Annotated in this window: 50 protein-coding genes (1 of these 50 running past the window's edge); 27 read left to right on the top strand and 23 right to left on the bottom strand. The window is 71.3% G+C overall.

Annotated features, from left to right (window positions below):
- Window positions 1-105: the 3' portion of an aldehyde dehydrogenase family protein gene (locus FLX07_RS02940; RefSeq protein ID WP_229689462.1), read on the top strand. 1,326 nt of this gene lie to the left of the window's left edge; 105 of the gene's 1,431 nt are visible here — the last part of the coding sequence; its start codon lies off the left edge, out of view; it ends in the stop codon at window positions 103-105.
- Window positions 106-293: 188 nt separating this feature from the next.
- The gene (locus FLX07_RS02935; protein WP_142567830.1) at window positions 294-851 is read left to right on the top strand and encodes a hypothetical protein; all 558 of its coding nucleotides are present in this window, start codon (window positions 294-296) and stop codon (window positions 849-851) included.
- 3 nt (window positions 852-854) lie between these two features.
- Here FLX07_RS02935 and FLX07_RS02930 read toward each other — a convergent pair whose 3' ends face one another.
- From FLX07_RS02930 to FLX07_RS02915, 4 genes are all read right to left on the bottom strand, one after another.
- Complete coding sequence (locus FLX07_RS02930) at window positions 855-5,267, bottom strand: cation-translocating P-type ATPase (RefSeq protein WP_142567829.1); 4,413 nt, start codon at window positions 5,265-5,267, stop codon at window positions 855-857.
- A gap of 526 nt (window positions 5,268-5,793) precedes the next feature.
- Window positions 5,794-6,144, bottom strand: a complete 351-nt coding sequence (locus tag FLX07_RS02925; RefSeq protein WP_142567828.1) for an STAS domain-containing protein — start codon at window positions 6,142-6,144, stop codon at window positions 5,794-5,796.
- Between the two features lie 200 nt (window positions 6,145-6,344).
- The gene (locus FLX07_RS02920) at window positions 6,345-7,202 is read right to left on the bottom strand and encodes an SAM-dependent methyltransferase (RefSeq protein ID WP_142567827.1); all 858 of its coding nucleotides are present in this window, start codon (window positions 7,200-7,202) and stop codon (window positions 6,345-6,347) included.
- A gap of 283 nt (window positions 7,203-7,485) precedes the next feature.
- Window positions 7,486-7,989, bottom strand: a complete 504-nt coding sequence (locus tag FLX07_RS02915; protein ID WP_142567826.1) for a VOC family protein — start codon at window positions 7,987-7,989, stop codon at window positions 7,486-7,488.
- Between the two features lie 195 nt (window positions 7,990-8,184).
- Here FLX07_RS02915 and FLX07_RS02910 point away from each other — a divergent pair, with 195 nt between their 5' ends.
- Window positions 8,185-8,397 (top strand): hypothetical protein, encoded by a 213-nt coding sequence (locus FLX07_RS02910; RefSeq protein WP_142567825.1) that lies wholly within the window; start codon window positions 8,185-8,187, stop codon window positions 8,395-8,397.
- Between the two features lie 254 nt (window positions 8,398-8,651).
- Here FLX07_RS02910 and FLX07_RS37430 read toward each other — a convergent pair whose 3' ends face one another.
- On the bottom strand, window positions 8,652-10,193 hold the full coding sequence (locus FLX07_RS37430) for an ROK family transcriptional regulator (protein WP_223852898.1): 1,542 nt from the start codon (window positions 10,191-10,193) through the stop codon (window positions 8,652-8,654).
- Window positions 10,194-10,515: 322 nt separating this feature from the next.
- On the opposite strand from FLX07_RS37430, the gene xylA reads away from it, so the two are divergent.
- From xylA to FLX07_RS02885, 3 genes are all read left to right on the top strand, one after another.
- Window positions 10,516-11,661 (top strand): xylose isomerase, encoded by a 1,146-nt coding sequence (xylA, locus tag FLX07_RS02895; protein ID WP_142567824.1) that lies wholly within the window; start codon window positions 10,516-10,518, stop codon window positions 11,659-11,661.
- A gap of 28 nt (window positions 11,662-11,689) precedes the next feature.
- Window positions 11,690-13,060 (top strand): xylulokinase, encoded by a 1,371-nt coding sequence (xylB, locus tag FLX07_RS02890; RefSeq protein WP_142567823.1) that lies wholly within the window; start codon window positions 11,690-11,692, stop codon window positions 13,058-13,060.
- A gap of 124 nt (window positions 13,061-13,184) precedes the next feature.
- A complete protein-coding gene (locus FLX07_RS02885; RefSeq protein ID WP_142567822.1) occupies window positions 13,185-13,838 on the top strand; it encodes a DUF998 domain-containing protein in 654 nt (217 codons plus the stop codon).
- Window positions 13,839-13,960: 122 nt separating this feature from the next.
- Here the strand turns inward: FLX07_RS02885 and FLX07_RS02880 are convergent, their stop codons facing one another.
- From FLX07_RS02880 to FLX07_RS02870, 3 genes are all read right to left on the bottom strand, one after another.
- Window positions 13,961-14,752: an SDR family NAD(P)-dependent oxidoreductase gene (locus FLX07_RS02880; protein ID WP_142567821.1), complete on the bottom strand. Its 792-nt coding sequence runs from the start codon at window positions 14,750-14,752 to the stop codon at window positions 13,961-13,963.
- Window positions 14,743-16,257: an MFS transporter gene (locus FLX07_RS02875; RefSeq protein WP_142567820.1), complete on the bottom strand. Its 1,515-nt coding sequence runs from the start codon at window positions 16,255-16,257 to the stop codon at window positions 14,743-14,745. The genes FLX07_RS02880 and FLX07_RS02875 overlap by 10 nt, the downstream gene beginning before the upstream one ends.
- Window positions 16,258-16,321: 64 nt before the next feature.
- Window positions 16,322-17,017 (bottom strand): type 1 glutamine amidotransferase domain-containing protein, encoded by a 696-nt coding sequence (locus FLX07_RS02870; protein ID WP_142567819.1) that lies wholly within the window; start codon window positions 17,015-17,017, stop codon window positions 16,322-16,324.
- Between the two features lie 131 nt (window positions 17,018-17,148).
- Between FLX07_RS02870 and FLX07_RS02865 the strand changes: the two genes are divergently transcribed.
- Entirely contained in the window at window positions 17,149-18,099 is a 951-nt protein-coding gene (locus FLX07_RS02865) for a LysR family transcriptional regulator (RefSeq protein ID WP_142567818.1), read from the top strand.
- Window positions 18,100-18,155: 56 nt separating this feature from the next.
- On the opposite strand, the gene FLX07_RS02860 is transcribed toward FLX07_RS02865, so the two are convergent.
- On the bottom strand, window positions 18,156-18,731 hold the full coding sequence (locus FLX07_RS02860) for a helix-turn-helix domain-containing protein (protein WP_142567817.1): 576 nt from the start codon (window positions 18,729-18,731) through the stop codon (window positions 18,156-18,158).
- A gap of 226 nt (window positions 18,732-18,957) precedes the next feature.
- Here FLX07_RS02860 and FLX07_RS02855 point away from each other — a divergent pair, with 226 nt between their 5' ends.
- Window positions 18,958-20,472, top strand: a complete 1,515-nt coding sequence (locus tag FLX07_RS02855) for an MFS transporter (protein ID WP_142567816.1) — start codon at window positions 18,958-18,960, stop codon at window positions 20,470-20,472.
- A 77-nt stretch (window positions 20,473-20,549) separates the two neighbouring features.
- Entirely contained in the window at window positions 20,550-21,623 is a 1,074-nt protein-coding gene (locus tag FLX07_RS02850) for an alkene reductase (protein WP_142567815.1), read from the top strand.
- A 234-nt stretch (window positions 21,624-21,857) separates the two neighbouring features.
- Here FLX07_RS02850 and FLX07_RS02845 read toward each other — a convergent pair whose 3' ends face one another.
- The 4 genes from FLX07_RS02845 to FLX07_RS02830 are packed head-to-tail and all read right to left on the bottom strand — an operon-like array spanning window position 21,858 to window position 25,818.
- On the bottom strand, window positions 21,858-22,433 hold the full coding sequence (locus FLX07_RS02845; protein ID WP_142567814.1) for a GTP-binding protein: 576 nt from the start codon (window positions 22,431-22,433) through the stop codon (window positions 21,858-21,860).
- The gene (locus FLX07_RS02840; RefSeq protein ID WP_223852897.1) at window positions 22,414-22,761 is read right to left on the bottom strand and encodes a DUF742 domain-containing protein; all 348 of its coding nucleotides are present in this window, start codon (window positions 22,759-22,761) and stop codon (window positions 22,414-22,416) included. The genes FLX07_RS02845 and FLX07_RS02840 overlap by 20 nt, the downstream gene beginning before the upstream one ends.
- A gap of 31 nt (window positions 22,762-22,792) precedes the next feature.
- Window positions 22,793-23,200, bottom strand: a complete 408-nt coding sequence (locus FLX07_RS02835) for a roadblock/LC7 domain-containing protein (RefSeq protein WP_142567813.1) — start codon at window positions 23,198-23,200, stop codon at window positions 22,793-22,795.
- The gene (locus FLX07_RS02830; protein WP_167748090.1) at window positions 23,197-25,818 is read right to left on the bottom strand and encodes a sensor histidine kinase; all 2,622 of its coding nucleotides are present in this window, start codon (window positions 25,816-25,818) and stop codon (window positions 23,197-23,199) included. The genes FLX07_RS02835 and FLX07_RS02830 overlap by 4 nt, the downstream gene beginning before the upstream one ends.
- Before the next feature lie 186 nt (window positions 25,819-26,004).
- Between FLX07_RS02830 and FLX07_RS02825 the strand changes: the two genes are divergently transcribed.
- Window positions 26,005-26,817, top strand: a complete 813-nt coding sequence (locus FLX07_RS02825; protein WP_142567811.1) for an SDR family NAD(P)-dependent oxidoreductase — start codon at window positions 26,005-26,007, stop codon at window positions 26,815-26,817.
- Window positions 26,818-26,825: 8 nt separating this feature from the next.
- On the opposite strand, the gene FLX07_RS02820 is transcribed toward FLX07_RS02825, so the two are convergent.
- Window positions 26,826-27,665 (bottom strand): helix-turn-helix transcriptional regulator, encoded by an 840-nt coding sequence (locus tag FLX07_RS02820; protein WP_142567810.1) that lies wholly within the window; start codon window positions 27,663-27,665, stop codon window positions 26,826-26,828.
- 162 nt (window positions 27,666-27,827) lie between these two features.
- Here FLX07_RS02820 and FLX07_RS02815 point away from each other — a divergent pair, with 162 nt between their 5' ends.
- The 4 genes from FLX07_RS02815 (at window position 27,828) to FLX07_RS02800 (ending at window position 31,781) form a co-directional block, all read left to right on the top strand.
- Window positions 27,828-28,607, top strand: a complete 780-nt coding sequence (locus tag FLX07_RS02815) for an SDR family NAD(P)-dependent oxidoreductase (protein WP_142567809.1) — start codon at window positions 27,828-27,830, stop codon at window positions 28,605-28,607.
- Between the two features lie 206 nt (window positions 28,608-28,813).
- Window positions 28,814-29,857 (top strand): acyltransferase family protein, encoded by a 1,044-nt coding sequence (locus FLX07_RS02810; protein WP_142567808.1) that lies wholly within the window; start codon window positions 28,814-28,816, stop codon window positions 29,855-29,857.
- 164 nt (window positions 29,858-30,021) lie between these two features.
- Window positions 30,022-30,231: a hypothetical protein gene (locus tag FLX07_RS02805; protein WP_223852896.1), complete on the top strand. Its 210-nt coding sequence runs from the start codon at window positions 30,022-30,024 to the stop codon at window positions 30,229-30,231.
- A 41-nt stretch (window positions 30,232-30,272) separates the two neighbouring features.
- Entirely contained in the window at window positions 30,273-31,781 is a 1,509-nt protein-coding gene (locus FLX07_RS02800) for an SPFH domain-containing protein (RefSeq protein WP_142567807.1), read from the top strand.
- Between the two features lie 120 nt (window positions 31,782-31,901).
- Here the strand turns inward: FLX07_RS02800 and FLX07_RS02795 are convergent, their stop codons facing one another.
- On the bottom strand, window positions 31,902-32,744 hold the full coding sequence (locus tag FLX07_RS02795; protein WP_189104859.1) for a helix-turn-helix transcriptional regulator: 843 nt from the start codon (window positions 32,742-32,744) through the stop codon (window positions 31,902-31,904).
- A gap of 202 nt (window positions 32,745-32,946) precedes the next feature.
- Between FLX07_RS02795 and FLX07_RS02790 the strand changes: the two genes are divergently transcribed.
- Entirely contained in the window at window positions 32,947-33,978 is a 1,032-nt protein-coding gene (locus tag FLX07_RS02790) for an aldo/keto reductase (RefSeq protein WP_308424370.1), read from the top strand.
- 22 nt (window positions 33,979-34,000) lie between these two features.
- On the opposite strand, the gene FLX07_RS02785 is transcribed toward FLX07_RS02790, so the two are convergent.
- The 4 genes from FLX07_RS02785 to wecB all read right to left on the bottom strand — a co-directional run bounded on the left by FLX07_RS02785 (window position 34,001) and on the right by wecB (window position 39,276).
- A complete protein-coding gene (locus FLX07_RS02785; protein WP_229689461.1) occupies window positions 34,001-35,533 on the bottom strand; it encodes an MDR family MFS transporter in 1,533 nt (510 codons plus the stop codon).
- Between the two features lie 118 nt (window positions 35,534-35,651).
- Entirely contained in the window at window positions 35,652-37,730 is a 2,079-nt protein-coding gene (locus FLX07_RS02780; RefSeq protein ID WP_142567804.1) for a glycosyltransferase family protein, read from the bottom strand.
- A gap of 67 nt (window positions 37,731-37,797) precedes the next feature.
- The gene (locus tag FLX07_RS02775; RefSeq protein ID WP_268239434.1) at window positions 37,798-38,079 is read right to left on the bottom strand and encodes a LysR substrate-binding domain-containing protein; all 282 of its coding nucleotides are present in this window, start codon (window positions 38,077-38,079) and stop codon (window positions 37,798-37,800) included.
- A 69-nt stretch (window positions 38,080-38,148) separates the two neighbouring features.
- Entirely contained in the window at window positions 38,149-39,276 is a 1,128-nt protein-coding gene (wecB, locus tag FLX07_RS02770) for a non-hydrolyzing UDP-N-acetylglucosamine 2-epimerase (protein ID WP_142567802.1), read from the bottom strand.
- A gap of 62 nt (window positions 39,277-39,338) precedes the next feature.
- Here wecB and FLX07_RS02765 point away from each other — a divergent pair, with 62 nt between their 5' ends.
- From FLX07_RS02765 to FLX07_RS02735, 7 genes are all read left to right on the top strand, one after another.
- Complete coding sequence (locus tag FLX07_RS02765; protein ID WP_142567801.1) at window positions 39,339-41,006, top strand: glycosyltransferase family 4 protein; 1,668 nt, start codon at window positions 39,339-39,341, stop codon at window positions 41,004-41,006.
- 110 nt (window positions 41,007-41,116) lie between these two features.
- On the top strand, window positions 41,117-42,379 hold the full coding sequence (locus tag FLX07_RS02760) for a nucleotide sugar dehydrogenase (protein ID WP_142567800.1): 1,263 nt from the start codon (window positions 41,117-41,119) through the stop codon (window positions 42,377-42,379).
- A gap of 14 nt (window positions 42,380-42,393) precedes the next feature.
- Window positions 42,394-43,482: a glycosyltransferase gene (locus FLX07_RS02755; RefSeq protein WP_189104858.1), complete on the top strand. Its 1,089-nt coding sequence runs from the start codon at window positions 42,394-42,396 to the stop codon at window positions 43,480-43,482.
- Window positions 43,483-43,625: 143 nt separating this feature from the next.
- A complete protein-coding gene (locus FLX07_RS02750; RefSeq protein ID WP_142567799.1) occupies window positions 43,626-45,452 on the top strand; it encodes a DUF4434 domain-containing protein in 1,827 nt (608 codons plus the stop codon).
- Window positions 45,453-45,766: 314 nt separating this feature from the next.
- On the top strand, window positions 45,767-46,351 hold the full coding sequence (locus FLX07_RS02745; protein WP_142567798.1) for a hypothetical protein: 585 nt from the start codon (window positions 45,767-45,769) through the stop codon (window positions 46,349-46,351).
- 290 nt (window positions 46,352-46,641) lie between these two features.
- Entirely contained in the window at window positions 46,642-47,298 is a 657-nt protein-coding gene (locus FLX07_RS02740; RefSeq protein WP_142567797.1) for an NUDIX hydrolase, read from the top strand.
- A 229-nt stretch (window positions 47,299-47,527) separates the two neighbouring features.
- Window positions 47,528-48,820 carry an acyltransferase family protein gene (locus FLX07_RS02735; protein ID WP_167748088.1) on the top strand — a complete coding sequence of 431 codons (1,293 nt, stop codon included), beginning with the start codon at window positions 47,528-47,530 and terminating at the stop codon, window positions 48,818-48,820.
- On the opposite strand, the gene FLX07_RS02730 is transcribed toward FLX07_RS02735, so the two are convergent.
- Entirely contained in the window at window positions 48,799-49,635 is an 837-nt protein-coding gene (locus tag FLX07_RS02730; RefSeq protein WP_142567795.1) for a polysaccharide deacetylase family protein, read from the bottom strand. The genes FLX07_RS02735 and FLX07_RS02730 overlap by 22 nt on opposite strands.
- Window positions 49,636-49,770: 135 nt before the next feature.
- Between FLX07_RS02730 and FLX07_RS02725 the strand changes: the two genes are divergently transcribed.
- Together FLX07_RS02725 and hisC are read left to right on the top strand one after the other, a co-directional pair.
- On the top strand, window positions 49,771-50,247 hold the full coding sequence (locus FLX07_RS02725; protein ID WP_142567794.1) for a hypothetical protein: 477 nt from the start codon (window positions 49,771-49,773) through the stop codon (window positions 50,245-50,247).
- Window positions 50,248-50,322: 75 nt separating this feature from the next.
- A complete protein-coding gene (hisC, locus tag FLX07_RS02720) occupies window positions 50,323-51,387 on the top strand; it encodes a histidinol-phosphate transaminase (protein WP_142567793.1) in 1,065 nt (354 codons plus the stop codon).
- Window positions 51,388-51,719: 332 nt separating this feature from the next.
- Here the strand turns inward: hisC and FLX07_RS02715 are convergent, their stop codons facing one another.
- Genes FLX07_RS02715 through FLX07_RS02705 form a run of 3 tightly spaced genes read right to left on the bottom strand, consistent with a single transcriptional unit; the run spans window position 51,720 to window position 54,657 of the window.
- Window positions 51,720-52,133 carry a carboxymuconolactone decarboxylase family protein gene (locus FLX07_RS02715; RefSeq protein WP_030510994.1) on the bottom strand — a complete coding sequence of 138 codons (414 nt, stop codon included), beginning with the start codon at window positions 52,131-52,133 and terminating at the stop codon, window positions 51,720-51,722.
- A 47-nt stretch (window positions 52,134-52,180) separates the two neighbouring features.
- Window positions 52,181-53,203 (bottom strand): aldo/keto reductase, encoded by a 1,023-nt coding sequence (locus tag FLX07_RS02710; protein ID WP_142567792.1) that lies wholly within the window; start codon window positions 53,201-53,203, stop codon window positions 52,181-52,183.
- 17 nt (window positions 53,204-53,220) lie between these two features.
- Window positions 53,221-54,657: an aldehyde dehydrogenase gene (locus FLX07_RS02705; RefSeq protein WP_142567791.1), complete on the bottom strand. Its 1,437-nt coding sequence runs from the start codon at window positions 54,655-54,657 to the stop codon at window positions 53,221-53,223.
- A 124-nt stretch (window positions 54,658-54,781) separates the two neighbouring features.
- Between FLX07_RS02705 and FLX07_RS02700 the strand changes: the two genes are divergently transcribed.
- From FLX07_RS02700 to FLX07_RS02690, 3 genes are all read left to right on the top strand, one after another.
- Complete coding sequence (locus FLX07_RS02700; protein ID WP_030510991.1) at window positions 54,782-55,444, top strand: TetR/AcrR family transcriptional regulator; 663 nt, start codon at window positions 54,782-54,784, stop codon at window positions 55,442-55,444.
- A 264-nt stretch (window positions 55,445-55,708) separates the two neighbouring features.
- Window positions 55,709-56,332 carry a transposase gene (locus FLX07_RS02695; protein WP_208762065.1) on the top strand — a complete coding sequence of 208 codons (624 nt, stop codon included), beginning with the start codon at window positions 55,709-55,711 and terminating at the stop codon, window positions 56,330-56,332.
- Window positions 56,245-56,505, top strand: a complete 261-nt coding sequence (locus FLX07_RS02690) for a hypothetical protein (protein ID WP_142567790.1) — start codon at window positions 56,245-56,247, stop codon at window positions 56,503-56,505. Before FLX07_RS02695 ends, FLX07_RS02690 begins: the two co-directional genes overlap by 88 nt.
- Window positions 56,506-56,855 lie beyond the last annotated feature (350 nt).

The raw sequence follows: 56,855 nt of genomic DNA, 5'->3' as shown, positions 1-56,855 counted from the left end.
GCGGCCCAGCCGCTCCGCGCCAGCGGGCACGGTTTTGGGTACGGCCCCGAGCTGCTCGACGAGATGACCCACACCAAGGTCGTCCACCTGAGCCCGCTCCCCTGAGTCGACCACTGGGGCTGATCACTGGGGCTGACCACCGGGGCCGATCACCGGGGCCGATCACCGGGGGCCCGCTGCCAAGAGATTCCGAGCTTTGACCCGACACTGAGCGCGGGGCGTGCGATCGGCGGAAGCCTGCTGCCTACCGTCTTCCTCATACGATGCACGATCCGTGACCTCGGGGGAGACTCATGATCATCTGCTCGGCCGCCGCCGCCCTCGCCGCGACCCTGATCGCCGGACCGGTCGCGTCCGCGGACCCCACGCCGTCCGCGGGCGCGTCCACGGGCGGCGCGACGACGATCGCGGCGCCGCTCGACACGGCGGTCTACGACCCCTACTACGGCCCTTCCGGCCCTGACAACGCCCCCGGCGACGGCCCTGGCAACGGTCCCGGCAATGGCCCGGGATACGCGCCCGTGGCCATGCCCGTCGCCGCCGGCCCCGCTCCTCTCATCGGGCAGGCCGGTGAGCCGAAGCAGGCCGTCTATCACACGAAGGGCAAGGACGGCGTGCGGAAAGACGTGTTCATCGTCCCGATCCCCGACGACCCATCCAAGCCGATCACGTTGCCCGACTTCGGTTTCCAGAAGTTCCAGGTGGCGGGGAAGCCTCGTGCCCACACCCCGCGTGCCCACACCCCCCGCGCGCACAAGTCCCACGACCGGGCCGCGCGGCAGCACCGCACCGCCCAGGGAGGGGCGAAGAAGCACCGCCACGGCGGCAAGGGCCTGCGCCGCCACCGCTGACGATCAGGCGGGGACGGGCAGGCGGGCCCTGGTCCTGCGGCGTTCGGCCTCGGCGCGGGTCGTCGCCTCCCTGACCGGGCGCTGCACGAGCATCCCCACGAGCGTGGCGGCGGCCGCGCTGCCCAGCGCGATGACCCAGCCCGCCGGGCCGAGCGGCCGGCATCCGAAGACGGCACTGACTCCCGGCACCGTGATGATGAGCCACAGGACGGCCAGCGACGACAGCGACGCGAGCACGACGATCTTGTCCCGGCCGCCGCCCGCGAGCGTCTGCAGGAGCTGCGCGGACACGAGCGCCACCAGACCGATGGTGTTCGCGCGCCCGCGGGTGCCGGTCATGCGTCCCAGGATCCACGCGGCCGTCGCCGCCGCCGTCGTGACCGCCGCGCGCAGGTAGATGTCGCGGGTCAGCGACGCGCCCAGCGACGCCTCGGGGCCTTCGGCGAGCAGCTTGTCGGGATCGGTCGAGGCGGGCGGCCGTACGGCGACCGCCATGGCCGGCACCATGTCGGTGAGAAGGTTGACCAGCAGGAGCTGCCGGGCGTTGAGCGCGCTCCCGCCGGCCAGCAGGTTGGACCCCACGGTGAACGCGATCTCGCCGATGTTGCCGCCGAGGAGGATGCTCAGCGCGTCGCGCACCGAGCTCCACATCGCCCTGCCCTCGACGATGGCGTCCACGATCGTCTCGATGCGGTCGTCGGTGACGACGAGGTCGGCGGCGGACCGCGCGGCGGGCGTGGCGCGGGACCCCAGGGCGATCCCGACGTCGGCGGTGCGGATGGCGGGCGCGTCGTTGGCGCCGTCGCCCGTGACCGCGACGACCTCCCCCGCGCGGCGCAGGCACGTGACGATCCTGGCCTTGTGCGCGGGCGTGGTGCGGGCGAAGACCGCCACGTCGGGCAGGATCTTGGTCAGCGTCTCGTCGTCGAGCTCGTCCAGCTCGGGGCCGGTCATGACGCGCTGGCTGTTCAGCGCGTTGAGCTCGACCGCGATCGCCTCGGCGGTGCTGGGGTGGTCGCCGGTGACCATGACGATCCGCACCCCGGCCCGCATGAGGCGCCCGACGCTCTCCGAGGCCGTCGGCCGGACCGGGTCGGCCAGGCCGAGGAAGCCGAGGAAGCACAGCTCGTCGATGCGCGACTCGTCGAGGTCGCTCCGGTCGGAGGCGGGCCGCTGCGCGACGGCGAGCACGCGGTAGCCCTGCCGGGCCAGCCGCTCCACCTCGCCCTCCAGCTCCCTGCGTACGGTCTCGTCGCAGACGATCGACCCGTTGTCGCCGTGCATGGTGGTGCAGTGGGTGAGCACGATCTCGGGGGCGCCCTTCACGCTGAGCAGGTGCCCGTGCTCGGTGCGGCCGAGCACGGCGTGGTAGCCCCGGGCCGGCTCGAACGGCATCTCGTCCACGCGTTCCCAGCTACCGAACCCCTCGCTGGACGTGACGTTCAGCCGGTGCGCGCCGTCCAGCACGGCGCGGTCGGTCGGGTGGGCGATCACCCGTCCACCGCCGGACTTGGGGCTGGCCCGGACGGCCGCGGCGAGGACACGTCGCAGCCCGGCGTCCGCCTCCTCGACGGGACGGCCCGCCCGCCCGTCCGACAGGTGCCGCAGGCTGATGCGCCCCTCGGTCAGCGTGCCCGTCTTGTCGAAGCACAGCACGTTGACGCGGCCCAGGGCCTCGATGGTGGACGGGTTGCGCACCAGGGCGGCGCGCTTGGACAGCCGTCGTGCGGCGGCCAGCTCCGCCACGGTGGCGACGAACGGGAGCCCCTCGGGAACGGCGGCGACCGTCAGGCTGACGGCGGGCGTGAGCGCGGCGGCCAGCGGCCGTCCCCGCAGGAGGTCGGTGAGGAGCAGCGCGACACCCGAGGCGATCGACAGCGGCAGGATGCGCCGGCTCAGCTCCCGCAGGCGCAGCTCGACACCCGTGGGCGGGCCCGGCTCGCCCGCGAGCCTGGCGCTGCGCCCCGACTCGGTCATGTCCCCGGTCGCGACCACCACCGCCCGGCCGCTGCCCGCCGCGATCGACGTCCCCTGGTAGACCATCGAGCTGCGGTCGGCGATGGCCGCCGCCACGGTCGGCGCCGCCGTCTTGGCGACGAGCTGGGACTCGCCGGTGAGCGTGGACTCGTCCGCCTCCAGTCCCACGGCCTTGACGACACGGGCGTCCGCGGGCACGGCGTCCCCCGCGCGCAGCTCGATGACGTCGCCGGGCGCGAGCTCGGCCTTCGTCGTCTCGACGACGCCCCCGGGGCGGCGCAGCCGTACGAGGACCTCGGTGGACTCGGTCAGGCGGTGCAGCGCCCGGTCGGCCTTGAACCGCTGCACACCGCCGAGGAACGCGTTGATGACCATGACACCGCTGATCAGCACGGCGTCGAGGGCCGAGCCGACGAGGGCCGAGATGCCCGCGCCGGTGGCAAGGGCGGGCGTGAGCGGGTTGGCCAGCTCCTCCAGCGTGGCGCGGGCCAGCGACTGCGGCCCCTCCGCCTCCTCGGGCGCGGCCTCCGCGCGGCGTCTGCAGGCCTCCTCCTCGGCGATGCCCTCGGAGGAGGAACGGAGCCGGGAGAGCACCTCACGCGCGGACATGGCGTGCCACGGGGTGGTGTCGGCGCGTGGCGGGGTGGGGACGCGGCCGGCGTTCTGCCCGGCCCACTCGCCCAGTGCGATGGCGCCCAGCGAGACGGCGGCGCCGGCGAGCTGCGCCCGGCGCAGGGCGGTGGCGGCCGGGCCCGCGATCGCCAGCAGGGTGCCGACGCACGCGCCGGCCGCGCCGAGCCGTACGGCGTTCGCGCTGTTGCCGCGCGCCCGGGGCAGGCAGCGCAGGAACAGGTGGACGCCGGGCAGCTCGCCGGCGATGTCGCCGTCCCACGGCACCATGCATCCGGGCTCGGCGGCCGCGGGATCGATCACCCCGAGGCCGATGTCGGCCTGGGCGAGCGAGCTGCAGGCGCCCCTGGACACGACGACCACGCAGTGGCCCGCCGCCTGCAGGTCGTGCACGTGCCCGGCGAGCTCGGGGCCTCCCGGCAGCGTGCGGCCGATCGCGAGGCGCTGCGCCAGGCCCTCGTAGCCGCTCTCGTCGCCGCCCGCGAGCAGGACCGTGCCGGCCGCCTTGGCGGCGCCGACGACCGGTACGGCCAGGGCGTCGATCTCCGGGGCGAGACCGGCGACGGCGACCCGGACGCCGTCCCTGGACACCTCCACCGCGCGCAGCCCGCGTGACCGCCAGAGGGCGGCGTCCGGCAGCTGGGGATCGGGGTCCGGCAGCGGGCGGACCGACCAGCCCTCCACGGTCCCGGTGCGGCCGGGGTCGGAGAAGTCGATGAGGGAGTAGAGCCGGGAGTACAGCTCGTCGGTGTCCTCCCCCTCACGCAGCGGCTCGACCCTGTCGATCGTCCACGAGCCGGTCGTCAGCGCGTCGGCGTGCAGGACGACGGTGTCGACGCGGTCCATCGTGCGCAGGCAGCCGGCGTCGAGGACGACCGTGTCGTGCCTGCCGAGCGCGCGGGTGATCGCGCCCGCGAACGCCTCCCGGCTGAGGTCGGCGGCCCTCGGGGTGGTGGAGACGAGGATGGACACGGCCCGTTCGCCCCGGGTGAGCACCCGTGTCACCGCGTACGCGGCGGCGCTGATCGGGGCGACCACGTCGGCGTAGCGCTCGATCGGCCCGTGCGGCAGAGGGGCCGGCCGCCGCCGGGCCTCGGCCCTGATGTGGTGGTAGGCCCCCGGACGCGTGGCCAGCCGCTCCTCCAGGCTCTCCCATGCGTGCCGGCTGGTCCTGGTCTCGATGTAGCGGCCCACGTTCGCGACGGCCTGCACGAACAGCGCGGTGGGGCGGAGCGTGAGGGTCTGGGTGACGAGGTTGGCGGTGGTGAACAGGGCCTCGGCGGGGCGGCGCCCCAGCCGGCGGTCGAACTGCTCGCGGATCGCCGGCGTGCCGTTGGCCAGTTGCAGCAACGCGGGCACGACCGCCGGGAGCTGAGGGGCCCGGATCGCCTTGCCCAGGAAGATGAGCCCGAGTCCGGTGACGCCGGCCGTCAGCCGCACGGTCGCCAGCAGATGCTCCTCCACGAGGCGGACGGGGCTCTCGTGGGCGTGCTCCTCCTGCTCGTCCAGCTCGGTGGTGACGGCCAGCAGCTTGTCCTGATCGACCCGATCGGGGGCGCAGGCGACGAAGACCGCGGAGATGCGGCCGTTGACCTCCGCCCGCTCGACGCCGGGGATGCTCTCCAGCCGCTCCTCCAGCAGGCCGGCCGCCGCCTCGGAGCCGGGCCGGCCGATCCCGCGCAGGTTGATGTGCAGCCCGCCGGGGCAGGCGCGCACCTCGCGAGGGCAAGGAACCAGATCTCGGAACGGCTCGGGCAGCACGCCGCGCAGCAGGGCCGCGGACGTCGTGAGCAATCGGTTCAGGAACATTCGGCTCTCCAGCAGACGGGAGCCCGGACGCTGGGTCCAGGCCGGAGCAGGCGGCCGCACCGGCTGATCAGCCGGTGGGGCCGGTTCGCCTTGTCACCGCGGCGCGAGCGCGCGGCGGCGGCTGCGCCATGTCGGCGGATGGCCGCCGGCATGGGTGGCGGGCTGCCGGAGTGCCCGGAAATACCTCATCACCCCTCCTCGCGAGAGTCGGGGGGAACTCACGGATGAACTTCGCCTGAACCCATACGAAGGCCCAGACGCTGGTCATAACGGTCGTACGACCGTCTTCCGATACCTTTCCTCCATCCGGAGCACGAGAAACGCGCGAGCGCGACAAACGCCGGAAGACGCCGGAGCGCGAGGAACGCCGGAGCGTGAGAGACGCCTGAGCGCGAGGAACGCCGGAGCGTGAGAGACGCCGGAGCGCGAGGAACGCCCGGGGGGTGTCAGAGACGCCGGGTGGGGTGTCAGAGACAAGACGCGCCGCCCGCGACAGGCGCGTGTGGGCCCGCGTAGGGCCGCGAGGTCACCCGATGGTGAAGGCGGGCCAGTCGAGCATGCCGAGCAGCCTGCGCAGGCCGGGCTTGATGTTGTGCACCCGGATCGGCCGGCCCAGGGGGGTGTCGGACAGCAGGGCCAGGGCGCGCAGGCCGTAGAGGTCGATGAACTGAAGCTCGGAGACGTCCACGGCTCCCGTCCCCGGCCGCACCCACTCCTTGTGCAGGGCGTCGGCGATGGCGTCGCCGTTGGTGAGATCGATCTGCCCGATCAGCTGTACGGAGCCGTTCCCGGAGGCGCGTACGACCAGTTGCTTGTCGAGGTAGAGCAAGGTCTTGTTGTCCGGAGGCGATGCGAACGACCCATTGACGGTCATCATGCCGGTGCCGCCTTCCTGTAGAGGGGCAACCACCTCCGAGCATCACCGTCACTGCTCACCGATGTCAACCGTACGGCCGTCCGGATGGCCGTACGGCCGATGGTCGCTCCGGCGTCGCATGACCCGCTGCCTGCGACGAAGCCCCGCCGGCCGTACGGTTCCGTAGTGACGTAACTCACGTTTATGGCAGGAGGGAAACTTCAGGGTTTGTGCGCCACGCCGCCGACGAAGGTGTGGTACGTGATGCCGGGCTCGAAGACCTCACCGGGGTCCGGCCGCCACTCGGGGAGCGGCACCAGGCCGGGGTCGAGGAGCGGCATGTCGCCGAAGTAGGCCAGGATCTCCTCGCGGGTGCGCCACCGGCCCGTGCCCAGGTTCTCGTTGAACAGCTTCTCGGCCGAGGTCGCCTGCGCCGACACCTCGGGCATGTCCGGCCCGGGGTTGTGGAAGTGGGACAGCGCGAGGTAGCTACCGGAGGGCAGGGCCGCCCGGAGACGGGCGGCGATGGCCTCGGGCTCCTCGTGGTCGTTGAGGTGGTGGAGGATCCCGAGCAGCAGCAGGGCCACGGGCTGCTCGTAGTCGATGAGCGCGGTGACCGCGGGGTCGGCGAGGATCGCCTCCGGGTCGCGGATGTCGGCCTCGACGACCGTGGTGCTGCCGTTCCTCGCCAGCAGCGCCCGGCCGTGCATCAGGACGATGGGGTCGTTGTCGACATAGACGACCCGGGATTCCGGGGCGACCTGCTGCGCGACCTCGTGCACGTTGCCCTGCGTGGGCAGGCCCGAGCCGATGTCGAGGAACTGCCTGATGCCCGCCTCGGCCGCCAGATGGCGGACCGCCCGCCGCAGGAACGCCCGGTTGGACTTGGCCGCGGCCGGGGCGTCGGGGGCGATGCGCAAGGCGGCCTGCGCCACGTGGCGGTCGACGGCGTAGTTGTCCTTGCCGCCGAGCATGAAGTCGTAGACCCGCGAAACGCTCGGTGTGTTCGTGTCGATCCTGGCGGCTGCCCGGTCGTGTCCGGCCGGGCCGTCGCCCGCGTGCTGGTCGTTGTCGGCCATGATCCGTCCTGTCCCTCGCCGTACCGGTTCAGATCATGATCATCGTATGGGTATCCGAGGGCCCAGAGAAGGATGTTTGCGCTAAATGGCGCGAACAGGCCGGTCAGCGGACGAGATCGGTCAGCGGGTGAGGCTGATCAACGGACGAGATCGGTCAGCGGGCGAGGCCGGTCAGTGGGCGAGCCGGTCGGCGGGCGAGGCCGGTCAGTGGGCGAGCCGGTCGGCGGGCGAGGCCGGCGCTCGTGGGCGGTCGCGGGGAAGAGGGCCGCCCACGAGCGCAGGATCAGACGCTGACGCCGATCCCGCCGCGCGTCTCCGCGCCGTACCGCTCCAGTTCCTTCGCGAGGTCGAGCGGCTTGATCTGGGCGCGCCCGTCGAGAATCTCGTCGGTGAGCAGGCCGGCGGGCACCAGCCAGGAGACCTCGAACTCCAGCCCGTCCGGGTCCTTCGCGTAGAGGGCCTTGGTGGTGGAGTGGTCGGACGCGCCGACCAGGGCGTTCATCTCCGTCAGCCTGGTCGCGATCCGGTCGAGCTCGGCGAGCGTGTCGACCTCCCAGGCGAGGTGGTAGAGGCCGACCGTCGCACGCCCGGCGGACGAGGGCCCCGCCTGCGCCCCGATCTGGAACAGCCCGAGGTCGTGGTCGTTCGAAGAGCCCTCGGCCTGCAGGAACGCCGCCCCCGGGAACGCCTGCACGACGCGGAACCCGAGGGCCTCCTGGTAGAAGGCCACGCTGCGAGAGACGTCCCGCACGTACAGCACGGCGTGGTTGAGTCGCTGGACCGGCATGGTGCCTCCTGAAAACTTGAACTCTCAAGTAATTGTACCTCGGTGGGTTTCCCGGAAACTGTCGGTGGCAGGTCGTACCGTGTCCACGGGCTGCCGTCAGGGGTGACGCAGCCCGCCCACCGGCGCATCGCACGGCGCCGGACGTGGGCGGTCCGGCGAGGGGGGCCGGCGACGAGGCCGGCGGAGGGGGACGTCATGATCGTGGACAGGGCGACGCGGGAGCACGAGAACAACCTGGTCCTGTTCCGGGTGGTGCACGAGGTCGCGGTCCGTCATTCCGGCGCGCCCTACCACCAGGTGATCGCGGCGCTGACCGCCTGTCTGCCCGGCGCGCCCCGGCTGGCCGCCGACGAGCTGCGGCGCATCGCCGAGGAGATCAGCCTCGGCCGCGACCCCTCCGGCCTGTGAGCCGCTGAGCGCCTGAGCGTGACCGTCCCCGCCTCTTGGGGCGGCACGCGGTGGAAGCGGAGCGGGTCACTGCCGATTCCCTGCGCCGGTTCGCGCAGGGCCGCGCAGGTCCGCGCCGCGTTGGTCCGCGCTGGTCCGGTCTGCGCCGTGCAGGTCGGGGCCGGTTTGATCCGCGCAGGGCCGGTCCGCACCGCGCCGGTCTGCGCCGCGCCGGTCCGGTTCGCGCAGGGCCGCGCAGGGGGGCTCGCGTCGCGTCAGCTGTGCAGGAGGGCGGCGGGGTCGGCCATGACCTGCTCGATCACCTGGCCGGCCGCGCCGAGGGCGGCCGCCTCGGCGCCGAGCCGTGACACGACCACGGGCGGCACGGCGCCGCGCATCTGACCGAGGCGGGCCTTCATCGTGTCGGTGACCATGTGACCGATCCAGGGGAAAAGTGGCGCGTAGATCCCGCCGAGGACGATCGCGTCGGGATCGACGAGGTTGACCGCCGACGACAGGGCCACACCGAGCGCCCAGGCCGCCCGCTCACAGGCGGCTCGTGCCTTCTCGTCGCCCTCCCGGAGCCGGGACAGCACCCACGACACGCCCTGCTGCGCGGGCAGGAGCATTTCGAGCGGGATCGTCGCGCTCACGGCTCCGGGCGTCTCGGCTGGTTTCTCCTGCGCTGCTCCGGGCGTCTCGGCCGGCCTCTTGTGGGTGGCCCCGGGGGTTTCGGCCATCTTCTCCTGCGCGGCCCCGGGGGTTTCGGGTGCGTCTTTCTGCCCGGCCGCGGGCGTCTCGGCCGGTCTCCTGTGCGTGGCTCCGGCCTGTGTGGCTCCGGCCTGCGTTGCTCCGGCCTGTGTGGCTCCGGCCTGTGTGGCTCCGGAACTTCCGGGCGTCTTCTCCTGCGCGACCATGGGCGTCTCGGCCGCGTCCTTCTGCGGTATCCCGGCTGACACGTACCCGGACGTTGGGGGCGTATCGGCGGCGCGGCGGTTCAGGGCGGCGCGGCGGAACGGCGCGGCGCGGGCGGCGGTCAGGAGGGCGTCCTGGCCGGCGTACTGTTCGAGGCAGCCCCGCCCGCCGCAGCGGCACGGCGGGCCGGCGGGAGAGACGACGACGTGCCCGAGCTCCCCGGCGAAGCCGTGCGCGCCCCGGAAGAGCCGGCCGCGGACCACGAGGCCCGCACCGATTCCGATCTCTCCTGAAACGTGCAGGAAGTCGGGCAGTCCGGACCCGAACCACAGCTCGCCGAGCGCGGCCAGGTTGGCCTCGTTCTCCACCCGTACGGGGAAGGGGAAGCGCAGAAGCGACGCCAGTGGCACGTCGCGCCAGCCGAGGTTGGGGGCGTTGTGGACGACCCCGCTGGTCATGTCCACGGGGCCGGGCACGGCCAGCACGCCGCCGACCACCCGCAGGCCCTTCTCCACAGCTTCGTCCACAACCGCGGCGGCCAAATCCCCAAGTTGTGCGATCACATCCACAGGTGGCGCGGCCCGGTTGTCCACAGCCTGTGTACGGCGCAGCCGCACCGTCCGGGCGAGGTCGACCACGCACACCGCGAGGTAGTCGACGTTGATCTCCAGCCCGAGGGCGGCGACGTGCTGCCCGCTGATCCGGATCTCGACTCCGGGCCTGCCGCGCTCGCCGTCCCGGACCGCGCCGGTCTCCACCACGAGCCCGCCCTCGATGAGGTCGCCGACGAGCTTGGACACGGTCGTCTTGGTCAGGCCGGTCATCTCGGCGAGGGCGGCCCGGGTCACCGATCCCCGGGCGCCGACCGCGCCGAGGACGAGCGCCAGATTCCGTGCACGCATCGCGTCATGCCGCAGGGCCTGCGTCATGGCACCCCCCGCGCGAGTCCCGCCGCACGCCGAACGGCCCACGTCATCCGCACCTCCACACGCCAGCCACGTCACGCCGTACGGGCTGCGTCGTCACATCCTCCACACACCGGCCGCGTCGCGCGTACGGGCTTGGTCATCACATCCTCCACACGCCCGGCCGGGTCGCGCCGTACGGGCTTGGTCATCACATCTTCCACTGCCGCGTGTCGAGAATACGGACACACCCTCTTGACCCTGCGGCTCATCACGTCAGATATTTAGTCCACAACGTAGACTAATTCGGAGGCGATTCATGTACACCCCCACTCCCGAGGACCGTTTCACGTTCGGGCTGTGGACCGTCGGCTGGCAGGCGCGCGACCAGTTCGGCGACGCGTCCCGGGCCCCGCTGGACCCGGTCGAGAGCGTCCACCGCCTGGCCGAGCTCGGCGCGTACGGTGTGACCTTCCACGACGACGACCTCCTCGCGGTGGAGTCGGATCGCGCTAAGGCGATCGAGAGGTTCAAGAAGGCGCTGGCCGACACCGGCCTGAAGGTGCCGATGGCCACCACCAACCTGTTCACCCACCCGGTCTTCAAGGACGGCGGGTTCACCAGCAACGACCGCGAGGTCCGCCGCTACGCCCTGCGCAAGGTCATCCACAACATCGACCTCGCCGCCGAGCTGGGCGCGAAGACGTACGTGTGCTGGGGTGGCCGTGAGGGCGCCGAGTCCGAGGCCGCCAAGGACGTGCGGGTCGCGCTCGACCGTTACAAGGAGGGCTTCGACCTCCTGTGCCAGTACGTGATCGACAAGGGCTACGACATCCGCTTCGCCGTCGAGCCCAAGCCGAACGAGCCGCGCGGTGACATCCTGCTGCCGACGATCGGGCACGCCCTGGCGTTCATCAACTCGCTGGAGCACCCCGAGATGGTGGGCCTCAACCCCGAGACCGGCCACGAGCAGATGGCCGGGATGAACTTCGTCCACGGCATCGCCCAGGCGCTGTGGCACGGCAAGCTGTTCCACATCGACCTCAACGGCCAGCACGGCCCGCGGTTCGACCAGGACCTCATCTTCGGCCACGGTGACGTCAAGAACGCGTTCTTCCTCGTCGACCTGCTGGAGAACGGCGGCTACGAGGGCCCGCGCCACTTCGACTACAAGCCGCTGCGCACCGAGGACAAGGAGGACGTCTGGGACTCGGCCGCGGCCAACATGCGGACCTACCTCATCCTCAAGGAGAAGTCGAAGGCCTACCGCGCCGACCCCGAGGTGCAGGAGGCGCTGGAGGCCAGCAAGTGCAACGAGCTGGCCCAGCCGACCCTCGCCGCCGGCGAGACCTACGAGGACATCCTCGCCGAGTCGATCGACGTGGACGCGGTGGCCGCCCGCGGCTTCCACTTCACCCGGCTCAACCAGCTCGCGCTGGAGCACCTCTTCGGCGTGCGCGGCTGACCGGTAAGACGAGAGCGGAGGGACGACTGTGACGCTGGTCGCGGGGGTCGACTCGTCGACCCAGAGCTGCAAGGTCGTCATCCGGGACGCGGAGAGCGGGGCCCTCGTGCGCGAGGGCCGCGCCTCCCACCCCGGCGGCACCGAGGTCCATCCCGAGCACTGGTGGACCGCGCTGCAGAGCGCGATCGAGCAGGCCGGAGGGCTGGCGGACGTCGCGGCGGTGAGCGTGGGGGCCCAGCAGCACGGCATGGTCTGCCTCGACGAGGACGGCGAGGTGGTCCGGCCCGCGCTGCTGTGGAACGACACCCGCTCGGCCGGGGCGGCGACCGAGCTGATCGCCGAACTGGGTGGTCCGAAGGCGTGGGCCGAGGCCGTCGGCAGCGTTCCGGTGGCCTCCTTCACGGTGACCAAGCTCCGCTGGCTCGCACGCAACGAGCCGGACAACGCCCGCCGTACGCGCTCGGTGTGCCTGCCGCACGACTGGCTCACCTGGCGGCTCGCCGGCCGGCCGGACGCGATCACGACGGACCGGGGCGACGCCTCCGGCACCGGTTACTGGTCGCCCGCGACCGGTGAATACCGGACCGACCTGCTCGAACTCGCTATGGGCAGGGTGCCGGAGCTGCCCCGCGTGCTCGGTCCCGCGGAACAGGCGGGGACGGCCGAGCAGGGCGGCGCGCTGCTCGCCCCCGGCACCGGCGACAACATGGCGGCGGCGCTCGGCGTCGGCATGCGGCCCGGCGACGTGGTCGTGTCCATCGGCACCTCGGGTACGGCGTTCGCCGTCTCGGAGGCGCCGTCCGCCGACGCCTCCGGAGGGGTCGCCGGCTTCGCCGACGCCACCGGGCGCTACCTGCCGCTGGTCGCCACGCTGAACGCGGCACGGGTGCTCGACGCCGCAGCCGGGATGCTCCGGGTCACGCCCCAGGAGCTGAGCGATCTGGCCCTGCGGGCCCCCTCGGGCGCGGACGGGCTGGTGCTCGTGCCCTACCTGGAGGGGGAGCGCACCCCGAACCGTCCCGACGCCACGGGGTCGCTGCACGGGCTCAGGCTCGCCACGTCCACCCCCGAGCACCTGGCCAGGGCCGCGGTCGAGGGCATGCTCTGCGGCCTCGCCGACGCGCTGGACGCTCTCGGGGTCGAGCCGCAGCGGGTGCTGCTCATCGGCGGCGGTGCGCGGTCGGAGGCGGTGCGCCGCATCGCCCCGACGGTCTTCGGACGTCCGGTGCTCGTCCCCACCCCCGGGGAGTACGTCGCGGACGGCGCGGCCAAGCAGGCCGCCTGGCTGCTGTCCGGGGAGCCGGAAGCGCCGGTGTGGGACACCGGCGCGACCGAGCGGTACGAGGCCGACGCCACTCCCGGCCTGCGTGAGCGGTACCACGAGGCCGCGCAGGAGTGACGTCCCGGGTGGGGCCCCCGGATACCCCGGGGTCCCCACCCTGAGACGACCCTGACCCCTTCTCGGGGGGATCTACGCGTTGTCCCGGATGTTAGAAACGGGCGGTACGCGGGATCCTCACCATATGGTCAAGAGGTTCTATCCCCTGCTCGCCGGCGGCGGCATCCTGCTCGCGGTCGTCACCGTGGTGGCGGCGCAGGTGAGCGGGGAATCCTCCCTGGACCCCGTCTCCATGACGATCAGCGAGTACGCCGCCCGTGACGGCGGCGGCGCCGTCGAGGCGGCCATGGCCGTCCTCGGCCTGGCCTCGCTCGCGCTCCTGGCCGGGATGCGTGCGGTCGGCGCGCCGGTGCACGGCTGGCCGGGCCGCCTGATCGGCCTGTGGAGCGCCTCGCTCATCGGCGCGGCCGTGGTCCCGTCGGGCGCGGTCTGGCAGGGGGACCTGCACGGTGTCCTGTCGGCGACGGCCTTCGTGAGCGTGCCCGCCGCCACCATTCAGTTGGTGGGCCGCCTGGGACAGGACGAGCGGTGGAAGGCCGCCGTCCGGCCGCTGGAGTGGCTGACGCTCGCCTCGGGTCTCGGCCTGGCGGCCATCACGTACGTCGCGCTGCCCGGCCACGGCGTCATGATCGGCCTGGTGGAACGGCTGCTGCTGACCGCCGAGGTGGCCGTCCTCGGAGTGCTCGCCGTACGGCTCCTGCAGCTCACCTGGGGGCCGGTGCTGCGGGAGCGGATCGATGGCCGGCGCGCCGTGCGCGACTTCCTGGTCCACCGCTGACTGGTCCACCGCTGACTGGCCCACTGCTGAGTGGTCCACCGCTGGGCCGTGTTCACCGCCGGGGGGACGGGGGCACGCCGGACCGTGCGGGCGCGGGGGCGCCGCACGGCCCGGCTGTGGCGTCAGACGTTCGCCGACAACTTCCGGGTCAGTTCGCTCAGGCGGCGACGGTAGTCCGGGTCATACGCCTCTTCGGCGGCCCGCGCTTCCTTCTCGCCGTCGAAGTAGCGGCCGGTGACCTCGGCCAGTTCGGGCGCCTCCACCAGACGCCGGGTGGCGGCCACCCCTTTCTCCAGCGTGTCGACGACCTCCATGCCGGATCTCCTGGACATGGCCGTCGGCATGTACGAGCCAGGATGAACGCTGTTCACCGTGACACCGCTCCCCTGGAGTTCTTCGGCCAGATCGCGGGTGTGGCAGATGAGCGCGAGTTTGGAGCGGCAGTAGGCGGCGACGTCGGTGTAGCCGCGTTCGAGTTGCGGATCGTCGAAGTCGATCGGCTGCTGACCGATCGAGGCGACGTTGACGACCCGGGAGGGTGCGGCTCGGCGAAGCAGCGGAAGCAGCTCCCGGGTGAGCAGCACCGGCGCGAGGTAGTTGACCGCCAGGCGCAGTTCATGCCCGTCCGCCGACAGCTGCCGGGATGTTCCTTCGACGTGGAAACCGATCCCGGCGTTGTTCACGAGCGCGTGCAGCCGGTCGTGGGCCTCGGCGATTCGCGCGGCGAGACGCCGGACCTCGGCGAGGGAGGAGAAGTCGGCGGTGAACGTCTCGCCGCCGGTGGCCTCGGCCACTTCGGCGAGCCGCCGGGCGTCTCGTCCGTGCAGCAGCAGCCGGTGCCCGCCGGCGGCGAGGTCTTCGGCGAGCGCTCGGCCGAGCCCGTCCGAGGCGCCGGTGATGAGAATCAGTGCCATGTCTTGCACCTTTCTGGTGGTCGCGTCTCGTGCCGTGGCCGGACGAGGGTGCGGGCGTTGGTCAGCCCGGCCAGGGCCACGAGCACGACGAGGGCGAATGCGCCTGCGCCCAGGGCGAAGCACACCGTGAACCGGCCTTCGGCGGGCAGGGCGGACGCCCGGGTGGCGAGGTGCGCCGCGGGCTCGACCGCGGGCTCGACCGCGAGCAGCGTCGCGGCCAGGGCGCTGGCGACGGAACTGCCCACCGAGCGTGCGACCGAGTTGATCCCGTTGGCGATGCCGGTCCGGCCGGCGGGCACGGCACCGGCGAGGACGGCCGGGAGGGTGGCGAAGCCGAAGCTGACGGCGACGCCGACGAGGATACCCGCCGCGATGACGGCGGCCGCCGAGCCGTGCGCGGCGGCGAGCACGGCGAAGCCGGTGGCCCCGCATGCGGCGCCCACGGCGAGGGTCGCGTGGGCGCCGATCATCCGGACCATCGCCCCGGCGACCTGGGCGGCGGCCAGGGAGACCAGGGCGGGCGGCATGAGGTAGGCGACGGACGCCTCGAACACCGTGGCTCCGAATCCGTATCCGTCCGGCGGGGCCGGGAGCTGGACCAGCGCCGAAATGCCGAGGAACTGGGAGAACATCGCGAAGCCCAGCAGGAAGCCCGCGAGATTGGCGAGCCGCACCGGTCGCAGGACGAGCATCCGCATGTCGACGAGGGGCTCGCCCGCCCCCCGCTCGAGCATCACCCAGACGGCCGCCGCCGCCACCGCCGAGGCGAAGCAGCCCAGAGTCGGAGCGGACGACCACCCCCACCTGGCCCCCTGTGACAGGGGAAGCAGCAGCAGGGTCAACATCGCGGCGAGCGCGATCGCTCCCGGCCAGTCGGTGCGGCCGCCGGGCCGTACGCGAGGACGGGGGATGACGGCGGCGACGGCGGCCAGGGTGAGCGCGGACACTCCGGCCGACAACCAGAACACGTGGTGAAAGTCCGGTGCGGCGCCTTGGGTGAGCAGCCCCGCGCCGACCAGGGCGACCGCGTTGCCGACCGCCAGCGTCCCGCTGAGCAGGGCCATCGCCCCGGGAAGGCGTTCGCGTGGCAGTTCGTCGCGGACCACCGACTGCGCGAGCGGGAAGATCGCGGTGGAGGCCCCTTGCAACGCGCGTGCGACGATCAGCCAGGGCAAGGTGTCGGTGGTGGCGCCCAGCACGGACCCCGTCAACGTGAGACCGAGCACGCCGATCAGGGTGCGTCTCACGCCGTGCTGGTCACCGTACCGGCCAAGCAGGGGCGTGCAGACGGCGGCGGAGAGCAAGGTGGCCGTGGTGAGCCAGCTCGCGCCGGCCGTCGTGGTGTGCAGATCTCGCTGGATGACTCCGAGGATCGGCACGGTCAGCGTCTGCATCATCGAGACGACCATGGCGCCGAGGCCGAGGACCGGAACGAGCAGCCGGCCCCTGCGCCGGCCATTGCGGCGGGTGATGGGCGTCGGGGCGTCGATGCGGGTCATGTGCATGAGAACAGCTCCTCGGCGGCCGGCCCTCTGTGGTCGAGGGCCGGCGCAGGGACCGGTGCAGGGGTCAGCCGAGGGTCTTGAGCAGTTCGGCGGCCAGCGCGGTGGAGGAGGCGGGGTTCTGCCCGGTGTGGACGTTGCGGTCGACGACCACGTTGGGCGCCCACGGCTCGCCTGCGGAAAATCGCACTCCCAGGGCGACCAGCCGGTCCTCCAGGAGCCACTTCGACCGGTCGGCGAGCCCGGTCAGGGTCTCCTCCGCCTTGGTGAAGCCGGTGATCCGGTAGCCGGTGAACGGCGAGGTGCCGTCCGGCCGCTCGGTGGCAAGGAGGGCGGCCAGGCCGTGGCAGACCAGGCTCACCGGCATGCCCGCGTCCATGGCGTCGGTCAGAAGGCGGGCCGAGTCGGCGTCGGCCGCCAGATCCTCCATCGGGCCGTGCCCACCGGGGTAGAACACCGCGGCGTACCGGGCCGGATCGACGCCTTCCAGCGTGATCGGGTTCCGGAGCTCCGCGGCGGAGCGGAGCGCGGCGGCCATCGCGTCCGCACCGGCCTGGCCGCCGTTGACCTCAGGGGCGAGGCTCGCCTGGTCGACCGTCGGCACGACACCGCCGGGTGTGGCCACGATCACCTCGTGCCCGGCCGCGGTGAACGCCTGGTGCGGGGCCACGAACTCTTCGGCCCAGAAGCCAGTCGGATGCTCGGTTCCGTCGGCCAGCGTCAGGTGGCGCGCACCGGTCATCACAAAAAGAATCTTCGCCATCACTTGTGCTCTTTTCCGCGGTCCTCGCAGACGGCGAGGTGGGGTGAGCTGACGATGCTCTGCTGCCCGTCAGCGGGAACGAGCTGGATCGTAGGCCGCTCAGGCATAGGACAACCAATAGCATCGGCTCTATGAGTCATAGGCAGGCCGATACCTCCGTCACTGCCGTGGGAGGCCGGGCAGCAGGTGGGCCGCTGGATCTGATGCTGCTGCGGACGTTCCTCGCCGTGTACCGCGCCGGTTCCTTCACCGCGGCCGGCGCGCTGCTGGGGCTGTCCCAGCCGACCGTGACGAGTCAGGTGCGCACCCTGGAGGAGCAGCTCGATCGCCGGTTGTTCGAACGGCTGCCCCGGGGAGTGGCCGCCACGTCGGTGGCCGACGAGCTGGCCGCGCAGGTCGCGGGCCCGCTGGACGAACTGGCGGTGGTGGCCGGACGAGGCCGTCCGGGCGACGAGTCCTCCGAGCCGGTGCACCTCGGGGGTCCGGCCGAGGTGCTGAGCGCCCGGGTCCTGCCCGCCCTGGCGCCGCTGGTCGAACAGGGTCTGCGGCTGCGGGTCACGGCCGGTCTGGCCGACGACCTGCTGGAGGGCCTGCGCGCGGGGCGTTTCGACCTGGTTCTCTCGGCGATCCGCCCACGGGGCCGCACCGTGGTGGCCGTACCGCTCATGGACGAGGAGTTCGTGCTGGTGGCCGCGCCTGTCTGGGCGGACCGGATCGGCCCTGTCGGCTGCGACGACCCCGGCCCCCTGAACGATGCCCCGCTGGTCGCCTATGCCGAGGACGTGCCCATCCTCCGCCGGTATTGGCGTCACGTCTTCCGTACGCGTCTGACCAGGTCGCCCACGGTGGTCGTCCCCGATCTGCGCGGTGTGCTGACGGCCGTCGTCGCCGGAGCCGGAATCACCGTGCTGCCTCGCTATCTGTGTGCCGGCGAACTCGGCAGCGGCGAACTCGTGGCGCTCCTCGATCCGGACGACCCGCCCATCAACACCGGCTTCCTCGCACAGAGGGCGGGCGTGCTCGAACGCCGCTACGTCACCCTCGTCCGGGACCGGTTGCTGCACGAGGCCCGCCACTGGTGAAAGGCCGGGCCCGAGCTCGCGGCGGTCCAGGGCGCCGGCCGGTGCCCGACGGCGCCTCAGGCGGGACGGGCCCGCAGGTGGGCGCGTTCGCCCTGCGGACCGAACAGGACGAGCAGTTCGACGGGGCGCGCGTCGGCCGACCCCAGCCAGTGCGGGACGTGGGTGTCGAACTCGGCCACCTCGCCGGGCTTGAGCAGCAGATCCCGGCCGTCCAGGAGCAGCCGCAGCCGGCCTTCGAGGACGTAGAGCCACTCATAGCCCTCGTGCGTCTTCAGGTCGGGCTCGGCCTTGTCGCGGTCGGGTGGGATGACCAGTTTGTAGGCCTGCATGCCGCCGGCCCGGCGGGTCAGCGGGACGAAGGTCATGCCGAGGCGGTGCACCGGACGCAGATGCACGCGCGGGTCGCCGGTGCGCGGGGCGCCGACCAGCTCGTCGAGGGGCACGCCGTAGGCGTGGGCCAGGGGGAGTAGCAGTTCCAGGTTCGGCCGGCGGCTTCCGCTCTCCAGCCGTGACAGCGTGCTTTCCGAGATGCCGGTGGTCCGTGACAGGTCGGCAAGCGTGACGCCGCGCTGTTTGCGCAGGTCACGCAGCTTCGGCCCGACGGCGGCGAGGACGTCTTTCAGCTGCTCCATGCCGACCAGCTTGCCGAAACGGCATGAGAAATTGCAACGGAAGCGGGGGGCGGGTCACTCTCGACCATGCCCGCGGGCCGGCCGGACCGCCGCCCTGGGCCTCTGCCCGCTCCCGTCTTCGTGCCCGGCCTTTGTGTCCGGTCTTCGTGTCCGGTCTTTGCGTCCGGTCTTCGCGCCGAGGCAGCCCGGGAGCCGCCCCGATCCCGTAACTCGTAAGGACCTTTCGATGACCACCGACTCAAGCACCACGGCGCGACAGCCGGGCGCCCGCGACCCCGATCCGCGCCGCTGGGCCGCCCTGACGGTGATCTCCCTGGCGACGCTGATGGTGGTGCTGGACGCCTCCGTGGTGAACATCGCCCTCCCGCACGCGCAGCGCGAGCTGGGTATCGCCGACGCGGACCGTCAGTGGATGGTCACCGCCTACACGCTGGCCTTCGGCGGACTGCTGCTCCTCGGCGGACGCATCGCGGACTTCGCCGGCCGCAAGCGGGTCTTCCTGATCGGGCTGGTCGGTTTCGCCGCGGTCTCCGTACTCGGCGGCCTCGCCCCCAACGGACTGACGCTCTTCGCCGCCCGCGCACTCCAGGGAGTGTTCGCGGCCCTGCTCGCCCCGGCCGCGCTGTCACTGATCAGCGTGACCTTCACCGACCCTCGGGAGCGCGCGAAGGCGTTCGGCGTCTACGGCGCCCTCCAGGGCGGCGGGGGAGCGGTCGGTCTGATCCTCGGCGGTGTGCTGACGCAGTACGCCGACTGGCGCTGGTGCCTGTTCATCAACACTCCGATCGCCCTGGTCGCGGCACTCGCCGCGGTGCCGGCCATCCGCGCGAGCCGAGCCGAGGGCGGGCGCCATTACGACATACCGGGAGCCGTCCTGGTCACCGGCGGTCTGATCGCTCTCGTGTACGGCTTCACCGAAGCCGCGGAGGGCGCGGGCCGGCACATCGGAGCGGTTCTGGCGCTGCTGGCGGCCGCGGTCGTCCTGCTGGTCGCCTTCGTCGCCGTAGAACGGCGCGCCGCACACCCGCTGCTGCCCCTACGGGTCGTACGGCACCGCGACCGCGCGGGATCGCTCCTGGCCTCCCTGCTGACCGGCGCCGGCATGTTCGGCATGCTGCTGTTCCTGACCTACTACCTCCAGGTCGACCTCGGCTATACGCCGCTGCGGGCGGGCCTGGCCTTCCTCCCCTTCAGCGGCGGCATCGTCGCCGCCTCGGTGCTGGGAGCGGGGTTGGTGACCCGTCTGGGTCCCAAGGTTCCGATGGTGGGCGGCATCGCGGTGGCCGCGGCCGGCATGCTCTGGCTGGCCACGTTGAACGGTTCCTCGACCTACCTCGCCGGGATTCTGGGGCCCCAGATCCTGACCGCCCTGGGCCTGGGCCTGTTCTTCCTGGCCCTGCCCACGATCGTGCTGTCCAGCGTCGAGTCGCGGGACGCCGGGGTCGCCAGCGCCACGATCAACACCACCCAGCAGATCGGCGGAGCACTCGGCCCGGCGCTGCTCAACACCCTCTATATCGCGGCGCTCAACAGCGCCCTCGCCGGGCGGCGGTCCGCGTCCGGGCAGTGGATCCAGGCCGTCCCGGCGGACAGCTACCTGCACGGCTACCGCACGGCCTTCCTGGCCGCGGGCGGGCTCTTCGTTCTCGCCCTGCTCATCGTCGCCGTGATGGTCACGAGATCCGCCGCATCCACAGGCGCATCCACAGGCGCATCCACCGGGGCCTCCGGCACCCGCTGAGCATTTCGCCCACGCCCGCCGCGCGCTCGCCGATCCCGTCGCGCGGCACCCACCCACCTCACGAGGAGAGACCTTCCATGCCAGACCTGTTCGAGCCGGTGACCGTCGGCAAGTGGACGCTGAACAACCGGATCGTCATGGCCCCCATGACCCGCAACCGGGCAGGGACCGCAGGCGTGCCACGCGACATCACCGCGACGTACTACCGGCAGCGGGCGACCGCAGGGCTGATCATCACCGAGGGCGTCCAGCCCAGCGCGGCCGGGCAGGGCTACCTGAACACGCCCGGCCTGCACACACCCGAGCAGATCGAGGGATGGCGCCGGGTCGCCGACGCCGTACACGAGGAAGGCGGCCGCATCGTCGCCCAGCTCATGCACACAGGGCGCATCGCCCACCCGGACAACAAGGACGGCCACGAAACGGTCGCTCCCAGCGCCATCGCCGCGCCCGGCCAGATCTTCACCGCTCACGGCCTCATGCCGCATCCGGTGCCCCGCGCCCTGGAGACGGCGGAGGTGGCGTCCGTGATCGGCGAGTACGCGCACGCGGCACGCTCGGCCGTCGAAGCCGGCCTGGACGGCGTCGAACTGCACTCCGCCAACGGCTACCTGCTCCACCAGTTCCTCGCGCCCTCCACCAACCGGCGCAGCGACGCCTACGGCGGCTCCGCCACGGCCCGAGCCCGGTTCGCCGTCGAGGTGGCCCATGCCGTGGCCGAGGCGATCGGCGGCGAGCGGGTGGGGATCCGCATCTCCCCGGCGGTCAACCTCCATGGCGCCGTCGAGGACGATCCGGCCGAGACGGCCGCGACCTACCGGGCGCTGCTCGACGGGATCGCACCGCTGGGCCTGGCGTACCTGCACACCATCGGCGATCCCTCCAGCCCGCTGCTCGAAGACCTCCGCGCGCGGTTCGGCGGCCCGCTCATCGTCAACGACGGCTGGGAGCCCGTGACAGACGAGAGCACCGCCCGCCGACGTGTGCGCACTGGTCAGGCAGACCTCGTCGCCGTGGGGCGGGCCTTCATCGCCAATCCCGACCTGGTCCGGCGCTGGCAGAACCACGCCCCGGTCAACGAGGCCGACGCCGCCACGTTCTACGGCGGCGACACGCGGGGCTACATCGACTACCCGACGCTGACGGACTGATCGACGCCGGAGCGCGGGGCAGACGCTCTCGTCCGCCTGGAGGACGCACCACGCCGCACCAGGGCCGCACTAGGGCCGCACCACGCCGCACCAGGCGCCGGGCGGACCGATCTCGGCGGCTTCGGCCGACCTGCCACCCAGGCCTGCGACAGCACGGTTTCAGCTCCATCGCGAGAGCGGAGGCCCAGAGGGCAGGGGTGATGGTCCGGCACGCGTTCCAGAGGGGGCCCGGCTCTACCGCTGGGCCGCCGTCAGCATCTTGAGCGCGTGCTCCACGAGCGTGACGAGCACGACCTTGGCCGAGGCGCGGCGCCGTACGTCGCAGAGCAGGACGGGGACGTCCGGGTCGAGGTCGAGAGCGATCCGCACGTCCTCGGGCTCGTGCCGGTCGGCGTCCTCGAAGCAGTTGACCGCGACGATGAACGGCGTGCCGCGCTGCTCGAAGTAGTCGATCGACGGAAAGCAGTCGGTCAGCCTGCGGGTGTCGGCCAGCACGACGGCCCCGAGCGCGCCGTAGGAGAGCTCGTCCCACATGAACCAGAAGCGCTCCTGTCCGGGGGTGCCGAACAGGTAGACCACGAGCCCTTCCCTGATGGTGATGCGGCCGAAGTCCATGGCCACCGTCGTGGTCGTTTTGCCTTCCACGCCGTCGGTGTCGTCGACGCCGACGCCGCGATCGGACAGCACCTCCTCGGTGCGCAGGGGGCGAATCTCGCTGATCGCGCCGACCAGCGTGGTCTTGCCGACGCCGAAGCCGCCGGCCACCAAGATCTTGAGGGCGACCGGCTCCTCAGAGGGCGCGAAGGCCATTGATCACTTCCTTGAGAATGCGCTCGCTTGGCAGCGGCGCCACCTTGCCCGGAGCTCGTACGTCGACGAGCCCGAGGTCGTGCAGATCCCCGATCAGAACACGGACTACGCCCAGCGGCAGGTCGACGTCGGACGCGATGTCCGCCACCGACGCGCCGCGGCGCGCGATCTCGAGGATCCGCCGCTGCTCGGGGCCAATGCCGGAGACATCCGTCGGTGACCCCGTGGCGGTCACCATGGTGATCAGGTCGAGCCTGGCCCCGGAGTGCCGCGCCCGGCCCCCCGTCAGCGCGTAGGGCCGGACCAACGGCCCGGCCTCCTCGTCCATCCACTGGGGTCCCGTCATGTGGCCGCCCATCTCATGGAGAGATCCGCCGCGGGTTGGTGGAGATGTGCTGGCCCACCCGCTTGACCAGCATCGCCATCTCGTACGCGATGTGCCCGACATCGGCGTCGGAGGCGGCCAGGACGGCGAGGCAGGTGCCCTGGCCGGCGGCCGTCACGAACAGGAACGCGGCCTCCATCTCCACGATGGTCTGCCTGACCTCGCCCCCGCCGAAGTGCCGCCCCGCGCCCCGCGCCAGGCTCTGGAACCCGGCCGCGACCGCGGACAGGTGCTCCGCGTCCTCCCGGCTCAGCCCCTGGGAGGCCCCAACGACGAGGCCGTCGGTGGAGAGGATCACCGCCTGGTGCACGGCGGCGACCCTGCTGATGAGATCGTCGAGCAGCCAGTTCAGTTCGCCGGTCGACGTCGCTTTGCCGGTCATTCGTCACCCTTCTCACCGTGCGTGTTATGTACGTGGTCGCCGGGTGCGGCCCCACCCGGCTGATCGGAGTCCTCCCGGCCGCGCCGCGCGCCGCGCTGGAAGGCGCTGAACATCGCCCTGGCCTCCTCCGGCGACCGCTCCTCGACGGTCGGGGCGGACAGCGGCGGCGTCTGCGGCGCCGTCTCCTCGGACTGGGTGCGAAGCTGCGGAGCGATGTTGGCCTGGCGAACCCTGCGCGGCAGGCCGGCGTGGGTTCCGTTGGAGACGGCGCCCCTGGCCCGCTGTTTGCTCGTCCGCTGCGCCAGGCCGTTCGGCGCCGCGCCCGCGGCGGCGGTCGCCGGCGCGGAAGACGGCGCGGAGGACGGCGCGGAGGACGGCGAAGCGGAGAATGCGGCGGACGGCGAAGCGGAGGGCGCGGCCTCGCTCCGGAGGGCGGCCGGCGTGAAGAACGGGGACGGCTCGGACGCGCCCGTACGCTCCTCGCGGTCCTCCGCCTCCCTGGAAGCCTCCCTGGGAACGCCGCCCGGAGCCTCCACGGAAATGCCGCCTGTGACTTCCACCGAAACGCGGCCGGGAAGCTGCACGGGAAGCCCGCCGGAAGCGTCGTCCTGTGCGTCCCCGGCGATCTGCCCGGTGAGCGTGCGGGCTCCCCGGGGGTCGCCGGCGGGGGCGGGGCCTCCCAGCCCGAGGTCGGCCTGGAGGGTGTCGCTGAGCGAGATGTCGGTGTCGTTGCCGCCGGCGGCCGGCGAGGGCTTGGCGTGGACGCCGCGGGGGGCCGGGCCCGCGAGCGCGGCGCGCGAGCTCTTGTCCGTCATCAGGGTCCGGGGGATGAGCACGATCGCGGTCGTCCCGCCGAACGGCGAGCCGCGCAGGATAACCCTGATCTCGTGCCGGGCGGCGAGCTGGCCGACGACGAAGAGCCCGAGCCGGTCGCTGTCCGCCAGGTCGAACTCCGGTGGGTCGGACAGCCGTGCGTTGATCTCGTCGTACTCCTCGGGCATCAGACCGAGACCGCGGTCCTCGATCTCCACCGCGAGCCCGTTGGCGACGATCTCTCCGCGCACCGCGACCTTCGTCTGCGGAGGCGAGAAGATCGTGGCGTTCTCCAGCAGCTCGGCGATCAGGTGCACCACGTCGGCCACGGTCGCGCCGGCGATGGCGGCGTCCGGCATCGGGGCCATCGCGACGCGGGTGTAGTCCTCGACCTCGGAGATCGCCGCGCGGACCACGTCGATGAGCGGCACCGGCTTGCGCCACGAGCGTCCGGGCGCGGAGCCGGACAGAATGATCAGGCTTTCCGCGTGGCGGCGCATGCGGGTGGTCAGGTGGTCGAGCCGGAAGAGGTCCTCGAGGCTCTCCGGGTCCTCGGCGCGGCGCTGCATCGTGTCGAGGAGCGTGAGCTGGCGGTGCAGCAGGGTCTGGTTGCGACGGGCCAGGTTGAGGAAGACGTGGCTGACGCCGCGGCGGAGGGCGGCCTGCCCGACGGCGGCCTCCACGGCCGTGCGCTGGACGGAGGTGAAGGCGCGCGCGACGTCTTCGACCTCGTTGGAGCCCGTTGCCTTGATCGGGGGCGCCTCGGCCTCGACGTCCACATCCTCGCCCTGCCGCAGCTTCTCGACGACCTGCGGCAGCCGTACGACGGCGAGTTCGAGCGCGGCGTCGCGCAGGCCGGCGAGGTCGCGGGCGAGACGGCGGCCGAACCGGACGGAGAAGACGATCGTGACGATGATCACTACGAGGCCGAGCCCGCCGGCGATCAGGATGCGGAGCATGACCCCGGTGGCGACCGATGTGGCGGAGACGCTGAGCGCGTCCGAGGCCTTCACCCGGGCCGAGTCGAGCCGGAGGATCAACTGGTCGACGGTGGGCGACCACTTCTCGGCGTCCGCGGGGAGCGGGCCGCCGGAGCGCACCTGGTTGATGATCTGGTTCTCCAGGGCGGTGAACCGGTCGAACAGCGGCGAGGTGAGCACCTGCTCGTACGGCGCCCGCATCTCACCGCTGAGGACCGGCCGGTTCTTGCCGTAGAGGAACCGCCGGGTGGCGACCCACTCGCTGAAGGCGTTCTGCTCGGCGGCCGTGATCGTGCCGCTGGCGAGAGCCCCGCGCACGAGGGCGTCCTCACGAGTGATCATCTCGTGTGCGTTGCCCATCGCCTGCATGGCGCTGGCCTGCTGGAAGGTGGCCAGGTCGGGCACCGAGACGAGCCGCTCGTAGAGCGCGAACAGGTCGTCCATGATCGAGTTGTAGGCGGTGATCGTGGTCAGCCGGTCGGCGCTGCCGAGCGAGACGCCCTCACGGATCGTGGGCAGGCGTTCGAGGGAGGACAGCAGCGACTCCAGGGGCGCCGTGAGTTCGTCGCTCATGGCGTCGTGGGCCGCCTCGTCCTCGGCGGACTTCTTGAACATGTCCGCGGCGGCGGTGGTCTTGGCCTGCTGGGCGGTGAGCGCGGCGGAGGTCGTCCGCCCGCTGCTGAGGACACCGGCGGTCAGCGCGCGTTCGGCCTGGATCTGGGTGCCCAGGTCGGTGGAGGTCGTTCCGATGGTGTCGTACAGCGTCTTGGAGCGCAGGAGGACGAGGCCGTCGCCAACCGTGAGTTTTAGGGCAAATCCCCACATAGCGCTCAACATGAGCAATGGTAGGAGCAGCAACAAGAAGATCTTGAACCGAATCGACCGGTTTCTCGAACCCATAGCCACTCCTGCGTTGCTGGAGGCTCGCGCCGCATTTATGGGGAAATGCACCTCCGGAAGATCGCACAGAAGGCTAGCACCGATACAGTTCTGGCGCAGTGGGAGGAACTGATGATTACAGTGATCACTGGGGCTGGTGCCGGAATCGGTGCAGCTTCTGCCCTTGATCTCGCCCGGCGAGGTCACCAAATCGTGCTCGTCGGACGTACGGCGGAGAAGCTGCGTGCGGTCGCGGACCGCGCGCAGCAGGCCGGTGGCAGCCGTCCGGACACACTCCTCGCGGACTTCTCCTCCCTGGATCAGGTGCGCAGGCTGGCGGCGGAGTTGCTGGCGAGGTACGAGCGCATCGACGTGCTGATCAACAACGCCGGCGTGATGACGCCCGACCGCCGGACCACAGTGGACGGCAACGAGTCGATGATGCAGGTCAACCACCTGGCGCCGTTCCTGCTGACGAACCTGCTCCTCGACCGGCTCACGGCGTCGTCCGCCCGGGTGGTCACCACCTCGTCCCGGGCCGGGAAGACGGGCCGCCTCGACCCCGCCGACCTGTCCAGGGAGCGGCGGCGCTGGAACGGCTGGCTGCAGTACGGCGACTCCAAGCAGGCCAACGCGCTGTTCACCGTGTCGCTCGCCGAGCGCGGGCTGGCGGCCACGTGCCTCCATCCCGGTGTGCTCAAGACCTCGTTCGCCGAGGGCACGTTCTTCATGAAGCTGGTGTGGCTCCTCCCCGGCATGGGCGAGCCGCCGGAGGCCGGGGCCGAGCGCATCGTCCACCTCGCCACCCACTCCGACGGCGTCGACCACCCGGGGCGGTATTTCGTCAAGAACGCTCCCGTACGGGTGCCGGAGAGGTTGTCCGACCCGGCCCTCGCCGCCGCCCTGTGGGACGCGAGCCTCGCCGCCACCGGTCTGTCCGCCTGAAGGAGCGGCTAACCGGCGAGGGCCTGGGTGCCGAGAACGGTGATCAGCTCAAGGCGCCCGGCGTCCTGCGTGCCCGGCTCGGCCGTGTAGACCATGACGCGCAGGTCGCTGCCCGCCACGGTGAGCACGTCGCAGTCGAGCGTCACCGCGCCGACCCGCGGGTGGTCGATCGTCTTTCGGGCGGCCTGGTGGTGCCCGGCGATGCCGCTCTCCCACAACCGGGCGAACCGGTCGCTGCGGACGAGCAGGTCCGCCACCAGCCCCTTGAGCCGCTGGTCGGCCGGGTAGCGGGCGGTGGCCGCGCGCAGGTCGGCGACCAGGGCGGCCTGCAGGTCGCGCCGCGACTGCGGGGTGTGCCGCACCCGGACGCTCAGGCCGAGGAAGTTGCGCCACACCCCGTTGCGCTCGTGGCCGCGCCAGCCGGAGGGATCGCCCATCAGGGCGGCGTAGGGCGGGTTGGCCTGCAGCAGCGTCCAGGTGGCGTCGAAGACCGCGACAGGGGTGCCGGTCAGCCGGTCCAGCATGCGCTGCACGCTCGGGGTGAGGTGCACGGGCACCGTGCCTGGCCCCGGCGGCTGGAGTCCGCCCAGCCGGAACAGGTATGCGCGTTCGTCGTCCGACAGCCGCAGGGCCCGGGCAAGGGCCTCGACGACCTGGTCGGAGGGATTGGTGGCGCGGCCCTGCTCCAGGCGGGTGACGTAGTCCACCGAGATCCCGGCCAGCAGGGCCAGCTCCTCGCGCCGCAGGCCCGGCGCGCGCCGTTGCCCTCCCACGGGAAGTCCCGCCGCCTTCGGCGAGACCCGGTCGCGCCAACGGCGTACCGCCTGCCCGAATTCCGACGTCGCCATGCCTCCAGTCTGCCTGTTCCGGCCGGGATCAGCTTGGTACTGGCAGTCCCAGGAAGACCGGACACCTGGCCGGTCGCCACGTCGTCCTGCAGCCTTGGGGCACGGGCGCGGTTTCCACGGGGGAGGCCGGGCACCACAGCGGCATCGAAAGGTACGACACTCATGCGCAAGCTCGCACTCGTCACGGGCGCCACCTCCGGGATCGGCAGGGCCTTCGCCGAGCGCCTCGCCGCCGACGGCCACGACCTGGTGATCGTGGGCCGGCGGAAGGACCGCCTGGAGGAGTTCGCCGCCTCGCACCCCGAGGCCGAGGTCAGGACTGTGGCCGCCGACCTGTCGACCGACGCGGGCATCGACACGGTCGCCGGGATCTGCGCGGCCGAGCCGCTGACCATGCTCGTGAACAACGCCGGCGTGTCCCACTACATGCCGCTCGCCGAGCTCCCCGCCGACAAGGCCAGGGAACTCGTGCACGTCAAGGTCGTCGCGCCGACGATGCTCACCCGCGCCGCCGTCGCGGGCATGCGGGAGCGGGGCGAGGGCGCGATCGTCAACGTGGCCGGCATGATCGCCTTCAGCGGCCCCGCGCCGCACTCGCAGATGCCCCGCAGGGCCGTCTACGCCGGAACCCTGGCCCATCTCGTCGCGATGTCCCAGACCCTGAGCGCGGAGCTCGACGGCACGGGAGTCGCCGTGCAGGTCCTGTGCCCCGGCGTGGTCGCCACCGAGTTCCACGAGCGTCAGGGGCTCGACCTGAGCGGGGTGCCCCGCATGAGCGCCGGCGACGTCGTCACGGCCGCCCTGCGCGGCCTGGAGCTGGGCGAGACCGTCTGCGCCCCGGGCGTCGAGGACGCCGGGCTTCTGGACGCGGTCTTCCGAGCCGAGCTCGCCGCCTTCGGCGCCCAGAGCCCCGAGCTCGCCACGCGCTACCGGGACGCCTGAGTCCGCCGCGTTACCGAGGCGCTTGAGTCCGCCGCGCGCTACCGGGGCCTGTGAGTCCGCCGCGCGCGGGTCGTCGGGCCGGGTCGCCCGCGCGTCGGGGGCGGTACGACCGCGGCGGCGGGGCCGGGCGGCGGTGTGAAGAGTTCGGGCAGTGTTCGCCCGCGGTTGCGCCGGTGCTCACGGACGGGTGACTAGGGTCCGGCCGCATGACCGTGACCGCTCCCGCCCGTCCCTCCGGTGCGGCCGTCGCCCGCGACCCGCTGCTGGACAACGCCAAGTTCCTGGCCATCGTGCTCGTCGTTTCCGGACATCTCATCGAGGATTTGAGGGACGTTCCCGCGGCGCACGCGCTCTACTTCTTCGTCTACCTCTTCCACATGCCGCTCTTCATCGTCGTCAGTGGCTATTTGTCCCGGAATTTCACGTTTTCTCCTGGTAAGGCACGCAAGCTCATCAGTGGTCTCGCGGTGCCGTACGTCATCTTCGAGCTGGCCTATTCGCTGCCCCGCCTCTTCCTGTACGGCAAGCTCGAAATCAGCCTGCTCGACCCGTACTACCTGACCTGGTTCCTGATGTCGCTGTTCCTGTGGCGGCTGTCCACCCCGGTCTGGCAGCAGTTGCGCCATCCCCTGGTGGTCGCGGTCGGGCTGTGCCTGCTGTCGGGCACCAGCGCCCTGCCCGACGAGTTGTCGATGAACCGCACGTTCGGCCTGCTGCCGTTCTACGTGCTCGGCCTCATGCTCACGCCCGAGCACCTCGACCGCCTGCGCGTACGCCGGGCGAGGATCGCGGGCGGGGCCGTTCTGGCGGCGGCGCTCGCCGCGGCGTTCGCCGTGCACACGCTCGTGCCGACGGAGTGGATCCGCTGGCGTCACTCCAACCACCAGATCGGCGTGGACGACCTGACCGGCACGCTGATCAGGCTCGCCATGCTGGCGGCCGGCGCTGTGCTGGTGGCGGCGTTCCTCGCGGTCACTCCGCGCCGCCGCACCTGGTTCACCGGGCTGGGCGCCGCCACGATGTACGCCTACCTGCTGCACGGGTTCGCCGTGAAGGTCGCCGAGCGTTTCCACGACGTCCTCGTCAACCCGCTCGGCGTGACCGTCATGGCGGCCCTCGGAGCCGTCTTGGCGACCCTGCTCTGCACGCCCCCGGTGCGCAGGGCGTTCCGGTGGGCGGTGGAGCCCGACGTCTCCTGGGCCTTCACCAGACTTCGCCGCCCCGGAAAAAGGGAACCCGCCGCGACATGACCGGAACTTCCCGCGTGATCCCACCGTTCGGCACAGTGATGGTGCAGAGTAGGGCGAATCGCGCGGCCGGTGGGGCTGGAATCGGAAGACGGCTCTGTCACGGCAAGGTGATACGGGGTAACCTGCGCATTCGCGGTGCGGCCAGGAGCGGTGAAAACGACGGGGTGACGCGGGTGGTCGGCAGGCAGGGCAGGGTCACAGGCAGGATCGGCCCCGGCCTTGTCGGCGAGGTGATGGTCCCCATCCGCGGGGGTGTCGAGGCGTTCTACGCCTATCCGAGCATTCCAGACGAGGAGATCCTGGTGGGGTCGATCGTCGTCATCGTGGAGTATTCGCCCCCGCGCACCGTCTACGTCGCCCGCGCGATCGTCTGACTCGCTCCCTCCTCCCTTCCCCCCACTACACGGAGGCTCCCATGTCAACGGAGATCCTGGTCGTGGGCGGTGTGGCCGTCGTCGCCGTCATCGTCCTCATCCTTCTGTTCAAGGCCATCTGGCGGGTGGCCGAGCCCAACGAGGCGCTGATCATCTCGGGTCTCGGCGCCCACACGAAGAACGAGCTCGCCGACAGCCTCGGCTTCAAGATCGTGACGGGCAAGGGCACCGCGGTGCTGCCCGGCTTCCAGACCGCCCGGCGGCTGCGGCTCGACAGCCGGGCCACGAACCTCCAGGTCAACTGCGTGACCCAGCAGGGCATCCCGGTCCAGGTGCGCGGCGTGATCATCTACAAGGTGGGCGACGACTTCTCCAGCATCGCGAACGCCGCCCGGCGCTTCCTCGACCAGCAGGACTCGATGAACGGCGCCATCCACGAGCTGTTCACCGGCCACCTGCGCTCGATCATCGGCAACCTGACCGTCGAGGACCTCATCCTCAACCGCGAGCGGCTCACCAGCGAGACCCGCAGCTCCGCGGCCGACGAGATGAGCAAGCTCGGCCTGGTGGTCGACTCGCTGCAGATCCAGGAGATCGAGGACGAGACCGGCTACATCACGAACCTGGGCAAGCCGCACGCCGCGAAGATCGCCGCGGCGGCCCGCATCGCCGAGGCGCAGCGCGACCAGGAGGCCACCGAGGCCGAGCAGGTCGCGGCCGCCAAGAAGGCCTCCGCCATCCGCGAGTCGCAGATCCAGCAGGCCGGCTACCAGGCGGAGGTGGACCAGGCGTCGGCCAAGGCCCGGCAGGCCGGCCCGCTGTCCGAGGCCACCGCGCGCCAGGAGGTCGTCGTCCAGGAGACGAGGGCCGCGGAGCTGGAGGCCCAGCTGGCCGAGCAGCGGCTCCAGTCGCAGGTTCGCAAGCCCGCCGACGCCAAGGCGTACGAGACCGTCACGCTGTCGCAGGCCGAGCGCGACGCGCGCATCGCCCAGGCCGAGGCGGAGGCCAGGGAGACCGAGCTGCGCGCCACCGCCCAGGCGTCCCAGGTGAAGCAGGCGGCCGTGGCCGACGCCGAGTCGGTGCGGGTGCGCGGCGAGGCCGCCGCGGCGGCGACCAAGGCGACCGGTCTGGGCGAGGCGGAGGCCGCCAAGGCGCGGGGTCTCGCGGAGGCCGAGGCGGCCAAGGCGAAGGGTCTGGCCGAAGCCGAGGCGGCCAAGGCCAAGGGCCTGGCCGAGGCCGAGGCGATCAGGGCCCGCTCGGAGGCGCTGCGGGAGAACCAGGAGGCGGTCATCGCCCAGCAGCTCGCCGAGAACTGGCCGCAGATCGTGGAGGCCGGGGCGAAGGCGTTCGGCAACGTCGACCACATGGTGGTGCTCAACGGCGCCCAGGGCATCGAGGAGATGCTGGCGAAGGCGCTCACGCTGGGCGGCACCGGGCTGGGGCTGGCCCGCTCGCTGCTGGCCGGCGGCACCCCCGCCGCGGCCGGTGACGGCGCGAGCGTCAACGGCGCCGAGCCCCCCACGAAGAACGCCATCGACGCCGCCTCCTGACCGGGCACGCGTTCGTCCCCGTCATCCGGACGGGGACGAACGTCTCGTGCATGGCGAACCCATCCGCCGACGAGGTCGTCGAGATTCATCGAGCGGACGTCGCCCCTGCGGCTCGGCGGTTCAGCCGCGGATCAGGTCCTGGAGGCCGACCACGCGCAGCAGCTCCAGCCGCTCGTACGACTCGCTGCCCGGGCGGGCGGTGTAGACGATCAGCCGCTGATCGTGCTCCGGGCTCAGCATCACCTCGCAGTCCAGCTCCAGCAGGCCGACGACCGGATGCTGGAAGCGCTTGACGTCGGCGCGCCGCACGGCGACGTCGTGGGCGTCCCACAGCGCCGCGAACTCCTCGCTGCGGGCCCGGAGCCGGCGTACGAGCCCTGCCAGCCGCGCGTCGTCCGGGCGGCGGGCGGATGCGGCGCGCAGATCCGCCACCGCCGTGCGGGCGGCGTGGTCACGGTCCTCGGCCGGGAAGAGCTCCCGCGCGGACGGGTCGGTGAAGTAGCGCCAGATGATGTTGCGCTCCGCCTCGGGGCGGGCGGACGCGTCACCGTGAAGTGCCTTGTCCATCGAATTCTGCGCGAGGACGTCGCCGCGGTCGTTCACCACCTGGGCGGGCGTGTCGATCAGCCGGTCGAGGATGAGCAGCAGGCCGGGCCGGACGTGATCCGTGGCCGACCGGTCCCGCGGCGGCTCCTCGCCGGCCAGGTGGAAGAGGTGGTCCCGTTCGTCGCCGGTCAGCCGCAGCGCGCGGGCGACGGCGGCGAGCATCTGGCGGGACGGGTGTGAGCCCCTGGCTTGTTCGAGCCGTGTGTAGTGGTCGGTGGACATGCCCGCCAGCTGCGCGACCTCCTCGCGGCGCAGTCCCGGGGTGCGCCGCCGCGCGCCGTGCGACAGCCCCACGTCGGCAGGGGCGACTCGGGCACGGCAGTGACGCAGGAAGTCGGCCAGTTCGGTTCTGTCCACACCCTTCACCATGCCCTTCACCATGCCCCGGAGCGCCGGACGTTGCCAGGGACGGCCTGTCCCCGGATAAGGGCGTCTCTCCCGCCGGCGCCCGCACCGCCGGAGGCTGGGAGCCGGCTCGGCGGACCGGCGGCGCCCTCGCGGGGGCCGGCGGGACGAGCACCGACGCCACGGATGCCCGGATTGTTCGACGAAGGAAGGCATGGTTCGCATGCAGTACCGCACGCTCGGCCGCACCGGTATCAAGGTCAGCGCCTATGGGCTCGGCGCATTGATGTTCGCCACGTCCATCGGCAACTCCGATCCCGACGACTCGGCCCGCATCATCCACAAGGCGCTGGACGCCGGGATCAACCTCATCGACACCGCCGACGTCTACGGCGACTCCGAAGAGATCGTCGGCAGGGCGCTCAAGGGGCGGCGGGACAACGTAGTGCTCGCGACCAAGGTGAGCCGCCCCATCGGTGACGATCCCAATCAGCAGGGCGCCTCGCGGCGCTGGATCATGACCGCGGTCGAGAACTCGCTGCGCCGCCTGCGGACCGACCACATCGACCTCTACCAGATCCACCGGCCGGACCCCGCCACGGACGTCGAGGAGACGCTCTCCGCGCTCTCGGACCTGATCCGCAGCGGGAAGGTCCGCGCGATCGGGACGTCCGCCATGCCGGCGTCCGACATCGTCGAGGCCCAGTGGGTCGCCGAGCGGCGCGGCCTGGAGCGGTTCCGCACCGATCAGCCGCCGTATTCGCTGCTCAACCGCGGCATCGAACGCGAGGTGCTGCCGGCCGCGCAGCGCTACGGAATGGGTACGCTGGTGTGGGGCCCGCTCGGGCAGGGACTGCTCACCGGGCAGGTCCGCAAGGGACGGCAGAACGAGCTCCGCCGCGCCGGCCTCCTCAAGCACGTCAACGACGAGCACCGCATCGAGGTCGTCGAGCGGTTCATCTCGCTCGCCGAGGAGGCGGGTCTGCCGCTGACCCACCTCGCCATGGCTTTCGCCATCGCTCATCCCGGCGTGACCAGCGCCATCGCCGGGCCGCGCACGATGAGCCACCTCGACGACCTGCTCGCGGGCGTCGACGTCGCGCTGACCGACGACATCCTCGACCGGATCGACGCGATCGTCCCGCCCGGCACCGACGTCGGCACGCTCGACCAGGCGTACGTGCCGCCGGCTCTCCAGCAGGTGAGCCTGCGCCGCCGCCCCCTCGGCGAACGCGCGGCCGCCTGACGTCTCGGCTGGGAGCGCTCGGTCAGTCGAAGGTCAGCTCGGTCGTACGGCGGGGCATGAGCAGCAGCGCGGCGACGCTGAGCACGGCCACGACGACGAGCGCGACGAAGATGTGGTGGACCGCGTCGTACAGCGCGCCCCGGACGAAGGACGCGGCGGCCGAATGGGCCGCCGGGCCCTGGGCCTTCAGCACCAGGCTGGTGGCGTCGAGGCTGTCCGGCACCCGTCCCGCGACGTCGGCGGGCGGGTGGGCGAAGCGGTCCGACAGCGTCGCGTTGGAGATGGCGCCGAGCACCGCGGCCCCGACCGTGCTGCCGAGCGAGCGGCAGAACATGTTGGTCGCGGTGACCACGCCGCGGCGCTCCCAGCCGACGACCGACTGCACGGCGACCATCGTCGGGCTGGCCGACAGCCCGAGGCCGACGCCGACGACGAAACAGGCGGCCGCGACCTGCCAGATCATCGCGTTCTGCCCGAGCAGCGCGCACAGCACGGTGCCGGCCACCACCACGACGATGCCGATCAGCGCGGTGTCGCGGAACCCGATGCGCATGTAGAAACGGCCGGAGAACGTCGCGGCGAGGGGCCAGCCCACGGTGAGCGCGGCCAGGGCGAAGCCCGCCACCAGCGCGCCGGTGCCCAGCACGCCCTGCGCGTACGTCGGGACGTACGAGGTGAGCCCGATCGTGAGGGCGCCGATGCCGAGGGAGGTCAGGTTGCCGCCGGTCAGCGTGCGGCGGCGGAACACCCACAGGGGCAGCACCGGCTCGGCCGCGCGGCGCTCCACGAGCACGAAGGCGGCGATCAGGAGGAGGCCCGCCGCGAAGATCAGCAGGCTGGGCGCCGAGTTCCAGTCCCAGGCGACGCCGCCCTCCAGCAGGCCGAGGATGAGCAGCGAGGAGCCGCCGGTGAGCAGCGCGGCGCCTGTGTAGTCGATCCGGTGGGAGCCCCGCTTCACCTGCTCCTTGAAGCGCCGGGCGAGCATCCAGGTGGCCAACGCGCCGAGCGGCAGGTTGATGAAGAAGATCCAGCGCCAGGAGACGTACTCGGCGAACACGCCGCCGAGCGTCGGGCCGACCACCGCGGAGATGCCCCACACACTGGCGAGGTAGCCCTGGACGCGGGCCCGCTCCTCGACCGTGTACAGGTCGCCGGCCATCGTCATGCTGATCGGCTGCACCGCCCCGGCCCCGATGCCCTGGATCGCGCGGAAGGCGATCAGCGCGGGCATGCTCCAGGCCACTCCGCACAGCACCGAGCCGATCAGGAACGCCGCGATGCCGAAGAACATGACCGGCTTGCGCCCGAACACGTCGGCGAGTTTGCCGTAGATGGGCACGGTCACGGCCTGCGTGAGCAGGTAGATCGAGAACAGCCAGGGAAACTGGGCGAACCCGCCGAGGTCGGTGACGACGGACGGCACCGCGGTGGCGATGATCGTGCTGTCCAGCGCCACCAGAGCGGTGCAGAGCATGATGGCGGCGAGCACGGGGCCGCGCTCGGACCGCAGCCCGATGCCTTTCGATGCCGTCGTCGCGGTCGACTTCGTGGTCACGTGAGGGGCTCCCCTGTCCGGCGTGCACGTACACGGGACCCGCCCGCCCGAAGGCTGGAGGGTCCCGGAACAGGGCAACCGCCGCACCGCCCGGGACATTCCGGGCGGTATGACGATTTCAGATGAGAACGTGCGCCTCGGGGTTGCCGGCGAAGCAGAACTGCGCGTTGCGGGTCAGCTTGTAGTCCGCCGCCTGCCAGGTGTGAGCGGTGGCGTCCGAGCCGCGCATGTAGATGAAGTTGTACCGGTCGGCCGAGTAGATCCGGACGCCCTCTTCCTTGCAGCGCCGCACGAGCCGGGTGTCCTCACCCGCGTTGACCGGCTCGAACGGGAACGCCCGCAGCAGGTCGGCACTGGCCAGGATCGTCGCCCCCTGGATGAGGTGGGCGTAGCGGTGCTCCAGCCCGGGCAGGCGGAAGATCGTGACGTCCTTGTCGGGGAAGTACGTGTAGTGCGCGCCCTTGCCGACCATCTCGGCGTCGGCGTAGTCGAAGGAGCGGACCAGGTCCGACAGGTAGTGCTCGCCGTAGATGTTGTCGTCGTCCATCTTGGAGATCAGCTCGCCCTCGGCGTGGGCGATGCCGTGGTTGAGCACCTCGCCCAGCGTCCAGGACGGGTCGGCGGTCAGCACCTTCACGGCCGGGATGCCCGCCGCGAGGGCCTTGTCGCGCACGACCGCCGGGTCCTCCGACAGACCGTGCATGACCAGCACGAGCTCCAGGTTGCGGTGCCGCTGCCGCGCGACCTGGCTGATCGCGTGTTCGAGCTGGCCGGCCCGGTTGGTCGGCAGCACCACGGAGATCGACCGCGACCGCGTGACGACCGGCAGGCCGAGGTCGCCGAGGATCTGGTCGACCCGGTGGGAGAACAGGTGCTTGTCGAACACCTCGCGCATCGCCAGGTGGCCCTGGCGTGCCCGCAGCTCGGGACTGTTGATCAGATAGATCGCCCGGTTGTACGCCTCCTCCTGCGAGTGCGCGACCGGGATGAGCGGGCCGAACGTCTCCTCGATGGCCCTCGACCATCCCGACAGCACCGTGGTCGAGCAGGCCGACAGCTCGAAGACCCGGCGCGCGCACATGGTCGGCGAGTCGATCACCGAGTTCACGTTCAGGAAGACCTTGTACATCTTGTACGCGGCCAGCATCTGCTCGTACGGCAGCTCGCCCACGATGTGGGGGCGATACTCCTCCGGCCAGGCGTACTTGTCGGCCACCGAGGCGTTCCGGGCGTAGATGTGCAGGCCGAGCGGGCGAACGGGCGCGAGGATCGTCTCCATCTGCTCGCGCCGCTCGGGGTGCTTGTCGCGGAAGTACATTCCCGCGAAGACCACGTCGTACGGCCGGCCCTGCTTGGTCTGGATCGGGTTGTGGATCCGGGGCTGGGCGGCGAACTGCAGCACGCCGACACGGTCATGACCCAGCGTCTCGCGATATTTCGGGATCATGTCGCCGTCGCACGTGTACACGTAGTCGAACAGCTTGGCCGTGTCGATGAAGAAGTCGAAGTTGGGCGGGTCCTCCTTGTTCCAGAAGACCGTGGGGATGCCCTCCTCGCGGCACCAGGCGATCAGGTCGCGCAGCTCCTGCTTCGGCGCGTTGGTCCCGGTCATCTGGAAGCGCCAGCGGCCCTGGTTGCCGTGCCAGGCCGACTCGCAGAACAGCATCTCGGGACGCTTCTCCGCGAAGATCTCGCGCCAGTCCTGCAGCCCGAACTCGATCTGGTCCCATTCGTACCTGAACGCCATGCGGGAGAAGTCGTCGAGGATCACCGCGACCCGCATGTCCGGCCGGACGATCGGGCCGTCGGGCCACTTGAGACCGGGGATCTTGACCTCGGGGCCCCGCGCCTCGGCGGCGGCGGCGACCTCGATCGCGGAGGGCGGCGCCTTCGGCGCCTTCCTGCCGTCCTTCATCGCCTTGCCGAGGTCGCGCGGCAGCCGGACGATTTTCTTGGGCTTCGACGCGTTCGTCAGCACCTGCGCGACCCGGTAGGGCTTCTGGGTCTGGGTGGCCTGGAGCCTCCAGAGGGCGTAGTCCGCACGGGCCTCCTGGTAGGCGAGCCGGTTCTCCAGGTCGCGGATCCGCTGCTCGTACTGCTCGACGTGCTTGCGCTCCTCGGGAAGCCAGTTCACCGGCCCCAGCCGCTGGAAACGCGGGCCTTCCGAGGCCTCAGGAGTCTCGTCGGTCTCAGCCATGCCTCTCCCCCTTACGGACATGCCATCGTAAAGGGGCTGCGGAGACCTTTGTGTCGATATAGGGGTTTCAATCGACCGAGCCGGCGGGGTCGCTCGTGGCGAGGGTGGTCAGCACCGAGCGGAAGCGCTCGACGAGGGGATTCCCGTCGTTCGTCCGCCAGACCACGTGGAGGGTCGTGGAGGTGCCCTCCAGAGGGCGGGCGCGAACACCGACGCGGCGGAGCGCGCGATGGGAGTCCGACATCACGGCCGCGCCGAAACCGGCCGCGACCAGGGCCAGCACCGTCTGCACGCTCCGGCCCCCCTCGCCGATGCGGGGTGTCACGCCCGCCTGGTCGCACAGTGCGATGATCTCGTGCGAAGAAGGTCTTCGCCGAGCGTGGTCTTCCCCCCGTTCAGAACCTGTCCTGAGAGCCGGCTAGCGCAGGACGCCCTTGGCGGCGGGGGAGAGGCTGTCGCCGCGGAGCCAGGCCTCGATGACGCGGGCGATCCGCGGCCCGGCGGCGCCGTCCCACAGCGGCGGCAGCTCGCCGCTCGGCGTGGCCGCGCCGTCCGCGAGCGCCTTGGACGCCGCGGCGGGGAGCGAGGCAGGAGTGACGAGCCGGTTGGTGCCGTGGGTCACGGTGATCGGCCGCTCGGTGTTGGGCCGGACGGTCAGGCACGGGACGCCCAGCATGGTCGTCTCCTCCTGGACGCCGCCGGAGTCGGTCACCACCAGGGCGGCACCGCGCACCAGGGACAGGAAGTCCACGTAGCCGAGCGGGTCCACGATCTTCATATTCGGCCGGTCCACGAGCCCGGCGTCGGCCAGCCGCTGCCGGCCGCGCGGGTGCAGCGGGACGACGACCGGCACCTGCTCGGCCACCCCGAGCACGGCGTCGACCAGTTCGCGGGCCGCCTCCGGGTCGTCCACGTTCGCCGGACGGTGCAGCGTGGCCACGGCGTACCTGCCGTCGATGCCCAGGCGCTCCGCGACGGGCGCCGGGTCGAGCTTCGGCAGCGCGGCGAACAGGCTGTCGATCATCGGGTTGCCGACGAGGTGCACCTTCGCCGGGTCCACGCCCTCGTTGGCCAGGTGCGACAGCGCCTCCGGGGAGGTCGCGAACAGCAGGTCGGACAACGCGTCGGTGACGACCCGGTTGACCTCCTCCGGCATCTCCCGGTCGAAGGAGCGCAGGCCCGCCTCGACGTGCGCGGTCGGCACGTGCAGCTTGGCGCAGACGAGGATCGCCGCGAGCGTCGAGTTCACGTCGCCGTACACCACCACGAGCGCCGGGCGGTGTTCGAGCACGACGTCCTCCAGCCCCGTGAGCAGGGCGGCCGTCTGCCGGGCGTGGGTGCCGCTGCCGACGCCGAGGTTCGCGACCGGCTCCGGCAGGCCCAGATCGGCGAAGAACACGTCCGACATCAGCGCGTCATAGTGCTGGCCGGTGTGGATGATGCCCTGCCGGATACCGAGCTCGGCCAGCCCCCTGACGACCGGGGCCGCCTTGACGAAGTTGGGCCGGGCTCCCAGTACGTGCAGGACGAGGGGGTTGTCTCTCATCTACCTCGCCTTTCATCTTTTCTCCGACCTGGGACAAACGTTGCCTATGGTACGGTCGCGCCGTGGAAACCGAGGCCAACAAGCCCGTGAAGGTCGTGTCCGCCGCGTCCGCGAAGGCCGGCCTCGGCGGCTTCCTCCGGGGGTTCGCGAGGAACCCGGTCCTCGTCTCCCGGATCTTCGTGAGCAAGGTCAAGTCCGACCCCATGCGGGTCGCGCAGGCCGCCGCCGACGCGATACCTCCCGGGGTGCGCCCGGTCGTCGGACGCGTCGCCTGGCCCGCGGCCCGGTTCGTCAAGGTCAGGACCCGCAAGATCCTGCAGCGCGCGGCCAAGGGCCCGCTGCGGGACGCCAAGGCCCACTTCGAGGCCGGCCGGATGTCGGACGCGGTCAGCGTGCTCCAGCCGCAATCCCGATGGCCGTTCGTCCGCCGGAGGATGGCCTACTACGAGGGTGAGAAGGCCGCGCTCGGACCGAACCCGATCCCGCCCAAGCCGAAGATCATCATGGGTGAGCGGACGCCGGGCCGGGTGCTGCACATGGTCACCAACGCCCTGCCGTACACGCAGGCGGGTTACACCGTGCGCACCCACCGCATCGTCACCGCCCAGAAGGCGGCGGGGCTCGACCCCCACGTCGTGACGAGCTGGGGCTGGCCCATGCTCCAGGGGCACACCGACGCCGAGCCGTACGAGGAGATCGACGGCATCCCCTACTACCGGCTGCTGCCCAAGGGCGAGATGCCGTTCGAGAGCCAGGGGCGGATGATCCGCGGCGCCGCGGACGTCTCCGAGCTGGTCAGAACCCTCCGTCCGCAGGTCCTGCACGCGGCGACCGACCACCGCAACGGCTCGGTCGCGCTCGCCGTGCGCGAGCGGACGAACACGCCCTTCGTGTACGAGGTGCGCGGCTTCCTGGAGGAGACCTGGGTCTCCCGCGACCCCGCCAGGAACGGCAGCGAGCGGCACAGACTGCAGCGCGAGCGCGAGGCGCAGATCATGCGCGAGGCCGACGCGGTCGTGACGCTCGCCGAGACGATGGCCACCGAGATCATGGAGCGCGGCGTGCCCAGGGAGCGCATCTTCCTCGCGCCCAACGCCGTGGACGACTCCCTGCTGACCGCCGACTACGACGGCGAGGCGTTCCGCGACCGGTTCGGGATCGGCCGGGACGAGATCGTCGTGGGCTCGGTGTCGAGCATCGTCGGTTATGAGGGCTTCGCCACACTGCTGAACGCCGCCGCGCTGCTGCGCGACACCGGATCGCCGGTGAAGGTCCTGCTGGTGGGAGACGGGGCCGAGCGGCCCGCGCTGCTCGAACAGGTCGAACGGCTCGGCCTGAAAGAGGCGATCCTGCCCGGCAGGGTGGGCCCGGACGAGGCGTTGCAGGCGCAGGCGGCCATCGACATCTTCGTCTGCCCGCGTGAGGACCTGCGGGTGTGCCGCCTCGTCACGCCGCTGAAGCCGGTCGAGGCGATGGCGCTCGGCAAGCCGGTCGTGCTGAGCGACCTGCCCGCGCTCTCGGAGCTCGTCGGCGGTGAGGGCGCCGGTCTGCTGGTGCCGCCCGGCGATCCGGCCGCGCTGGCCGAGGGGATCGCCGCGCTGCGCGACGATCCGGAGCGCCGCCGGCTGATGGGCGAGGCCGGTAAGACCGAGGTCGCCGCCCACAGGACCTGGAGCAGTCTGGCCCGCACGTACCAAGGGATCTACCAGTCCTTGACCGAAAGCCGATAAACAGCAGAAAGTCGGATGTGTTGCATCAGGCATGCTTGGTTCCGAGTTGAGATAGCCTTTGCCACCATGAAGTGTTGTTTCCGCCCTCAGGTTCCGCCCAAGGCCGCATCGTGACAGCCTTCGATCTCACGATCATCGGGCTGGGATACGTGGGCATGCCGCTGGCCAAGGAGGCCACGGCGGCGGGCCTGCGAGTAGCCGGTCTGGACGTCGACCCCCGCAAGGTCGAGGCACTGAACGCCGGCCGCTCCTACATCGACGACCTGACCGACGCCGACCTCGACGCGATGCTCACCGGCGGCTTCACCGCCACGCTGGACGCGTCCGTGCTGGCGAGGTCGCGCACGATCGTCATCTGCGTCCCGACACCTCTGGACGAGGACCACCGTCCGGACCTGTCGGCTGTCGAGGGCGCCACCCGGACCGTCGCGGAGCACCTCCAGGCGGGCACGCTCGTCGTGCTGGAGTCCACCACGTGGCCCGGCACCACGGACGAGCTGGCGCGGCCGATCCTGGAGCAGTCCGGCCTGGTGGCCGGCGAGGACTTCCACCTGGCGTTCTCGCCGGAGCGGATCGACCCGGGCAACCCCAAGTTCGGCCTGCGCAACACCCCCAAGGTCGTCGGCGGATTCACCCCCGCATGCAAGGAGCGGGCCGCCGCCTTCTACGCGCAGTTCGTCGAGCGGGTCGTGCCGGTCAGCGGCACCCGCGAGGCGGAGATGGCCAAGCTGCTGGAGAACACCTACCGGCACGTCAACATCGCCCTGGTCAACGAGATGGCGATCTTCTGCGACGAGCTCGGCGTGAACCTGTGGGAGGCCATAGAGGCCGCCTCCACCAAGCCCTTCGGCTTCCAGAAGTTCCTGCCGGGCCCCGGCGTCGGCGGGCACTGCATCCCCGTCGACCCGTCGTACCTGTCCTACACGGTGCGCAAGCTCGGCTATCCCTTCCGGTTCGTGGAGCTGGCCCAGGAGATCAACGAGCGGATGCCGTCGTACGTGGTGGCCCGCGTGCAGCGGCTGCTCAACCGGGCCCGCAAGCCCGTGAACGGCTCGCGCGTGCTGCTCCTAGGTGTGACGTACAAGCCGGACATCGCCGACGAGCGGGAGACACCGGCCATCCCCGTGGCCGAGGCGCTCCTGGAACTGGGCGCCGACCTGTCCTTCTGCGATCCGTACGTGAAGGAGTGGGCGGTCGAGGGCACGCAGATCCCCCGCGAGGAGGACCTGGCCGAGGCCGTGGCCGCCGCAGACGTGGTGGTCCTGCTCCAGCAGCATTCGGCCTTCGACCTCGATGTCGTGGAGGAGCGAGCCCCTCTCGTCCTGGACACTCGCGGCGTGCTGGCCACGAGCGAACGCGTCGAGCGGTTGTAGGAAGGGTTTCGCGCGTGCACGTGCTCGTCATGACGGTGGTGCATCACCCCGAGGACGCCCGGATCCTGCACCGGCAGATTCGGGCGCTCGTCGACGCCGGTCATGAGGTCACGTACGCCGCGCCGTACTCGGCGCGGGGAGTCGTGCCGCGTTCGTGGGTGACGGGTGTGGATCTCCCCAGGGCCGCCGAGCGACGCCGCCTGGCGGCGGTGCGGGCGGCCCGCAAGCTCTTCAAGAGCATGCGCGGCAAGGTCGACCTGGCCCTTATCCACGACCCCGAGCTGCTGTTCGCGGTCGCCGGGGTGCGCCGTCGCCCGCCGGTCGTCTGGGACGTCCACGAGGACACCCCCGCGACGCTGTCGCTCAAGCCGTGGCTGCCGGCGTTCCTGCGCCCGCCGATGCGCTTCCTCGCCCGGCTCCTCGAAACCACGGCCGAGCGCCGGCTGCACCTGCTGCTGGCCGAGACGGCGTACGCGGGCCGGTTCAGGCAGCAGCACCTCGTGGTGCCGAACGAGACATGGGTGCCCGACCGGGTCAGCCCGCCCGGCGACGACCGCGTCGTCTACCTCGGCTGGCTGTCGGAGGCCCGGGGAGTCCAGGAGGCCGTCGAGGTGGCCCGCCTGCTCCAGCCGCACCGGGTGGCCGTGGAGCTCATCGGCTACGCCGACCCGCAGAGCCGCCCCCTGCTGAACGAGGCCGTCGCCCAGGGCGTGCTGGAGTGGCGCGACTTCATGCCGAACGACGAGGCGCTCAAGCGGCTCGACGGCGCGCTCGCCGGGCTGTCGCTGCTGCACGACGAGCCCAACTACCGCCACTCGATGCCCACGAAGATCGTGGAGTACATGGCGCACGGCATCCCGGTCATCACCACCCCCTCGCCGCGCGCCGTGGAGCTCGTGGAGCGCTACCAGTGCGGCCTGGTCGTCCCCTGGCAGAACCCCCAGGCGGTGGCGCGGGCGGTGCTCCAGCTCAGGGACAACCCCTTCGAGCGGATCGGCACCGGTGGGCGCGGCTACGCCGCCGCGCGGGCGAACCACCACTGGCCCAACTCCGCACGCCGGTTCGTCACCCAGTTAGAGGCGTGGGCGGGCGTCAAGAGCTGACCAACTCAGGAGCTGACCGCTCAGGAGCTGAACGCGCGGTGAACACTACGGCGGGCGGCTCGCGACGCCGGCCCGGCAGCGCGCACATCCGGGTAGTCTGGGGCGGCAAGATCATTTGAACGACGGGCGGTAGTGTCCTGAAAGTGCGCTGGCTCACTCTGGTCCTGGGCGTGGCGATTCTCGCCGGCGTCGCATCGGTGGTGATCGTGTTCCGCGACGGGAGCATGGGCTCCGGGAACGCCAGCGCCGGGCAGACCGCCCCCTCGACTCCCGTGATCGGGTCGCCGACGCACAGCGAGTTCACCGACCCCTGCGGGACCTTCGACACCGCGGCGACCACGCCGTACGCCGTGAGCGGCTACTGGCTGATCCCGACCTCCGATCCCTGCACCTGGCGGAGCCAGCTGCAGGCCATCCACCGCCTCGGAGGGGACACGGTCGTCCGCCTAGGCTTCGGCCTGTCGGCGCGCGAGACCGACGACGAGGGCCAGGTCCTTGAGGCGTCGACTCCCGAGGGCAAGGAGCCCAAGCCCGACGCCAGGTACGCCCGCTGCGTCGAGAACGGGCTGTCCTGCATGAAGGCGGCGGAAAAGGAGCTTCAGGCGGCCAACGCGGGCAACAGCATCACGAGGACGTACGTCTACCGCACCGACGAGCGGTTCGGCCCCGGCATCTTCCGCTGCCCGCAGATGGAGCACGAGGTCGTCGTGGGGGACGCCGTCTTCTTCCGGCTCCTCGCGCCCGAGGACGGCTCGGACGACCCCACGTGCGACTTCACCCGCGAGGGGCGCGGCTACCACCTGATCCTCGTGTCGGCGGGCGCCAAGGACAGCCTCAGCGAACTGCTCGACCTCGGCGACCGGTTCGGCATCAAGGTCTTCCCCGCCCTGCCGCTCGCGCCGCGCGACCCCGAGGAGTCCACCCGGGCCGATCCGCGCCACATCGGCACGCTCACCACGCTGACCCGGCGGATCCTGCAGGACTACGGTGACCGCTTCAAGGGCCGCGAGTCGCTGGGCGGCGTCTACCAGCCGTTCGAGCTGCAGTTGCGGGACTGGCCCGACCCGAGCAAGGTCCAGACGCTCCAGGTGTACGCCGAGCAGCACCTGATCGTCGAACAGGAACTGCCGGACAAGCCGATCCTGGTGAGCCCGTACATCGACAGCCGCAGACGGGTGAAGTACACCTCCACGCCCAGCCAGGTGGCCCGGGGCTTCAAGGCCCTCGCGCGTACCGGGGTGGAGATCATCGCGCCGCAGGACGGCCGGGGCACGGGCAAGGTCGGCCTGTTCTGGCCCAACTGGAAGAACAAGCCTGTGGACGACAGCCTCAAGCCGGTCGTCGGGGAGAGCACGTACGCCACGGCCTACTACGGCAGCACCCGCGACTACTACCGCGCGATGTCGCAGGCCCGTCAGGAGCTGGTCCAGGAGGGCGTCCAGGTGGACCTGTGGGCCAACGTCGAGGCGTTCGAGCCGTCCACCTCGACGGAGAACTGCGGCCGCCAGGGCACTCGCGGGCGTACCGACAAGCCCAGGCTGGACACGCAGGTGACGCTCGCCGCGCCGTACGTGTCGAAGATCATTTCGTACATGTGGAGCGACTTCTTCACCTGTGGCTCGCCGTCGCTGTCGCAGGAGATCGCCGCGGACTGGGACCGCCCGATCCCGATCGAGGCGCAGCGGCGCGCGCGGCAGATCCAGGACGGCCTGGAGGTGCGCGGCTACCACGTCGGCTCGGCCAAGGTCACGCTGAGCTGGCCGGGCCTGGACACGCCGCGGGTCGTCGACTCGGCCACGGTGGGCTGGCACGACACCACACCGATCCAGGGGCTGCCGGCGGGCACGGAGAAGATCTGGATCCCGGTGGACTGGGCCACGGTCCCCGACGACGTCTGGATAAAGGTGGAGGTCACCTCCGCCGACGGGAGGAAGTCCGCCGAGCCGGTCTACTACCACAACACCGGCTGACCGCCTTCCGGCCGAGCCGGCCGGTTCCCCGGCCCGTCCCCCTGCCGCGCCGGAGGCGCGCGATGAGCACGGCCCGCAGGCGCTGCGGTGGGTCCGTGCCGGAGGCGCGCGATGAGCACGGCCCGGCAATCTGCGCGCAAGGAGCGGACAAGGACCGGACAAGGCCGCGGCGGGGCGCGTGCGTGGCCGGCCTCGCCCGCTGATCTCCTATGCCTGCCCCGCCGCCGAAGGCGGAGCGACGGTTGACCCCGTCCACGCCGGCATCGAGATGTCCTCCGCACAGGGCACTCGACGATCGACAAGGAGACCGCCCCATGAACCGACTTCGTCACCTGCCCGCCGGTCTCGCGGCGGGCGCGCTGGTGGCCGCGATGGCCCTGGCCGTCCCCGCGGCCACCGCCGCCCAGGCCGCGAGCGGGCGTGCGAACGTCGTCACCGCGCTCGACTACAACAGCACGGGCTGGGCCTACCTCCAGGTGCCCGCCTCGACCCAGGTGGCGGGCTTCGCCGAGCCGGGATTCGACGACAGCGCCTGGCAGCGGGGGCAGGCGGGCTTCGGCACCACCAACGGAACCTGCTCGTGGAACAACCAGACCAACGTCAAGACCCCGTGGGCGGTCAACACGGACATCCTGGTGCGCCACTGGCTGCACCTGCCGCGGGACGCGCAGGCGGTGCGCATCCAGGGCACGGTGGACAACGACGCGCAGGTCTACTTCAACGGCCATCTCGTGCAGAGCGCCAAGAGCGGCAAGTGCGCCGCCGGGGCGATCGACGTCGTGGTGCCCGCGACCTACCTCGACTGCTGCAACCTGCTCGCCGTACGCGGCCACGACTACGGCGCGGCGGCCTACCTGAACCTCCGTGTGACCTACGTCAAGCCCGCGCAGGCGTTCTGACGTTCCCGCCGGTGCGTCGCCCGGCATCGGCAGAGCCATGCCGGGCGTGCCGCGCCGTGCTGTGTTGTGCTGTGCCGATCATGCTGTGCCGGGCGTGCTGTGCAGGCCGCCCGGCATCGGGCCGGTGCTGTCCCGATCGTGGTGTGTCGATAGGTGGTGTGCCGGGCGACGTCCGGGGACGCCTGTCCCGGTTACGGGGGTGTGGAGCGGTGGTGACGCTCCCGCGAGGGGCCGGACCGGCCGACTCCGGACGGCCCGAGTCGCGGCCCGCGTCCTGTAGCGTGCTGCGCATGATCCCGCGTATCCCCGTCAGCGTGGATCTTGTCGTGCTCACCGTCAGGTCCCAGCAGCTCAGTGCTCTCGTCTGGCGGCGCGACCGGCCGCCGTACGAGGGCCGGTGGGCGCTTTCCGGCGGCTTCATCAAGCTGGAGGAGGACCTCCCCGCCGCGGCGGCCCGCGTGCTTGCCGAACGGGCCGGCCTTCCCGGGGCGCCGGTCCACCTGGAGCAACTCCAGACCTACGGCTACCCGGACCGCGATCCGCGCCAGCGGGTCGTCAGCGTGGCCTACCTGGGCCTCGCCCCCGACCTGCCCGCGTCCACCGAGGCCCACATGAGCTGGCAGCCGGTGGCCGAGCTGACGCAGATGGCCTTCGACCACCGCAGGATCATGCTCGACGGCGTGGAGCGGGCCAGGGGCAAGCTCGAATACACCTCGCTCGGCGCCGCTTTCTGCCCGGCCGAGTTCACCGTCGCGGAGCTGCGCCGCGTCTACGAGATCGTCTGGGGACGTCCGCTCGACCCGCGTAACTTTCACAGGAAGGTCACCAAGACGGAGGGCTTCCTCGTGTCCACCGGGCGTACCACGACGCGGGACGGCGGCCGTCCCGCCATGCTCTACCGCCGGGGCCCCGCCGTGCTGCTGCACCCGCCCATGCTGCGCACCTGACCAGCCTGCAATACCTGACCAGTCTGTTCCTGGCCGGTCTGTTCCTGACCGGCCCGTTCCTGACCGGCCCGTTCCTGACCGGCTCGCGTACCTGACCGGCTTGCCTGCCCGACCGGCCTGTGTGCCTGCCCGGCCGCGCCCGGCGGGTGGTGGGCGCGGGCGCATGCTCCACAACCAGCGCTGGGTGAATGTCCGGCTCACAGGAATCTTTCAGGATATATTCCGGCCTATGCTGGCTGCGGCCCCCCGCATCACCGATGCGCCGGCCATCCCTCCTGGCCCGTCCCGGCTGCGCGTGCTCGACCTTCTGCGGTTCTGCGCGGCTCTCGGCGTCGTCCTTTTCCATTTCGGCGAGACGCGCGCCTGGGGCACGTCCCACGCCTTTCCCACGCTGAGCACGGCGACCATGTTCGGCGTGTACGGCGTGCGCCTGTTCTTCCTGATCAGCGGATTCGTGATCCTGATGAGCGCCTGGGGCCGCACGCCGGGCCACTTCACGGCGTCGCGAATCGCCCGGCTGTTCCCGGCGTACTGGGCGAGCGTGCTCGTCCTGGGCAGCCTGGCCGTCTTCGGGCTGACCACCGATCACCGGCCGAGCCTCACCGAACTGCTGGCCAACGTGACGATGCTTCAGCACGGCTTCGCCGTACGCGACCTGGAGGTCGTCTACTGGACGCTGTGGCAGGAACTGGTCTTCTACGCCCTCATCGCCTGCCTCGCGGCCGTGGGGATCACCTACCGCCGGTGCCTGGCGTTCATGGGGGCGTGGGTGCTGCTGCTGGCGATCGCCGACCGGGTGGACGCCGACCTGCTGCAGGTGGTGCTCGTCCCGTTCAGCGCGCCGTACTTCATCGCGGGGATGGCCCTGTTTCTCGTGCACCGCTTCGGCGGGTCGCTGTTCCCCTGGCTGTTCGTGGGCGTGGGCTGGATCCTCGGGCTCTACACGGCGCTGAGCGAGGGATCACCGGTGGTCCGCAGATATGGGCAGGCGCTGGGCTCGGCGCTCGTGGTGGGCGTGATCTCGCTGATCTTCCTGGTGATGGTCCTCGTGGCGGTCGGCGCGTTCGATCGGATCGACTGGCGGTGGCTCACCTTCCTCGGCGCGCTGACCTATCCGCTCTACCTCTTCCACCACCACATCGGGTTCCTGGTGATCCGGTGGCTGCACCCGGCGCTGGGCAACCGCCTCACGCTCCCGCTGGCCGTGGCCGCCGCGCTCGTGGTCGCGTACGGCGTGCACCGGCTGGTCGAGCGGCCACTGCAACCCCGGATGCGGGCGGCCCTGGACCGCTCGCTCACGGCAGACGCGGGCCGCGTCCCCCTGACGGAGACGGCGGTCGCCTCTGCCGTGTCCCCGGTGGCCCCGCCGGTGCTGGCAGTGTCCCCGCCGGTTCCGGCAGTGCCTCCGTCTGTGCCGGCGGTGCCCCCGCCGGCATCTCTGCCGGTGCCCCTGCCGCCGGGGGCGTCCGCTCCGCACGCGGAGCCGGCGCCGGGGGCCGGTTACCTGCCGCGGGGCGGGTAGATCTCGCCAGGGCGCAGTGTGCGGCCCTGCAGCAGGGTCGTCAGCGTGACGAACTTGTAGTGCCGCTTCTCCAGTGCGGTGAGCACGCCGGGCATGGCCTTGACCGTCTCGGGGACGATGTCGTGCAGCAGGATCACGCCGTTGCGCCTGGCGAGCTTCAGCGTGCGCTGGGCGATCACCTTGGTGTCGCGAGCCTGCCAGTCGAGCGTCGACCCCGTCCACAGGATCTGCGGCAGTCCCAGATCGGCCATGAGACTCGCGACCCTGGAGTTGGTCGCCCCGTTCGGCGGGCGCATGTAGTCGGGCGTCTCACCGATCGTCTGGTTGATGATGTCCGAGGTGCTTGAGACCTCTTCGAACACCTCACCGTCGGACAGTTCGGTGAGCGAGGGATGGGTCCAGGTGTGGTTGCCGATGTCGTGCCCCTCCTCGTGGATCCGCCGGGTGAGCTCGGGACGGTTGGCCACCTTCCTGCCGAGCAGGAAGAAGGTGGCCTTCGCCCTGTGCTTCTTCAGCGTGTCGAGCAGCGCCGGGGTATAGGGCCACGGGCCGTCGTCGAAGGTGAGGGCGATGCACTTGTAGCGGGCGCAGTAGGGCTTCTTCTTCGCCCCGGCCGGGGTCGCGGCCTTCGCCGTCGCGGCCTCGGTGGTCACGGCCCTTGCGGTCGCGGTCTTGGCGGTCGCGGTCTTGGCAGGTGCGGCCTTTGCGATCGCGGTCTCGGTGGTCGCGGCGGTCGCGGGTCCGGTCGCGGTGGGGACGACGCACACGCCGGCCGCGCAGGCGCCGGCCATCACGATTCTTGCTTTCCGCCACATGCCGGTGGATCTTAGTGCTTGCCTTCGAGCCCGGTAGTGAGATCTCCGGCCCGCCAGGGAGGTACAGCGGACGTCAAGGGCCTTGAAAGCGCCCCGGGACAAGCTGTCCGCAACAACAGAGGAAAGGACCCCGCCATGACCCTCACCCGCTCCCTGGCAGGCATCACGATCGCGGCCGGCATTCTGGCCCTCGCCCCGCTCGCCACCGCGACGGCGGCCCAGGCCTCTTCGTCCAAGTCCTGGGGCCCCTACTACGCGGCCGGGTCGAAGGCCAAGGTGAGCGGCTCCCTGAAAGCCGCGGCCAAGGACAACCTGAGCCTGCCCGCGCCGTACGTCAAGGTCGCCGGCAGCGTCACCAGCCTGACCCACAAGCCGTACACCTGCGGCTGGGCCCTGTTCCGCGTCAGCTACTTCGACGCCGCCAACAAGCCGCACCTGGCCTACCGCAACTACCGCACCTGCTCCTACGGCGCGAAGAAGAAGTTCGCCTTCACCGCCAAGAACGTCGGCGAGGTCGAGCTGAAGACCTGCTCTGAGCGCAAGGCCGCCAAGCCGTCCCTCAACTGCCAGTACGCCGGCACCTGGAAGACGCTCTACGCCTACTACGAGTAGGGGCGGGGCCTGCCGGTCGTCCACAGGGGGTGTGCGGGGTGCCGCCCGGCCAGGCGGATCTCCTATCGTTAGGACATGCCTCGATTCCGCTCGATCCTCGACACCATGCCGGCCTACAAGCCGGGCAAGGCCGTGGTCTCCCCGGACGGCCGGTCATACAAACTGTCCTCCAACGAGAGCCCCTTCGGACCCCTGCCGTCGGTGGTGGAGGCGATCGCGCGGGCGGCCACAGAGGTTCACCGCTATCCCGATCCCGGCGCGGTCCGGCTCACCGAGACGCTCGCCGAGCGGTTCGGCGTGCCGTACGACCACGTCGCGCTGGGCGCCGGATCGGTGGCGGTCGCCCAGCAGATCCTGGAGGCGGTCGGCGAGCCCGGCGCCGACGTGATGTACGCCTGGCGCTCGTTCGAGGCATATCCGCTGCTGGTCGGCCTCTCGGGCGCCAACGCGGTCGAGGTGCCGCTGCGTGACGAGACGCACGACCTCGACGCCATGGCCGACGCCATCACGCCGGCGACGCGCCTGGTCTTCGTGTGCAATCCCAACAACCCGACCGGGACGGTGAACCGGGCCGACGAGCTCACCCGGTTCCTCGACCGCGTGCCCGAGAACGTCACCGTCGTCCTCGACGAGGCCTACCGGGAGTACGTCAGGGACGCGGACGTGCCGGACGGCCTCACGCTCTACCGCGAGCGCCCCAACGTCGCCGTCCTGCGCACGTTCTCCAAGGCGTACGGCCTGGCGGGGCTGCGGGTCGGCTACCTGATCGGCCAGGAGCCGGTGGCCGCCGCGGTCCGCAAGACGCTGCTGCCCTTCGCGGTCAACCACCTCGCCCAGGCCGCCGCGATCGCGTCCCTGCAGGCCGAGGACGAGTTGCAGGAGCGGGTCGAGACCGTGATCAAGGAGCGCTCCCGCGTCAGGGAGTCGCTGCTGTCGCAGGGCTGGACCGTCCCGCCCACCGAGGCCAACTTCGTCTGGCTGCGCCTCGGCGAGCGCACGATGGAGTTCGCCGCGAAGTGCGCGGCCGCGGGCGTCGCGGTGCGTCCGTTCGACGGGGAGGGGGCCCGGATCTCCATCGGCGACCGCGAGGCCAACGACGTCTTCCTCGCCGCCGCCGAGGCGTTCCGGCACGCTTCTTAGCGGAGTCTTTTGCGCAACGCGGAGCGCACAGCGCTCTGAGAGGTCGGTTTGTGAGTTGATGCCCCTTCCGGCGTTGGGTTTGGAAGAGGCGGGCTGGTCAGCGGGGTGGCTGCTGGGCTAGGGGCGGGGCTGGGCGAACAAGCCGGGCTCGGTCTCGATGAGGATGCCGCGGCTGACCAGGCGTTTGAGCTTGGAGCGGATGCCTCGGTGTTCTTGGACACGATGGGCAGGTCCAGGTCCAGGGCCTGCGGCCCCGGCGGTCATGGAGAACCTCTTCGCGAGCAGCACCCTGGCCACCTGAGGTTGGCCTGGGTGACCACTGCGCGCGGCTCTCACCGGGGCTGTTCGGCTGCGTGGATCTCCTGGAAGACCTGCCGGGCGATCTGATAGCTGTCGAAGGCCCGGGCGGCGCCGGCGTACGCCTCGATGTGGATGAACGCCTCGACGATCTCTTGTGGAGTGACTCCGTTGCCGAGTGCGATGCGGAGCTGTCCGCGCAGCGGTTCGAGCGTGCCCAGGGTGGCGGCGATCGTCACGGAGATGATGGCGCGGGTGCGGGTGTCGAGGACGTCGGTGCGCGGCCATGCGTCGCCGAAGGTGTGCAGTGTGGCCAGGCGCGTGAAGTCCGCGGCGTTGGCCGGCTCGCCCGGGCCGGGTTCCAGGAACGGCTCCAGCCGCCTGCCGAGCAGCCGCGCGGCCGTGTCGAGTGCGGCCGCGTAGCCGGATTCCTGCTGGTCGTCGGTCATGGTGGTTCCTCGATCGCTTGTCGTTTGTGAGGGTCGGAATGCGCAAATCAGTGCTGGGGGCGGACGTTGAGCTCGCCGTACTGCCCGCCACGCACCAGCGCGGGGTCGAACAGGCCCGAGAGGAAGGCGAGGTCGTCCGCGCTCAGCGGCACGGCCGTCGCGGCGGCGTTCTGGCGTGCGTACGCCGCCCGCTTCGTGCCGGGGATGGGCGCGATGTCGTACGGCTGGGCGAGCAGCCAGGCCAGGGCGACCTGGCCCGGGGCGTGTCCCCGCTCGTCGGCGAACGCCTTCAGCCCCTCGACGAGGCGGAGATTGTCCGCGAAGTTCTCCTCGTGGAACTTGGGCAGAGTGGAGCGGAAGTCGTCGCCGGAGAACGAGGTGCCGCTGGTGAAGCGGCCGGCAAGCGCGGCTCGCCCCAGGGGGCTGTACGGGACGAAGGTGATGCCCAGCTCACGGCAGGTGGGAAGCACCTCCTGCTCCACCTCGCGGGCCCAGAGCGAGTACTCACTCTGGAGAGCCGAGATCGGCGCCACCGCGGCCGCCCGGTGAAGTATGTCCGGCCTGACCGCGCTGAGCCCGATGGCGCGCACCTTGCCCGCGGTCACCAGGTCGGCCATCGCGCCGACGGTGTCCTCGATCGGCACGGTGGGGTCGAGGCGGTGGATGTAGTAGAGGTCGATGTGGTCGACGCCGAGGCGGCGCAGGCTGGCGTCGCAGGCGGCGGCCACATACTCGGGGCGGCCGTCGTAGGCCACCCCGCCCTCCTCCGAGGGCCGCGCCCCGAACTTGGTCGCCAGGACCACCCGGTCGCGCAGGCCGCGCACGGCGCGGCCGAGCAGTTCCTCGTTGTGGCCGAAGCCCTTCTGGGGCTGTCCGGTGGCCGCGCCGGCGGCGCCGTAGATGTCGGAGGTGTCGAAGAAGTCAATGCCGGCCTCGACGGCGGCGTGGATCGTGGCGACGGACTCCGCCTCGTCGGCGTCGCCGTAGAACTGGGACATCCCCATGCAGCCCAGGCCGATCGGCCGGACGGAGATGTCGGTGTGCCCGAGGGTGACACGGGCTTCGCGCATGATGGTCCTCCTGGTCCTCAGGCGGCGATGGTCTTGTACTCGATGTACTGGGCGAGACCCGCGGCGCCGAACTCGCGGCCGATGCCGCTGCTCTTGTAGCCGCCGAAGGCGCCGTCGTAGGTCGGGGCGGCTCCGTTTACGGTCATCCACCCGGTCCGGATCCTGCGGGCGACCTCGATGCCGTGCTCCCGGTCGGCGGCCCACACGCCACCGCCGAGGCCGTACTCGGAGTCGTTGGCGATGCGGACGGCGTCGTCCTCGTCGTCGAACGGGATGACGACCAGGACGGGGCCGAAGATCTCCTCGCGGGCGATCCGCATGTCGCTGTCGACGTCGGCGAACAGCGTCGGACGGACGTAGTAGCCGCCCTCCAGCCCGTCAGGGGTCTCGAGTCCGCCGGTCACCATCCGGGCGCCTTCGGCGACGCCGAGTTCGATGTAGGAGCGCACCCGCTGCTGCTGGTCGGCGCGGACCATCGGCCCGATGAAGGTCTCGGGGTCGGAGGGGTCGCCGACCCGGACGTCCTCCATCATGGCGGCCAGCGCCGCGACGACCTCCTCGTAGCGGCTGCGCGGGGCGAGGATGCGGGTGTGGGCCACGCAGTTCTCGGCGTTGTTGCCCAGCGACAGGGCCCTAAGGCCTGCCACGACCGCCGTCAGGTCGGCGTCCTCGAGGATGATCGAGGCGGATTTGCCGCCCAGTTCCAGGCTGACCCGCTTGAGCTGCTCCCCGGCGATGGAGGCGATGCGCCGGCCGGCCGCGGTGGAGCCGGTGAAGGCGATCTTGTCCACGCCGGGGTGGGCGACCAGGTACTCGCTCGTCTCGCGGCCCGCAGGCAGGATGCTCACCACTCCCTCGGGGAGGCCTGCCTCGTCGAAGACCTCGGCGAGGGCCAAGGCGTCCAGCGCCGTCTCCGGGGAGGCCTTCAGGATGACCGTGCAGCCGGCGAGCAGCGCGGGCACCAGCTTGACCAGGGCCGACTGGTGGGGTGCGTTCCACGGGATCACCGCGGCCACCACGCCGACGGGTTCGCGGCGCAGCCGCGTCGTGGCATCGCCGACGGCGCCCACCTGCTCCTCCCAGCCGAGGGCGGCGGCGGCGCGCACGTACGCCTCCGTCATCTCCGGGAGGGACTGCAGGTGCGTCCAGCGGGTGAACCACAGCGGCGAGCCGTTCTCGGAGGTGACCAGGGCCGCGAACTCCTCGGCGCGGACCGCGTAGAGCTTGGAGAACCGCTCCACGACGGCGCTCCGTTCCTGCGGGCTCATCCGGGGCCAGGGGCCCTCGTCGAACGCCCGGCGGGCGGCGGCGACCGCCCGGTCGACGTCGGCGGGGGCGGCGTGCGGCGCGGTCCCGACCAGCGAGCGGTCGTGCGGGGAACGCACCTCCAGTACGTCCGCGGTGGCCGGGGCGACCCACTGGCCGCCGACGTACAGGTTCGGGTAAGTGATCACGGAAATACTCCTCATATAGGTGTCCATCGGACCTTTAAGACTATAGCGGTCCAGTGGACACGTATCAAGTGTCCGATGGACCGCTAATGTGGGAGCCATGATCCGCGGTGCGCGAGGAGGTTCGATGGACGAGGTGGAGGCGCCGTCCTTCCAGCGGGCCAGGCGGCCCGAGCACCGGGAGCTCCGCAAGCAGGAGATCCTGGACGCCGCGGAGGCGCTGCTGGCCGAGATGCCCGCCGACGAGATCAGCCTCCGGGAGCTGGGGCGCCGGCTCGGGGTGTCCAAGACGCATGTGGTGCGCTATTTCGAGAGCCGGGAGGGCGTCTTCCTAGGGCTGCTCGCCAGGCTCCGGCTGGCCTGGCTCGACGCGCTGGCGGACGAGTGGCCGGCCGCGCCGTGCGAGCCCGACCAGGTGATGCGGGCCTGGGCCGATTCGCTCGCCGCCCGGCCGGTCCTGTGCCAACTGTGGAGCCTGCTGCCGAGCGTCCTGGAGCGGAACGTCTCCGCCGACACCGTACGCATCTACAAACTCGTCGACCTGGAACACCGCACCAGGCTGGCGAAGCTGGTCAGGGACCGGGTGCCGGCCCTCACCGCGGACGCCGCGCTCACCCTGACGGAGTACGCCGTCGTCTCATTGGTGGGCCTGTGGCCGTTCAGCAACCCGACCCCGACCGTCGTCGAGGCCACGGCCGACCCCCGGCTCGCGGGTTCCCGGGTGGACTTCGCCACCATGTACGGAGAGATCCTTCAGACCACGCTCGCCGGCCTGCTCACCCGTGCATGAAGCGGGTGCCGGAGTGGTCCTTGGGGCCCGTGGCCATCTGCTTCAGGCACCCTTGGGGAAGGCGTGCTTCTTACCGCCGATCACGGCTACGCAGGCGGCGACCAGGAGCACCAACGACGCCCAAGTGATCGAAGCGGTGCCCAGATCCGCAATCAGAGGGTGATTCGCAAGGGTATGCCTGAGTGCGTGGTGTAATCGCGTGAATTTGTAGCGTTACGGCCGATCAATGGACTTGGGCATGCTGTGATGGCGGTGTGATACGACCTGCGGGAGATCGTCAACGCGATCCTCTACCAGAGCCGGACCGGCTGCCAGTGGGACTACCTGCCCCACGACCTGCCGCCCCGCAGCGCGGTGTACTACTACTTCGCCAAATGGCGCGACGACGGCACCGACCAGACGATCCACGACCTGCTGCGCTGGCAGGCACGCGAGAAACACCGGCGATCAGCCGACCCGAGCCTGGTGGTGCTCGACACCCAAAGCGTCCACGCGGCGGCCGGAGTCCCGTCCGACACCACGGGCCGCGACGCGGGCAAGAAGGTGCCCGGGCGTAAGCGCGGCCTGGCCGTGGACGTGCTGGGCCTGGTCATCGCGGTCGTGGTACTGGCCGCATCGGTGCACGACAACGCCGCCGGGATCGTCCTGCTGGACCGGCTCACCGCCGCCACACCGCCCAGCAGCGTGCGTACGGCGCTGGTCGACCAGGGGTTCAAGAACGCCGTCGTCGACCACGGCGCCGCGCTCGGCATCGACGTGAAGGTCGTCGAGCGTAACCCCGCCGACAGGGGGTTCGTCCCGTGTCGCTCGCCGACGGCGAAAGCGAAGCCGAGCCGGCCGCACCACCGGCCGCGGTTCCCGATCACCCCGCCTACCAGCAGATCCTGACCATCTTCGCCGACACCGGCCAGCCTTTACGCGCTCGCGACCTGTGCCAGGCCCTGGACCTGCCCATCGTGTCCAAGAACACCGAGAACATCCGCTCCAAGCTCAAACGCCTGGTCAGCCGCGGCATCCTCATCGAGACCGAGCCCGGCTTGTTCGCCCAGCCCCGCCCCTAGCCCAGCAGCCACCCCGCTGACCAGCCCGCCTCTTCCAAACCCAACGCCGGAAGGGGCATCAACTCACAAACCGACCTCTGACGCCTCGACGCCGACCGTGGCGACACGCACAAGAAGTGGTACTTCTCGCCATCTTTCAGGCTGAAGCACTCACTAAGAGGCCGCGTCGTGTTTGGTCAATCAGCTGTAGGAGATGAGGGCACCCCCCGGCGATGGCGGCCAAGGAGGCGAAGTGGTCGGCGTCTCAGTGGGTGACACCGAAGATCACGGCAAAGATGAGGAATCCTGCCATCAGGAGAGAGAAGCCCAGCGCTCGGTACTGCCAAATGGAAGAGGAGTGACGGGCTCGT

It is taken from the genome of Microbispora bryophytorum, assembly GCF_006874465.1.
In the GTDB taxonomy this organism is placed as follows: Bacteria; Actinomycetota; Actinomycetes; order Streptosporangiales; family Streptosporangiaceae; genus Microbispora; species Microbispora bryophytorum.
This window is presented reverse-complemented; position numbering and strand designations above follow the sequence as displayed.

Excerpts from the sequence above, each read along its gene's own strand:
- FLX07_RS02810 (WP_142567808.1), top strand. The coding sequence starts at position 28,814 with ATGACCGTGACCGCTCCCGCCCGTCCCTCCGGTGCGGCCGTCGCCCGC.
- FLX07_RS02715 (WP_030510994.1), bottom strand. The coding sequence starts at position 52,133 with ATGACCGACGACCAGCAGGAATCCGGCTACGCGGCCGCACTCGACACG.
- FLX07_RS02930 (WP_142567829.1), bottom strand. The coding sequence starts at position 5,267 with ATGTTCCTGAACCGATTGCTCACGACGTCCGCGGCCCTGCTGCGCGGC.
- FLX07_RS02730 (WP_142567795.1), bottom strand. The coding sequence starts at position 49,635 with ATGTGGCGGAAAGCAAGAATCGTGATGGCCGGCGCCTGCGCGGCCGGC.
- FLX07_RS02925 (WP_142567828.1), bottom strand. The coding sequence starts at position 6,144 with ATGATGACCGTCAATGGGTCGTTCGCATCGCCTCCGGACAACAAGACC.
- FLX07_RS02735 (WP_167748088.1), top strand. The coding sequence starts at position 47,528 with ATGCTGGCTGCGGCCCCCCGCATCACCGATGCGCCGGCCATCCCTCCT.
- FLX07_RS02700 (WP_030510991.1), top strand. The coding sequence starts at position 54,782 with ATGGACGAGGTGGAGGCGCCGTCCTTCCAGCGGGCCAGGCGGCCCGAG.
- FLX07_RS02800 (WP_142567807.1), top strand. The coding sequence starts at position 30,273 with ATGTCAACGGAGATCCTGGTCGTGGGCGGTGTGGCCGTCGTCGCCGTC.
- hisC (WP_142567793.1), top strand. The coding sequence starts at position 50,323 with ATGCCTCGATTCCGCTCGATCCTCGACACCATGCCGGCCTACAAGCCG.
- FLX07_RS02850 (WP_142567815.1), top strand. The coding sequence starts at position 20,550 with ATGCCAGACCTGTTCGAGCCGGTGACCGTCGGCAAGTGGACGCTGAAC.
- FLX07_RS02790 (WP_308424370.1), top strand. The coding sequence starts at position 32,947 with ATGGTTCGCATGCAGTACCGCACGCTCGGCCGCACCGGTATCAAGGTC.
- FLX07_RS02855 (WP_142567816.1), top strand. The coding sequence starts at position 18,958 with ATGACCACCGACTCAAGCACCACGGCGCGACAGCCGGGCGCCCGCGAC.
- FLX07_RS02860 (WP_142567817.1), bottom strand. The coding sequence starts at position 18,731 with ATGGAGCAGCTGAAAGACGTCCTCGCCGCCGTCGGGCCGAAGCTGCGT.
- FLX07_RS02815 (WP_142567809.1), top strand. The coding sequence starts at position 27,828 with ATGCGCAAGCTCGCACTCGTCACGGGCGCCACCTCCGGGATCGGCAGG.
- FLX07_RS02830 (WP_167748090.1), bottom strand. The coding sequence starts at position 25,818 with ATGTGGGGATTTGCCCTAAAACTCACGGTTGGCGACGGCCTCGTCCTC.
- FLX07_RS02780 (WP_142567804.1), bottom strand. The coding sequence starts at position 37,730 with ATGGCTGAGACCGACGAGACTCCTGAGGCCTCGGAAGGCCCGCGTTTC.
- FLX07_RS02920 (WP_142567827.1), bottom strand. The coding sequence starts at position 7,202 with ATGGCCGACAACGACCAGCACGCGGGCGACGGCCCGGCCGGACACGAC.
- FLX07_RS02835 (WP_142567813.1), bottom strand. The coding sequence starts at position 23,200 with ATGACCGGCAAAGCGACGTCGACCGGCGAACTGAACTGGCTGCTCGAC.
- FLX07_RS02880 (WP_142567821.1), bottom strand. The coding sequence starts at position 14,752 with ATGGCACTGATTCTCATCACCGGCGCCTCGGACGGGCTCGGCCGAGCG.
- FLX07_RS02725 (WP_142567794.1), top strand. The coding sequence starts at position 49,771 with ATGACCCTCACCCGCTCCCTGGCAGGCATCACGATCGCGGCCGGCATT.
- FLX07_RS02935 (WP_142567830.1), top strand. The coding sequence starts at position 294 with ATGATCATCTGCTCGGCCGCCGCCGCCCTCGCCGCGACCCTGATCGCC.
- FLX07_RS02710 (WP_142567792.1), bottom strand. The coding sequence starts at position 53,203 with ATGCGCGAAGCCCGTGTCACCCTCGGGCACACCGACATCTCCGTCCGG.
- FLX07_RS02740 (WP_142567797.1), top strand. The coding sequence starts at position 46,642 with ATGATCCCGCGTATCCCCGTCAGCGTGGATCTTGTCGTGCTCACCGTC.
- wecB (WP_142567802.1), bottom strand. The coding sequence starts at position 39,276 with ATGAGAGACAACCCCCTCGTCCTGCACGTACTGGGAGCCCGGCCCAAC.
- FLX07_RS02870 (WP_142567819.1), bottom strand. The coding sequence starts at position 17,017 with ATGGCGAAGATTCTTTTTGTGATGACCGGTGCGCGCCACCTGACGCTG.
- FLX07_RS02865 (WP_142567818.1), top strand. The coding sequence starts at position 17,149 with ATGAGTCATAGGCAGGCCGATACCTCCGTCACTGCCGTGGGAGGCCGG.
- FLX07_RS02825 (WP_142567811.1), top strand. The coding sequence starts at position 26,005 with ATGATTACAGTGATCACTGGGGCTGGTGCCGGAATCGGTGCAGCTTCT.
- FLX07_RS37430 (WP_223852898.1), bottom strand. The coding sequence starts at position 10,193 with ATGCGTGCACGGAATCTGGCGCTCGTCCTCGGCGCGGTCGGCGCCCGG.
- FLX07_RS02910 (WP_142567825.1), top strand. The coding sequence starts at position 8,185 with ATGATCGTGGACAGGGCGACGCGGGAGCACGAGAACAACCTGGTCCTG.
- FLX07_RS02915 (WP_142567826.1), bottom strand. The coding sequence starts at position 7,989 with ATGCCGGTCCAGCGACTCAACCACGCCGTGCTGTACGTGCGGGACGTC.
- FLX07_RS02745 (WP_142567798.1), top strand. The coding sequence starts at position 45,767 with ATGAACCGACTTCGTCACCTGCCCGCCGGTCTCGCGGCGGGCGCGCTG.
- FLX07_RS02885 (WP_142567822.1), top strand. The coding sequence starts at position 13,185 with ATGGTCAAGAGGTTCTATCCCCTGCTCGCCGGCGGCGGCATCCTGCTC.
- xylA (WP_142567824.1), top strand. The coding sequence starts at position 10,516 with ATGTACACCCCCACTCCCGAGGACCGTTTCACGTTCGGGCTGTGGACC.
- FLX07_RS02845 (WP_142567814.1), bottom strand. The coding sequence starts at position 22,433 with ATGGCCTTCGCGCCCTCTGAGGAGCCGGTCGCCCTCAAGATCTTGGTG.
- FLX07_RS02820 (WP_142567810.1), bottom strand. The coding sequence starts at position 27,665 with ATGGCGACGTCGGAATTCGGGCAGGCGGTACGCCGTTGGCGCGACCGG.
- FLX07_RS02840 (WP_223852897.1), bottom strand. The coding sequence starts at position 22,761 with ATGGACGAGGAGGCCGGGCCGTTGGTCCGGCCCTACGCGCTGACGGGG.
- FLX07_RS02875 (WP_142567820.1), bottom strand. The coding sequence starts at position 16,257 with ATGCACATGACCCGCATCGACGCCCCGACGCCCATCACCCGCCGCAAT.